This is a genomic window from Heminiphilus faecis (assembly GCF_008728965.1).
GTDB lineage: Bacteria > Bacteroidota > Bacteroidia > Bacteroidales > Muribaculaceae > Muribaculum > Muribaculum faecis.
Window position 1 is genome coordinate 57672 of sequence record NZ_VSMC01000004.1, and the last position, 57671, is coordinate 115342.

The 57671-nt window shown below is 45.6% G+C and carries 47 protein-coding genes (2 of these 47 cut by a window edge); 25 read left to right on the top strand and 22 right to left on the bottom strand.

All coding sequences use genetic code 11. From position 1 onward, the window contains the following. The 6 genes in view from FW767_RS02795 to FW767_RS02820 are tightly spaced (at most 34 nt apart) and all read left to right on the top strand, a layout consistent with a single transcriptional unit that may run on beyond the window. Window positions 1–2362 carry the 3' portion of a PEP/pyruvate-binding domain-containing protein gene (locus tag FW767_RS02795; RefSeq protein WP_121699214.1) on the top strand. 599 nt of this gene lie to the left of the window's left edge, so the window shows 2362 of its 2961 coding nt (coding positions 600–2961); its start codon lies off the left edge, out of view; the stop codon is at window positions 2360–2362. Between the two features lie 34 nt (window positions 2363–2396). Beyond that, the gene (locus tag FW767_RS02800; protein ID WP_121699213.1) at window positions 2397–3743 is read left to right on the top strand and encodes a coiled-coil domain-containing protein; all 1347 of its coding nucleotides are present in this window, start codon (window positions 2397–2399) and stop codon (window positions 3741–3743) included. Window positions 3744–3774: 31 nt separating this feature from the next. Beyond that, a complete protein-coding gene (locus FW767_RS02805) occupies window positions 3775–5955 on the top strand; it encodes a S9 family peptidase (RefSeq protein WP_121699212.1) in 2181 nt (726 codons plus the stop codon). A 1-nt stretch (window position 5956) separates the two neighbouring features. Then, complete coding sequence (locus FW767_RS02810) at window positions 5957–7279, top strand: hypothetical protein (protein ID WP_121699211.1); 1323 nt, start codon at window positions 5957–5959, stop codon at window positions 7277–7279. Window position 7280: 1 nt separating this feature from the next. Then, window positions 7281–8174 carry a tRNA (adenosine(37)-N6)-dimethylallyltransferase MiaA gene (gene miaA, locus FW767_RS02815; protein ID WP_121699259.1) on the top strand — a complete coding sequence of 298 codons (894 nt, stop codon included), beginning with the start codon at window positions 7281–7283 and terminating at the stop codon, window positions 8172–8174. A gap of 26 nt (window positions 8175–8200) precedes the next feature. Beyond that, entirely contained in the window at window positions 8201–9166 is a 966-nt protein-coding gene (locus FW767_RS02820) for a hypothetical protein (RefSeq protein ID WP_147438757.1), read from the top strand. A gap of 30 nt (window positions 9167–9196) precedes the next feature. On the opposite strand, the gene FW767_RS02825 is transcribed toward FW767_RS02820, so the two are convergent. Continuing rightward, entirely contained in the window at window positions 9197–9622 is a 426-nt protein-coding gene (locus FW767_RS02825) for a hypothetical protein (protein WP_121699209.1), read from the bottom strand. A 235-nt stretch (window positions 9623–9857) separates the two neighbouring features. Between FW767_RS02825 and rbr the strand changes: the two genes are divergently transcribed. Next, a complete protein-coding gene (rbr, locus tag FW767_RS02830; protein WP_121699208.1) occupies window positions 9858–10448 on the top strand; it encodes a rubrerythrin in 591 nt (196 codons plus the stop codon). A gap of 65 nt (window positions 10449–10513) precedes the next feature. Here rbr and FW767_RS02835 read toward each other — a convergent pair whose 3' ends face one another. Both FW767_RS02835 and FW767_RS02840 read right to left on the bottom strand, forming a co-directional pair. Beyond that, window positions 10514–12670, bottom strand: coding sequence for an elongation factor G (locus tag FW767_RS02835; protein WP_121699207.1), 2157 nt, complete (start codon window positions 12668–12670; stop codon window positions 10514–10516). Window positions 12671–12854: 184 nt separating this feature from the next. Beyond that, window positions 12855–14789 (bottom strand): NAD(+) synthase, encoded by a 1935-nt coding sequence (locus FW767_RS02840; protein ID WP_121699206.1) that lies wholly within the window; start codon window positions 14787–14789, stop codon window positions 12855–12857. A gap of 112 nt (window positions 14790–14901) precedes the next feature. Between FW767_RS02840 and menD the strand changes: the two genes are divergently transcribed. From menD to FW767_RS02875, 7 genes are all read left to right on the top strand, one after another. Then, window positions 14902–16599 (top strand): 2-succinyl-5-enolpyruvyl-6-hydroxy-3-cyclohexene-1-carboxylic-acid synthase, encoded by a 1698-nt coding sequence (menD, locus tag FW767_RS02845; protein WP_121699205.1) that lies wholly within the window; start codon window positions 14902–14904, stop codon window positions 16597–16599. A 205-nt stretch (window positions 16600–16804) separates the two neighbouring features. Further along, window positions 16805–17068, top strand: a complete 264-nt coding sequence (gene rpmB, locus FW767_RS02850; protein ID WP_121699204.1) for a 50S ribosomal protein L28 — start codon at window positions 16805–16807, stop codon at window positions 17066–17068. Window positions 17069–17074: 6 nt separating this feature from the next. Next, window positions 17075–17263 (top strand): 50S ribosomal protein L33, encoded by a 189-nt coding sequence (gene rpmG / locus FW767_RS02855; protein WP_121699203.1) that lies wholly within the window; start codon window positions 17075–17077, stop codon window positions 17261–17263. A 12-nt stretch (window positions 17264–17275) separates the two neighbouring features. Then, window positions 17276–17425: a DUF4295 domain-containing protein gene (locus FW767_RS02860; RefSeq protein ID WP_121699202.1), complete on the top strand. Its 150-nt coding sequence runs from the start codon at window positions 17276–17278 to the stop codon at window positions 17423–17425. A gap of 205 nt (window positions 17426–17630) precedes the next feature. Further along, window positions 17631–19286, top strand: a complete 1656-nt coding sequence (locus FW767_RS02865) for a glycosyltransferase (protein WP_121699201.1) — start codon at window positions 17631–17633, stop codon at window positions 19284–19286. 46 nt (window positions 19287–19332) lie between these two features. After that, complete coding sequence (gene glgP, locus FW767_RS02870) at window positions 19333–21891, top strand: alpha-glucan family phosphorylase (protein ID WP_150980324.1); 2559 nt, start codon at window positions 19333–19335, stop codon at window positions 21889–21891. A 131-nt stretch (window positions 21892–22022) separates the two neighbouring features. Continuing rightward, a complete protein-coding gene (locus FW767_RS02875; protein ID WP_121699199.1) occupies window positions 22023–22625 on the top strand; it encodes a YqgE/AlgH family protein in 603 nt (200 codons plus the stop codon). Here FW767_RS02875 and FW767_RS02880 read toward each other — a convergent pair. Together FW767_RS02880 and recR are read right to left on the bottom strand one after the other, a co-directional pair. After that, entirely contained in the window at window positions 22618–23145 is a 528-nt protein-coding gene (locus FW767_RS02880) for a GNAT family N-acetyltransferase (protein WP_121699198.1), read from the bottom strand. The two genes, FW767_RS02875 and FW767_RS02880, sit on opposite strands and share 8 nt — an antisense overlap. Continuing rightward, entirely contained in the window at window positions 23142–23774 is a 633-nt protein-coding gene (gene recR, locus FW767_RS02885) for a recombination mediator RecR (RefSeq protein WP_121699197.1), read from the bottom strand. The genes FW767_RS02880 and recR overlap by 4 nt, the downstream gene beginning before the upstream one ends. 93 nt (window positions 23775–23867) lie before the next feature. On the opposite strand from recR, the gene FW767_RS02890 reads away from it, so the two are divergent. From FW767_RS02890 to FW767_RS02930, 9 genes are all read left to right on the top strand, one after another. Next, complete coding sequence (locus FW767_RS02890) at window positions 23868–24608, top strand: phosphatase (protein ID WP_121699188.1); 741 nt, start codon at window positions 23868–23870, stop codon at window positions 24606–24608. A gap of 119 nt (window positions 24609–24727) precedes the next feature. Continuing rightward, window positions 24728–25576: a pantoate--beta-alanine ligase gene (panC, locus tag FW767_RS02895; protein ID WP_121699187.1), complete on the top strand. Its 849-nt coding sequence runs from the start codon at window positions 24728–24730 to the stop codon at window positions 25574–25576. A 5-nt stretch (window positions 25577–25581) separates the two neighbouring features. Beyond that, the gene (panD, locus tag FW767_RS02900) at window positions 25582–25935 is read left to right on the top strand and encodes an aspartate 1-decarboxylase (protein ID WP_121699196.1); all 354 of its coding nucleotides are present in this window, start codon (window positions 25582–25584) and stop codon (window positions 25933–25935) included. Window positions 25936–25956: 21 nt separating this feature from the next. Continuing rightward, window positions 25957–27288: a signal recognition particle protein gene (gene ffh / locus FW767_RS02905; protein WP_121699186.1), complete on the top strand. Its 1332-nt coding sequence runs from the start codon at window positions 25957–25959 to the stop codon at window positions 27286–27288. A gap of 12 nt (window positions 27289–27300) precedes the next feature. Then, window positions 27301–28065, top strand: a complete 765-nt coding sequence (locus tag FW767_RS02910) for an alpha/beta fold hydrolase (protein ID WP_121699185.1) — start codon at window positions 27301–27303, stop codon at window positions 28063–28065. A gap of 2 nt (window positions 28066–28067) precedes the next feature. After that, window positions 28068–29651, top strand: coding sequence for a UDP-N-acetylmuramoyl-tripeptide--D-alanyl-D-alanine ligase (locus FW767_RS02915; protein WP_121699184.1), 1584 nt, complete (start codon window positions 28068–28070; stop codon window positions 29649–29651). A 13-nt stretch (window positions 29652–29664) separates the two neighbouring features. Beyond that, a complete protein-coding gene (locus tag FW767_RS02920; protein ID WP_121699183.1) occupies window positions 29665–30852 on the top strand; it encodes a D-alanine--D-alanine ligase family protein in 1188 nt (395 codons plus the stop codon). 18 nt (window positions 30853–30870) lie between these two features. Beyond that, a complete protein-coding gene (gmd, locus tag FW767_RS02925) occupies window positions 30871–31959 on the top strand; it encodes a GDP-mannose 4,6-dehydratase (protein WP_121699182.1) in 1089 nt (362 codons plus the stop codon). Window positions 31960–31970: 11 nt separating this feature from the next. Then, entirely contained in the window at window positions 31971–32915 is a 945-nt protein-coding gene (locus FW767_RS02930; protein WP_121699181.1) for a GDP-L-fucose synthase family protein, read from the top strand. Between the two features lie 58 nt (window positions 32916–32973). On the opposite strand, the gene FW767_RS02935 is transcribed toward FW767_RS02930, so the two are convergent. From FW767_RS02935 to gpmA, 6 genes are all read right to left on the bottom strand, one after another. Then, the gene (locus FW767_RS02935; RefSeq protein WP_121699180.1) at window positions 32974–33558 is read right to left on the bottom strand and encodes a Crp/Fnr family transcriptional regulator; all 585 of its coding nucleotides are present in this window, start codon (window positions 33556–33558) and stop codon (window positions 32974–32976) included. Between the two features lie 5 nt (window positions 33559–33563). Further along, window positions 33564–34502, bottom strand: a complete 939-nt coding sequence (locus FW767_RS02940) for an ADP-ribosylglycohydrolase family protein (RefSeq protein ID WP_121699179.1) — start codon at window positions 34500–34502, stop codon at window positions 33564–33566. 1131 nt (window positions 34503–35633) lie between these two features. After that, complete coding sequence (locus FW767_RS02945; protein WP_121699178.1) at window positions 35634–36233, bottom strand: helix-turn-helix domain-containing protein; 600 nt, start codon at window positions 36231–36233, stop codon at window positions 35634–35636. Between the two features lie 137 nt (window positions 36234–36370). After that, window positions 36371–37864, bottom strand: coding sequence for a tyrosine-type recombinase/integrase (locus FW767_RS02950; protein ID WP_121699177.1), 1494 nt, complete (start codon window positions 37862–37864; stop codon window positions 36371–36373). A gap of 194 nt (window positions 37865–38058) precedes the next feature. After that, a complete protein-coding gene (gene ppdK, locus FW767_RS02955; protein ID WP_148463998.1) occupies window positions 38059–40773 on the bottom strand; it encodes a pyruvate, phosphate dikinase in 2715 nt (904 codons plus the stop codon). Window positions 40774–41010: 237 nt separating this feature from the next. Beyond that, on the bottom strand, window positions 41011–41697 hold the full coding sequence (gene gpmA, locus FW767_RS02960) for a 2,3-diphosphoglycerate-dependent phosphoglycerate mutase (protein WP_121700351.1): 687 nt from the start codon (window positions 41695–41697) through the stop codon (window positions 41011–41013). 137 nt (window positions 41698–41834) lie between these two features. Here gpmA and FW767_RS02965 point away from each other — a divergent pair, with 137 nt between their 5' ends. After that, the gene (locus tag FW767_RS02965) at window positions 41835–42764 is read left to right on the top strand and encodes an SH3 domain-containing C40 family peptidase (protein ID WP_121700350.1); all 930 of its coding nucleotides are present in this window, start codon (window positions 41835–41837) and stop codon (window positions 42762–42764) included. Here the strand turns inward: FW767_RS02965 and FW767_RS02970 are convergent. The 11 genes from FW767_RS02970 to FW767_RS03015 all read right to left on the bottom strand — a co-directional run bounded on the left by FW767_RS02970 (window position 42738) and on the right by FW767_RS03015 (window position 56968). Then, window positions 42738–43439, bottom strand: coding sequence for a C40 family peptidase (locus FW767_RS02970; RefSeq protein WP_121700349.1), 702 nt, complete (start codon window positions 43437–43439; stop codon window positions 42738–42740). The two genes, FW767_RS02965 and FW767_RS02970, sit on opposite strands and share 27 nt — an antisense overlap. Window positions 43440–43652: 213 nt before the next feature. Next, the gene (locus tag FW767_RS02975; RefSeq protein ID WP_121700348.1) at window positions 43653–44327 is read right to left on the bottom strand and encodes a lipocalin-like domain-containing protein; all 675 of its coding nucleotides are present in this window, start codon (window positions 44325–44327) and stop codon (window positions 43653–43655) included. 34 nt (window positions 44328–44361) lie between these two features. Next, window positions 44362–45024, bottom strand: coding sequence for a carbohydrate-binding family 9-like protein (locus FW767_RS02980; protein WP_121700347.1), 663 nt, complete (start codon window positions 45022–45024; stop codon window positions 44362–44364). A 3-nt stretch (window positions 45025–45027) separates the two neighbouring features. After that, entirely contained in the window at window positions 45028–45678 is a 651-nt protein-coding gene (locus FW767_RS02985) for a LysE family translocator (RefSeq protein WP_235898008.1), read from the bottom strand. A gap of 786 nt (window positions 45679–46464) precedes the next feature. Continuing rightward, window positions 46465–47124, bottom strand: coding sequence for a hypothetical protein (locus tag FW767_RS02990; protein WP_121699625.1), 660 nt, complete (start codon window positions 47122–47124; stop codon window positions 46465–46467). 170 nt (window positions 47125–47294) lie between these two features. After that, window positions 47295–47759: a hypothetical protein gene (locus FW767_RS02995; protein ID WP_121699626.1), complete on the bottom strand. Its 465-nt coding sequence runs from the start codon at window positions 47757–47759 to the stop codon at window positions 47295–47297. Between the two features lie 226 nt (window positions 47760–47985). Next, window positions 47986–48408, bottom strand: a complete 423-nt coding sequence (locus tag FW767_RS03000) for a hypothetical protein (protein ID WP_147438788.1) — start codon at window positions 48406–48408, stop codon at window positions 47986–47988. A gap of 24 nt (window positions 48409–48432) precedes the next feature. Further along, a complete protein-coding gene (locus tag FW767_RS13400; RefSeq protein WP_262714002.1) occupies window positions 48433–48564 on the bottom strand; it encodes a hypothetical protein in 132 nt (43 codons plus the stop codon). An 86-nt stretch (window positions 48565–48650) separates the two neighbouring features. Further along, window positions 48651–49832: a hypothetical protein gene (locus tag FW767_RS03005; protein WP_147438789.1), complete on the bottom strand. Its 1182-nt coding sequence runs from the start codon at window positions 49830–49832 to the stop codon at window positions 48651–48653. Between the two features lie 4 nt (window positions 49833–49836). After that, the gene (locus FW767_RS03010; RefSeq protein WP_121699629.1) at window positions 49837–55914 is read right to left on the bottom strand and encodes an RHS repeat-associated core domain-containing protein; all 6078 of its coding nucleotides are present in this window, start codon (window positions 55912–55914) and stop codon (window positions 49837–49839) included. Window positions 55915–55921: 7 nt separating this feature from the next. Continuing rightward, a complete protein-coding gene (locus tag FW767_RS03015) occupies window positions 55922–56968 on the bottom strand; it encodes a T9SS type A sorting domain-containing protein (RefSeq protein WP_147438790.1) in 1047 nt (348 codons plus the stop codon). A 331-nt stretch (window positions 56969–57299) separates the two neighbouring features. On the opposite strand from FW767_RS03015, the gene dapF reads away from it, so the two are divergent. Next, window positions 57300–57671 carry the beginning of a diaminopimelate epimerase gene (dapF, locus tag FW767_RS03020; protein ID WP_205523788.1) on the top strand. It continues 480 nt past the right edge of the window, so only the first 372 of its 852 coding nucleotides appear in the window; it begins with the start codon at window positions 57300–57302; the stop codon falls past the right edge of the window.

The following is a 57671-nucleotide window of genomic DNA, read 5'->3' on the forward strand; positions in this document are numbered from 1 at the left end:
CTCTACCGAGGCTTTGAACGAGCATGAGCAGATGCTCCGCATGCGCGGACGTCCCAAGGTCATGCTGGCTCGTGATTATGAAGAGGCTGTGGCATTGTATGAAAAGTACGGTAAAAACATGCTTGGAGTGGTGTCGGATGTATCTTTCAAACGTGACGGATGCAAAGATCCGGAAGCCGGACTCAGACTCGCTGCTTATCTTCGTGAAAAGGATCCGTATCTGCCTGTTATTCTTGAGTCGTCGGAGATTGACAATGCCTGTAAGGTTGAGGAGCTCGGAAGCATATTTATTGATAAGAACTCCAAGAAATTTCCTGTCGATCTGGGCAATGCTATAATGAAAGATTTCGGTTTCGGTGATTTTGTCATACTTGACCCGGAGACAGGCGAGGAATTGTTTCGTATACATGATTTGAAAGATCTGCAGCGTCATATATTTGATATTCCTGCAAAGTCATTGCTGTATCACGCTTCATATAACGATATATCGCGTTGGCTATATTCGCGTGCATTGTTTCCTATAGCGGAGGTAGTCAAGCAGCACAGGTTCACTAAAATCGAGGAGGCTCCTGCGGTAAGACAATTATTCTTTGACTTGATAGTCAAGTACCGAAAGATGAAAAACCGCGGAGTTGTTGCCGTATTCCGTAAGGACCGTTTTGACCATTATTCCAATTTTGCCCGTATAGGTCAGGGTTCTCTTGGAGGCAAAGGACGTGGTCTGGCATTCATAGACTCTATAATCAAGAAGAATCCGGTGTGTGATAATTTCGACGGAGTAACTGTGACTATACCGCGCACTGTGGTTATATGCACTGACATCTTCGATGAGTTTATGGAGACCAACAATCTATATCCTGTGGCATTATCTGACCAGAGCGATGATACGATATTGAAATATTTCCTTCAGGCCCGTTTGCCGGAAAGACTCATAGAAGATTTTTTTGCATTGTTTGATGTGGTTGACAAGCCGTTGGCCATACGTAGCTCGAGTCTACTTGAGGATTCGCACTATCAGCCGTTTGCCGGTATATATTCGACATATATGATATCTCATGTAGATGACCGGTATGAGATGCTTGCCATGCTTAGCGATGCCATAAAGAGCGTGTATGCTTCTGTATTTTATGCTGACAGCAAAGCCTATATGACGGCAACGAGCAATGTCATAGATCAGGAAAAGATGGCTGTCATTATTCAGGAAGTGGTGGGCCGGCAGACGGGCGATTATTATTTCCCCTCATTTTCGGGAGTCGGGCGTTCGCTCAATTACTATCCTATCAATGATGAAGTTCCCGAGGACGGGGTGGCTGAAATAGCTATAGGTCTTGGCAAATATATTGTTGACGGAGGCCTTAGTCTGCGTTTTTCGCCGCGTCATGCCGATAAAGTATTGCAGACGTCTACGCTTGACTTGGCTTTGCGTGACACCCAGACCCGTTTTTATGCAATCGACATGAAGCGCGGTGTGGATGACGGTTTTAAGGTTGATGACAGTTTCAATATATCCAAGTTGCGCATTCAGGATATCGCTTCGACCGGTGCGTTGCGTTATATGGTATCGACCTATGATTTTCGCGATCAGGTAATCCGTGATTGTGACGAGGGCGAGGGACGTCGTGTGGTCACTTTTGCCAATGTGCTCCAACATGGAGTATTTCCGCTTGCTCCGATAACCGATTTTATGCTCACGAAGGGGCAGGAGGAAATGGGGCGTCCTGTGGAAATTGAATTTGCAGGAGTCCTTACGCCGGAAAACAAAACAAAAGGTACCCTGTATTGGCTTCAGATAAGGCCTATTGTCGAGCGAAAGGACATAGTCGATGAAAGTGTATTGGCCTTGTCTGATGATAAAATGCTTCTGCGCAGCAATACTGCACTTGGTCACGGCAATATAGATAACGTCGATACGGTGGTCTATGTGCGGCCTGAAAACTTTTCATCTTCAAATAATTCTCTTATAGCAAGAGAAATTGAAAAAATTAATCGTAACTTTACAGAGCGTAATGAAGGTTATGTCCTGATCGGTCCCGGTCGTTGGGGTTCAAGCGATACGGCTCTCGGTATTCCTGTAAAATGGCCGCACATATCGTCGGCTCGGCTTATAGTGGAGTCTTCGCTTGGCAACTATCGTATTGAACCGAGTCAGGGAACCCATTTTTTCCAGAACCTGACATCATTCGGCGTAGGTTACTTCACCATTGATCCGTCATCAAATGACGGTATTTATGATGTGGAGTATTTAAACCGCCGGCCGGCTATTTATGAAAGCGATTTTATAAGGATAGTCAAGTTTGACTCTCCTTTGGTCATAGGCATTAACGGTCGTAAAGGAGAGGGAGTTGTGGTAAAACCCGAGTAGACGTACCAATTACATTTTAACGAAAAAGAAGATTATGGCATTCTTTAAAGCTTTAGGCAGAGCTTTTGGCTTCGGAGGAGGTGAGGATTATGATAACAATGATGCTCCTTCAACCGCAGTCCACCCTTATAATAGATCGCAGGAACCGTCGGCGTATGTCGATGACCGGCATGATGGGGCCCATATTCGACCTGCCGTAAGGCAAGAGTCTGATGAGTTTCCTTTGACTTTTTTTGACGGTATACTCGAGGTTTTCAATAATGCACAGCCCGATTTTATAAAACGATGTCTTGACAAGGAGGCACAGCGTCGTTATCTTTACGATGCGTTGGATGCTTCTTTTCAGGAATACCTTGTATCAGAACGTCATCGTATAAAGAGCGAGACCGATACGGATGTGCGTTCGGAAAGGGACCGTTTTAAAACCGAAATCGAAGCTCTTAAAGAAAAGTGCAAGTCGGCCGAAGGCCGGGAAAATGACTCGGAGCAGAAGCGTCTTAGCGCTGACCGTCAGAAACGCGCTCTGAATAACAAAGTACAGGAGCTTGAGATGCGTATAAAGACTATTGAAGCCGAAAAAGAGCAGCTTAATCTTGAAAACCGCAGCCTGCTGAACAAGATAAAAGTAATCGGTGTGCTTGAGGGCGATGCTAAAGCTGACGACGGGGCGGTATCAGGTTCGGAACTGGATGCTTTAAGGGCGGAAATCGACAGTCTTAAGAAGGAATCGGAGGAGACAGCCGTGCAATATAAGGAGCGTATGGCTATGGCCGACCTCATGTTGTCGGAGACTCGTAATATGAATGCAAAATCAAACAAGGAACTTGAGAGCGTGAAGTCGGAGCTTGAAGTGCTTCGTAAAGAGCATGACGATACGCTTGAAAAACTCCGGATTACGGGTGAAGAGCTTGATAATGCCAACTCTACGCTGGCTATAGCAAATGATGTTCAGGAAAAGGTGGCGCGTTTTGAAGAGATTATCGGCGAGCGTGACCGTCGAATAAAAGAGCTTCGTCGCGATAAAGACAAGCAGGCACTTCGTATAGCGGAGCTTGAACGTGCCAACTCTCTGCTTCAGGAGGGTATAGACCAGACAATGCGTGAACGTGCCGAAGAAGAGGCTCGGCTTAAAAAAGCGTTGGAAGAGATAAGTAATGACAGTGCGCCCAAGCCTGCGGAGAAAGTGCGCCGGCGCAAAAAGACTGTCCCCAAAATTTCCGCTATAGACGAGACCCTCGACGATACACAGTGGCTTGTGGGAACCCCTCCGGAAGGTATGGTGGCCAAGACTACCGCGGTGACTTCTGACACAGACTTCGGCTATCAGGAACCGGCAAGAAAGACTCCGCCTGAAAATTCGGCCCAGATGTCGCTCTTTTAATCCTTAAAGTGTTTTAATAAAGTTGCAAAAAATGAATGTTTCAAGGTTATTTTATTCGTTGATCGGCACCGCACTTGTTGCCGTATGTCCGCTGTCGGCAGCGGTTACCGCCGACGATATTGCTCCTTATGTATATCCCGCCAACGCTTCGGCAGCACCGGGTGCGATGACTTATCTTGGCGACGGCAAAACATATGTGTCGATAAGCGACGATGGCAAGCGCATAGTTAAGTACGATATAAAATCGGGCAAGGAATTGGGAGTAATGCTTGATGTTGAGACTGCGCGTGAAAGTCGTATCAAATCTATTCAATCCTATATTCTAAGTCCGGATGAATCCTATATATTGGTGTGTGAGAAGTCGGAGTCTATATACCGCAGGTCATCTAAGGCAGCTTATTATGTTTATGAGGTCCGTCATAACATATTTACTCCGTTGAGTACCGAGCATCCGGTTCAGCGTGCTCCCCAGTGGTCGCCTGACGGACGCATGATAGCGTTTGTCGCCGACAATAATATATATATACGTAAACTTGATTATAACACTGAAGTTGCGGTAACCAAGGACGGAGAGATAAATAAAGTTATAAACGGTGTGCCCGATTGGGTATATGAGGAGGAGTTTGACACCACTTGTTCTATGGTGTGGTCACCTGACAATCTTACTTTTTGCTATCTGAAATATAATGAGACTGATGTGCCAATGTATTCGTTTACATTGTATGAAGGCACATGTGACCCTAAAACCGATTATACATTGTATCCGGGACGCTATACATATAAATATCCGGTTGCCGGAAAGCCAAACTCGCGTGTCACTCTTCACAGCTATGACATAGATACGCGCAAGACCAAGGATATTGTATTTAACGACGAACGTATAGAATACATACCGCGTATAGCTTATGCCTACCGTCCCGAACGGCTTATGGTAACCACTCTTAACCGTGCGCAAAACCGTATTGAGATGTATGCTGTCAATCCTAAGTCGACTGTAGCCAAATCCGTGTATGTCGATGAGGCCTCTACAGGATGGATAGATCCGTCGGCATGGGAAAACACAAAGTTTTATCCTGATTTTTTTATGATTACTTCAGAGCAGTCGGGATACAATCATGTATATCAATACAGTTATTCGGGAGCCCGTATGCGTCAGGTTACTTCCGGCGACTTTGACGTGACTGCTTATTATGGCTGTGAGCCTGTGTCGGGTGTGCATTATTTCCAGTCTACCGTATCGGGTGCAGTAAATCGAGTGGTGAGTCGTGTCGATGCTAAGGGTAAGGTGACAGATTTAGGTGATATGAGAGGTGTGTCATCGGCTTCTTTTTCTCCCGATATGGCTTATATGACACTCTCTTACAGCAATGTCACCACTCCTCCTGTACATACGCTTTGCACTTCTGCCGGCAAGGAGATAAGGATACTTGAAGACAATGCCGGTGTGAGAGCTCGTTACGGCAATATACCGACAAAGGAGTTCTTTACTGTCGCTTCTGACGGATACACTTTGAATGGTTTTGTGCTTAAACCCTCTGATTTCTCATCGTCTCGAAAATATCCGGTTATAATGTATCAATACAGCGGGCCCGGCTCACAGGAAGTTCTTGACCGTTGGCGTATGGACTGGGATTACTTTTTTGTACAGCAGGGTTATATAGTTATGTGTGTGGACGGTCGTGGTACAGGAGGCCGCGGAAAAGCATTTAAGGATTGTGTATATAGAAACCTTGGACATTATGAGACTATAGACCAGATAAATGCGGCCAAATATGCGGCGTCGTTGCCGTATGTGTCCAAAGTAGGTATATTCGGATGGAGTTATGGAGGATATGAAAGTCTTATGGCTGCATCACAATATGATTACGATGCGGCTGTGGCTGTAGCTCCAGTTACCGACTGGCGTTATTATGACACGGTATATGCCGAACGATATATGCTTACTCCTCAGGAAAACGAGGATGGTTACAACAGCAGCGCGCCTGTCAATTATGTGGACCGGATCAAGACTCCTCTTTTGATAATGCACGGTACGGCTGACGATAATGTGCATCTGATGAATACTATGCAGTATGTATCGGCCTTGCAGTCGTCGGGTAAGGTTTGTGATATGTTGCTGTTCCCCAATATGAACCATTCGATCAACGGATGCAATTCTCGCTCGCTCGTATATCTCAACATGCTTAACTTCTTTGACCGTAATTTGAAGTAATATGGATGAATACAGCCGCGATAAAGCTAATTTTTTCGGTATTCAGAGTCTTCTGTATAGCTGGATAAGATCAGTGGGTACACTGGTCGTGATACTTTTCGTGTCAATGTATGTGTCGAAGATATGGCTGCCGGCTGTTGTGCTCTTTATGGAATTTCTCCTTATAAGACGCTTGAATATATTGCGTAATTCCGATACTCCGATGTGCAACATGCTTCCGTTCATGATGACACGGGTACTTATTGTCGCTGCAATAGTTATGGTGACGATAAACTTGTATTATATGAAGTTTATTGATCCTCAGGAGTATGTTGTAGGAACGGCAAACCGAAAAATTCCGTATATAACCATCCTTGTGATATCTCCTGTAACGCTTGTCGTGACCTTATGGGCCTATATGCGCAGACATAAGATAGGTTTTTGTAAAGAATGTCGCATACGGTACGGTACACCGTCTGAGCGCGGTTTTATCGGAAAAGTGTTCAGTAGCGAAAGCCGTTATCAGTTACGGATGCTGATATTTATATCGGCAGGCATCACGGCCTATACATGGATATACTATTATATGAAGTATTCCAATGTCAATCTTAACCATGCTGACCTGTTTTATTATGTGTGGATTCCGATAATACTGTATGTGCTGTCAATAATATATCTTGGTCGCAGGTATTTCAATATTTATTTGTTTTTCAGGCAGAATATAGTAGGTGACGCTACAATGAAGGTATCATCGACTTTGTTGCGTTATATAATCGTTTCCGGCGACAGTGTGTTTCTTGACGATGTAGCCGGTCAAGGCTCTCGGAAAGACACACCTGCATCGGTCAATATACCATATCGGGAGAGGATGACTTTAAATGATGCGAAAGTCATGTTTGAGCAAATATCGGGTCTGCGCGATGAGTTCAATATGCGTTTTCTGTATGTAAATGCAAATAAAGAGTCGGCATGCAATATATTTCATTACCTATGTGTGCTGAAGTCACATAACTCGATTGAGGGTTCTGATTTTAACGGCAAGTGGTATAAGCAGTCACATCTGGAGAGAATGTTGAGTGAAGGTCTTGCGTCGTCGCTTCTTACGAGCGAAATCCATCGTATATATACGGTGACTATGGCAAGCAAGACTTATGATCGCAAGGGACACCGGCTTTATGGTATAAAGCATTATAAACCGTCATTCCGCCTTCGCGATCTTGATGATATTGACGTGGACTTCAATGATCCTGTATGGCTTATGATTGCCGATGACAATGAAGATCGGCCATTTTTCCAGCTTCGTAAATTATGGCGTAAATATGTCAGTGGAGAAAACATCACCTAAGATGATTGTTATTACAGGACCTACGGCGTCGGGAAAGACCGGACGTGCTGTGGATGTGGCCAAAGCTCTTGGTGGAGAGGTTATAAGTGCTGATTCTCGTCAGCTGTATCGAGGCATGGATATCGGTACTGGCAAAGATTTGGCGGAGTATGGCGATATACCTTATCACATGATTGATATCTGTGAACCGGGATATCGTTATAATCTATATGAGTATCTGCGTGATTTCGATACTGTATATAATGATATATGTGATCGTGGACGGATGCCCGTACTTTGTGGTGGTACGGGATTGTACGTCGAATCGGTAGTTAATGGTGTGCGTCTTCCCGAAGTTCCGGAGAATACGGCTTTAAGAACTCGGCTTAAAGGCAGATCTTTGGCCGAGCTTACGGAGATGCTGTCGCGTATAAAAGTGCTTCATAACACGACTGATGTCGATAGCTGTCAGCGAGCGATAAGAGCGATCGAAATACAGATGTATTACCGTGAGCATCCCGATGAAGCCGTATTGACCGAACCGCATCCGATGAAAAATGTCACGATTGTCGGTGTCGACATCGATCGTGAGAATCGTCGTCGCCGCATAACGACAAGATTGAAAAAACGTCTTGACGAAGGTATGGTGGACGAGGTCAAAGCGCTTATTGATGGAGGAGTAAAGCCTGACGACCTGATATATTACGGGCTTGAGTATAAATATCTGACGCTGTATGTCACCGGACAGCTTCAGTATGACGATATGGTTTCCCAGCTTGAGATTGCGATTCATCAATTTGCCAAACGTCAGATGACATGGTTCCGCGGAATGGAGCGACGAGGCTTTACTATACATTGGCTACCGTGGGATATGGGACAATCGGAGTTCGTAGAAACGGTGAAAAAATTATTGTAGCATAATTCCTTAAATACATTCGGTCCATGAAAAAACAAATTCTATTATTACTTGCTCTAATTTCTGTAGCCTTATGTCATGCTCAGGTCAGATCATATTATTCTCCGGAAGAGCTGGATAAGAGCGATTGCGTGTTTTATATCGACACTATGTCATGTGAAATACTTATAGAGGCTCGTGCAGCATTGACTTCCAATCGAGAACGATATGGTAAAAGTTCTGATTATTGGAGTATCGCTTGGAACTATAGAACCCAATATGATTATGATTACGTACGTGTTCAGGCCCGCAATATAGACTTTGGACATCTTACCGATCAAAGAGTGCTTGATATAGAGTATGGTACAATGCATGGCGGTTGCGATGAGGTTAAAGAATTGATATCGGTGAAGAAGGGCGTCGACTCATATAACGGTTACAATACTCTTGCCGTAGAGTGGAGCGGGGGACGAATGAAGGTTTTTGTCGGATCCAAGAGGCTTGAAAAAGTACTGGATATAATGGTGGCTCTACCCGTATTACCTCAATGCAGGATAATATCGGCGGGTGAACTGAATGTACAGTCGCTTGTAGTTGAGTGTCCTGAAAATCGCATGGCAATGTTGACATGTCCACTTACGGAAACCGAAGTATTGTCAATGCTTGAAAATTCTGTCGATCCTACAGAAGGACTGTGGATGTATCTTGATAGAGACACAGATGATAATCGCGCACGGCTGGGTGGACGCTATACATTTTATATTATACGGTATAATGATAGCTATCTGCTCCTTTACAAGTCGGGAGCTGAAGTCAATGCGTCGCAGTGGTCTCCGCTTATGATCAAAGGACGTATGAAGCCCACACGTTTTGTAGGACACTATGATTTGGTGTGGTATGACAGTCTGTTGGAACCGATGGATGACGATACTTATGCATCAATAGATGGTGCCGGCATATTGACAGTGGAATTTCCCGTGTATCGCAGTCGTATGCGGTTTTATCGTAAGTAGGTATGAGATTGGGGGCACGTTAAAATATGGTTATTCTCTTATTTCCATGATTTCACCCGACTCCTTTATATAACGTATTTTGTAATCAAGCATGTCAAGTATGACTTCGCGGGGTTCATTGTGTGCGGCAAAGACTTCACCCACACTCTCTGTCTCCATTAGATACTGTACCAATTTGGGCTCCAGTTTGTCTTCAACAAATATCTGTGGTAGTTTTTCGCCGTTCCCATTTATATATGTCCACTGGAAGTCGCTGTCAAAAGTTATTGAGGCTCCGTTTTTAATCGTGACATAGTAGGTGCCGTTGTTTTCGTCGTAAGAACTTATATTTGACAGTGGATAGTATGTTGATATAAATGTGCTGATGGGGCCCGGCAGACTGTCCCACAGACTGTGGCTGCAAGCCATCAGCATCAATATTGCGATTACTCCGGCAATCTCTTTCTTGTATATCATACGTCTGGCGTTTTTAGAGGTAGTTACAATTTGACAACGTTTTATACTTAATTTATGTTCTTGATATTAAAAATTTAATATTTGGGTCTTAAGGGTGAATTAAGCTCAACAAATTATAATTTACATATATAGACATGTCATTGATGTAATATTGATTATGGTACAAACATAATTTGCTGTCAAGTGTTTTTATAATTGATAGTACAATATGTCTAATTAAATATCATCAATAACAATGGACAGCAAGAAAAATAAAAGTATCAAAGGTACTAAGACCGAAAAAAATCTTGTAAATGCTTATATGAGTGAATCGGCCGCTTACAGTCGTTATATGTATTATAGCGCGCAGGCTACAAAAGAGAGCTATTTCCCCATAGCAAAGGTTTTTGAGGAAACTGCAGCCAATGAACTACGTCATGGAAAAGTCTTTTTTAAATTTCTTGAAGGTGGTTCTGTAGAGTGTGTCCTTGATGTAGATGCAGGTGTCATAGGCGATACCGCATCCAATCTTGCCACTGCGGCCGAAGAAGAGAAGAAAGAAGGGGTAGAGCAGTACACTGCCGCCGCCAAGGTAGCTGATGAAGAGGGTTTCCCCGAAATAGCAAGTCATTTTAGAGAAATAGCTGAGATAGAGCAGCATCATCGCGACCGTTTTGAGAAATATCTGGAGCAGGTTAAGGCCGGTACCGTATGGAAACGTGACCATGTAATTAAATGGCAGTGTCTTGTATGCGGATATATACATGAAGGTAAAGAGCCGCCGAAGGAATGTCCTGCATGTGATCACCCGCGTGAACACTACATGGCTCTTGATATGACTCTCTAAATGAATAATGAACAAAAATAGTAAAGGCCATCGACATTGTCGATGGCCTTTACTATTTTTGTTCATTATTCGTCGGTGGATGTCTCCGCATATGATTTGAGGAGTTTTTCCTGTACGTCGGATGGAACAAGTTCGTATGACGAGAACTTCATCGTAAATGAAGAACGTCCGCCGGTTATGGAGCTAAGTGCCGTAGAGTATGACGACATCTCTTTCAATGGTACTCGTGCCTGAATCTTTTCGAAGCCGTTGTCGCTCGACATTCCCATTATTATGGCACGGCGTCCTTGCAGGTCGCTCATTACATCGCCCATCACGTCAGCAGGCACCATAACTTCCACGTCATAAACCGGTTCGAGAATCTTGGGGTTGGCGTTACGGAACGCTTCGCTGAATGCGTTACGTCCTGCAAGACGGAATGAAATTTCATTGGAGTCAACCGGATGCATCTTTCCGTCATATATGCAAACTCTCACATCGCGTGCGTAAGAACCTGTAAGCGGTCCTTGCTCCATGCGGTCCATAAGTCCCTTGACTATAGCCGGGATGAAACGAGCGTCAATGGCACCGCCCACTATACAGTTGTGAATGACAAGCTTGCCTCCCCATTCGAGAGGTATCTCCTGAGTGTCGCGAACATTCATCTTGAATTCCTGATTGCCGAATTTATATGTATCCGGTGCAGGCATGCCTTCAGTGTAAGGCTCTATGATAAGATGAACTTCTCCAAACTGTCCGGCGCCTCCCGACTGTTTTTTGTGACGATAGTCGGCACGGGCAGCCTTTGTGATGGTTTCGCGATATGGTATTTTGGGCTCATCGAAGACAATAGGTAACTTGTCATTGTTTTCCACACGCCATTTTAGTGTGCGCAGATGAAATTCACCTTGTCCCGACAGAATTGTCTGTTTAAGCTCTTTGGATTGTTCTATCTGCCAAGTCGGATCCTCTTCGTGCATACGGGTGAGTATCTCACTGAGTTTCTCCGCATCGCTTTCTGTTACGGGGCGTATGGCTCTCTGATATTTAGGAGCCGGATACTTGATGAAGTCAAATTTGTATTCGCATCCTTTCTCGTTAAGAGTATTGCCTGTACGGGCATCTTTCAGTTTTACCGTAGCGCCTATATCGCCTGCGCATAACTTGTCGACCGGAGTTTTGATTTGGCCGCATACGCAGAATATCTGAGCCAAGCGTTCTTTGCTTCCGCGGTCCATGTTATTCAGGTCAACGCCGGGAGTAAGGGTGCCGCTCATGACCTTGAAGTAACTTACTTCGCCGATATGTGGCTCCACAGTAGTCTTGAACATGAAAAGCGAGAGCGGACCGTTGCTGTCGGGTTTAATTTCGTCACCTTCCGAGTCGACCGGTGCCGGCATATCTTCCACAAACGGCACGACGTTGCCGAGGAACTCCATCATACGGCGTACACCCATATCCTTGAGTGCGCTTACACAGAATACTGGATATATCGAGCGGTCAACAAGTCCTTTGCGTATGCCTTCGCGCATTTCGTCTTCAGAGAGATGGCCTTGGTCAAAGAATTTCTCCATCAAAGTCTCGTCATTTTCAGCTGCGGCCTCAACGAGTTTCTGGTGAAGTTCCTGTGCTTTGTCATGTTCTTCAGCCGGTATTTCTTCAATCGTAGGCACTCCACCGTCGGGGCCCCATGAGTACTTCTTCATGAGAAGAACATCAATCATGGCGTTGAAGCCCGGACCTACGTTTATCGGGTACTGTATAGGGGTGACTTTCGGACCGAATATTTCGGTCATCTGTTCTATTACATTGTCATAATCTGCTTTTTCACCGTCAAGCTGATTCATGGCAAATATGACTGGCTTTTTTAACTGAGCCGTAGTGCGGAATATGTTCTGTGTACCTACTTCTACTCCGTATTGTGAGTCAATAAGTATCACTCCTGTATCGGTTACGTTCAGAGCAGTGATGGCGTTGCCCACGAAGTCATCGCTGCCCGGACAGTCGATTACATTTAATTTCTTGTTAAGAAATTCAGCATAAAAAATGGTAGAGAATACCGAGTAGCCATACTCCTTCTCCACCGGGAAATAGTCACTGACCGTATTATTGCCTTCAACGGTACCGCGACGTTTTATAACTCCACACTCGTAAAGCATTGCTTCGGCGAGTGTGGTTTTCCCCGAGCCCTTGCTTCCAAGCAGGGCTATGTTCTTGATTTCGTTTGTTTGGTAAACCTTCATGTTATTAGAGAGTTTTAGTTATACAATGTTGTTTATTAAAATTAGTGAGCCGCAAATTATAAATTTTTTATGAGAAATCCTATTATGTTACATATGTTACAAAACATAAAACGGATACGGCTGATAATAAAGCCGTATCCGTCCTATATATAATGTATTAAGTTTTAAGAAATAAATGTCATCGTTACAATGATTCGCATTCTGAGAGCCATAGAGCTGCCGATGCGTCGGAGGGCATACGCCAGTCACCGCGTGGCGACAGGCATACACTGCCTACTTTGGGGCCGTCGGGAAGACATGAGCGTTTGAACTGTTGGTTGAAGAACCTTCTTATAAATATTTTCAGCCAATGTCTGATGACATCATCGTCATAGGTACCGGTAAAAGCATGACGGGCCATGAAGAATATGCGTTTAGGCGAGAAGCCGTAGCGCAATATATAATATAGGAAGAAATCGTGCAGTTCATACGGCCCCACAAGGTCCTCTGTCTTCTGTTTTATATTGCCGTCGGAGTCAGCCGGAATCAGTTCAGGACTTATAGGAGTGTCGATTATGTCTTCGAGTGTCGATTTTTCTTTGTCGCTGAACGCATGAGTGGCAAACCATCTTACCAGATATAGTACAAGTGTTTTTGGTATGCTGGCGTTGATGCCGTACATAGACATGTGGTCACCATTGTATGTGGCCCATCCGAGAGCGAGTTCCGACAGGTCGCCGGTGCCGAGTACCATGCCTCCTGTCTGGTTGGCGACATCCATAAGTATTTGCGTGCGTTCACGTGCCTGTGAGTTTTCATATGTCACGTCATGATTGTTTATGTCATGACCTATATCCTGAAAATGCTGTTTTACCGATGCAGCGATCGGAATCTCGCGTATTGTTATGCCGAGAGCTTTCATAAGTTCCATGGCATTGGTATATGTGCGGTCGGTAGTACCGAAGCCGGGCATGGTTATGCCTGTTATGCTTTTACGGTCAAGGCCGAGACGGTCAAATGTCATGACAGCCACCAGCAACGCAAGAGTAGAATCCAATCCGCCCGATATGCCGATTACGAGCCGGTTGGTACGGGTAGCCTCAAGTCTGCGTGCCAGCCCCGCTATCTGTATATTTACAATCTCTTCGCAACGGCGGTCCACAATCTCGCCCGATGCCGGAACAAACGGTCGAGGATTTATTGTACGCATCAGTTTGTCATCGGTGCTGGGTATCGTGGCCGCTGTATCGGATATATGATAGGGCAGCCGAAGTTCTCTTCGCGTGCAGTCACCGAATGAACGCATGTGCATACGGTCGCGGCGCAGGGCTTCTATGTCGATATCGGCTACTGTATGGCTCGGTTCATGGCTCCAGCGCTTATTGCATGCAATCAGTGTCCCGTTTTCTGCTATTATGGCTTTACCGTCAAATACCAGATCGGTGGATGACTCTCCGTATCCTGCCGATGAATATATGTAAGCTGCCATACAACGGGCCGACTGCTGTTGTATAAGGTTTTGAAGGTATCCGTATTTACCTATTATATCGTCGGAAGCCGAGAGGTTAAATATCACTTCCGCTCCGGCAAGTGAGGCTCGTGACGACGGTGGTATCACGGTCCACAGATCTTCACATATCTCTATCGCACATTTCACCCCGCCGATATTCAATAGCTGCCGGGTGCCGAACGGAATATTATTTTGCCCGTTGACAGAGATAAACGATATGTCGGTGTCCGGAGCAGACATAAACCATCGTTTTTCATAAAACTCATTGTAATCGGGCAGATATGTCTTTGGCACAATTGCGGCTATTTTACCTCCGGATATGGCTACAGCACAGTTATACATCTGTCCGTCGACGCATAACGGCGCTCCTACTATAATTACGGCTTTTGTCGTAGCGGAAAAAACGGTGAGTTTTTCTATACCTCTCAATGCGGACTCAATCAAAGTCGAGTTGTGAAACAGATCGCCGCATGTATAGGCCGTGACACATAGCTCCGGAAATACTATTACCGAAGCGCCGATAGCCGCTGTCTCCGCAGTTATTGCCTCAATTGAAGCTATGTTGTAATCTACGTCGGCGACATTTACCTTAGGAACAGCCGCCGCTACCCTTAAATATCCGTGGTTCATGACAAATGTTTTTGCAAATGTAACAAATATGCGGAAATATTCGTTTTATGAAGTCGGTGAATCTAAAGAAATATATTGGAAAAGTTGATTAACTTTGTGGAAATAAATTGATATGAATACAACTGATAAAGTATCATGCAATATAATCGTATCGCTGCTTGTGAAGCATGGCATTGAAGAGGTCGTAGTGTCACCCGGATCACGTAATGCCCCGCTTGTGCTTGCCATGTCGAAGTGCGCGGCTTTAAAAAAGACTGTGGTCATCGATGAACGTAGCGCTGCCTTCATTGCGTTGGGCAAGGCGTCGGTCAGCGGCAAGCCTGCGGCTCTTGTATGCACATCAGGCACTGCGGTACTTAACTATGCTCCTGCCGTGGCCGAGGCTTATTACAGGCGTGTGCCGTTGATTGTAATATCGGCCGACCGACCGATGGAGTGGATTGATCAGGATGACAGTCAGACATTGCGTCAATACGAGGCTTTGTCACACTACGTCAAGCGTAGTTATAACATACCGGCCGACTGCAGCGCCGACAATATGCAGTGGTATACCAATCGTGTAGTCAACGATGCGTTGCTCTGTGCCGTATCGGGGCGTAAATCACCCGTACATATAAACGTGCAGCTTGACAATCCGTTGGACGGCATGGCTTGCTTTAATGATACTCGGTGGACTTCGCGCGACATAACTCGCATGTCTGCGCAACAACGATTGTCCTATGATGATATGACGCGGCTTATCGGCCGATGTGGCTTGTCGTCTAAGATAATGATTATCGCCGGCTTTATGGAGCCCGACAGTGAGTTGCTTGACGCGTTGAAGCGCTTGGCAGTCCGTGATAATGTCGTTGTTATGACCGAAACTGTGGCCAATCTTCATTCAGATATGTTCATAGGGCGCATTGATGCCACACTTTCGGCGATGGATGATGTGAGGAAATACAATATGCGTCCTGACATTGTCATTACTGTCGGCGGGGCTATCGTGTCGCGTTTTATAAAGCAGTATCTGAGAACGACCGACATAAAGGAACATTGGCATGTCGGATTTACTGACGATACTGTAGATTGCTTCCGCAAACTTACGGTAAGTGTGAATATAGAGCCGAGATGCTTTTTTTTAGATCTTGCCGAAGCATTGTCCGAGGCTGATACTTCACATTGTAATTTCAGAAAAGAATGGCATACTGTAGCCGACGAAGGTGAAAGAGTACATGAGCGGTATCTTGACACCGTGCCGTGGTGTGATCTTACGGCCATGCGATATGTTTTCAATAATTTGCCTGACGGATGCAACATTCAGTTGTCCAACGGTACAGCCGTACGGTATGCGCAGCTGTTTTCTTCGTCGGTGGTGGCGCGATGTGACTGCAACCGCGGAGTGAGCGGTATTGACGGCAGCACATCGACTGCAGTCGGAGCTTCAACCGTTTATAACGGAACTACCTTGCTTATAACCGGCGACATGAGCGCTCAGTACGACATTGGAGCTCTTGCAGCCCCTTGCATCACTCCGAAATTCAAAATGATAGTGCTTTGTAACGGCGGGGGAGGAATATTCCGGTTTATAAAAAGTACGTCACAGCTTGAAGAACTGGATGAGTATTTTGTGGTAGACCGTCCGTTTCCGGTAGCAAAACTTGCAGACGCTTACGGCTTCAGCTATTTTGAGGCGTACGATAAGGATACTCTTGCCGTCTCATTACTCGGTTTTATTGCGGAAAAAGAACGTCCGTCCATGCTGGCGTTATACACTTCATCGCAATTGAGCGCTGAAGTACTTCGGGAATATTTTCTACAAAAGATTTGAAAAACAAGAAAAACAGGAGTAAGCCTATTAAAAAGACGTGAAAATTTGCATAAATGCAGAAAAATTAGTTACTTTGCACACTGTTTTTAGGCTCATCCTGTAAAGTTGTTGAGAATGATGCACTTAGCAATGATATGAGAACTGAGATGGCGGCCTAAGGCAGAATGTGTTAATTAAATAACAAACTCAAAAGATAACAACAGCCATGTCAAAGATTTGTCAAATCACAGGCAAGAAAGCGATGGTGGGCAACAATGTGTCGCACTCAAAGCGTCGCACCAAGCGCAAATTCAACGTTAACCTCTTCGAGAAGAAGTTTTACTGGGTAGAGCAGGATGCGTGGATCCGCCTCACTATCTCAGCAGCCGGTCTTCGTACCATCAATAAGCTCGGTCTTAACACCGCTATGCAGCAAGCTGCCGAAAAGGGTTATTTAACTGGTAAAGACATTAAATTTTTAGATCTATAACGAACTATGGCAAAGAAAGCTAAAGGTAATAGAGTTCAAGTGATCCTTGAGTGCACCGAACACAAGGCAAGCGGCATGCCCGGCACTTCTCGTTATATTACTACCAAAAATAGAAAAAATACTACCGACCGCTTGGAGCTTAAGAAGTATAATCCTATCCTCAAGCGAGTTACAGTTCATAAAGAAATTAAATAATACTCCTAAGATATGGCAAAGAAAACCGTAGCATCACTTCAAAAAGGTGAAGGACGTACCTACAGCAAGGTCATCAAAATGGAGAAGTCTCCCAAGACCGGTGCTTATGTATTCAAAGAAGAGATGGTTCCCAACGATCAGGTAAAGAACGCTCTTAAATAAGATTTAAGGATAAGACTATAATATAAATAAGGATGTCGGCAGATGAAGCGGCATCCTTATTTTGTTTAATGGAGCCGTATGGCGTGGCTGAATACAGTGTTACGGACGTCGTTTTTTGACATGGTCATAATTAAATTATTACAAATAAAAAGATTATGTCGAAAAAAAATATTATCTTTGCGGCCGTACAATAAAAAATATCGATATGTATAAGGAGCCGATTAGTGTGGACCTGCTTTTTGAAACAAGTTGGGAGGTTTGTAATAAGATAGGCGGTATATATACGGTGCTGTCTACAAAAGCCAAGACTCTTCAGAATTTATACAAGGATAAGACAATATTTATTGGCCCTGATGTCTGGACCAAGGAGAATCCGTCGCCTTACTTCGTGGAATCGCGAGTATTGCTTAAGGAATGGAAAGCTCAGGCTAATCTTCCGGAAGGTGTAAGCATAAGAGTAGGACGTTGGAACATACCCGGCAAACCGATTGTGGTATTGGTGAAGTTTGACGGGATGTATTCTGTTAAAGATGAATTTTATGGACGCATGTGGCAGTTATACGGTGTCGATTCACTGCATGCTTACGGCGACTATGACGAAGGTTGTGCTTTCGCTCATGCTTCGGGATTGGTTATTGAGAGCTATTGCGATTACATAGGCATACGCGATAAAAAGGTGATCGCTCACTTCGATGAATGGACTACCGGCATGGGACTTCTGTATGTAAAGGACCGCTTGCCGAGTGTAGGCACGATATTTACCACCCATGCTACATGCATAGGCCGAAGTATATGTGGAAACGGCAAACCGCTGTATGATTATCTCCGCGGATATAACGGCGACCAGATGGCTATGGAGTTGAACATGCAGTCCAAGCACTCGCTTGAGAAGGCTGCCGCTAATGCCGCCGATTGCTTTACCACAGTCAGCGATATTACGGCAATGGAGTGCGAGCAGTTGCTCGAACGTCGTCCGTTGGTTACTCCTAACGGATTTGAGCAGAACTTTGTGCCGTCCAAGGGCAAGTTTGCTCCGGCACGCGACGCCGCACGCAGCAATCTGCTTAACGTCGCTTCTTCGCTTACCGGATGTAAATTCTCCGATGACACGTTTATTGTGGCCACTTCCGGACGTTGCGAGTACCGCAATAAGGGTATAGATCTTTATCTTGATGCGTTGGCTCGTCTGCGTGACTTGAATGTGAAGCGTCAAGTGATAGCGTTTGTTATGGTACCCGCATGGGCAAAAGAGCCGCGAAAAGACCTTGAATCGGCTCTTGCTCTCAGACGCAAGCAGCCGCTTGCCGATCCGGTCATCACCCATATTCTTAACAACCCCACTGAAGATCCTATAAATTGTCGTATTCATGAAATAGGTTTTGCCAATACTAAAACCGACCGCATAAAGGTCATATATGTCCCGAGTTATCTAAACGGTGACGACGGCATATTCAACAGCACATATTATGACCTTCTCATAGGAATGGATGCCACAGTTTTCCCCTCGTACTATGAACCATGGGGATATACTCCGCTTGAAAGCATAGCTTTCGGAGTTCCCACGATCACTACGACTCTGTCGGGATTCGGGCAATGGATCCTGACATCAGAGGACAATACCTTCAGTGAATCGGGAGTCAATGTCATTGCACGAGGTGATTTCAACTACGATGAAGTCGCCGATCGCATAGCGCGTTCGCTCGAATATCTTGTCGGGCTCGACTCCTCAGATATGGCTATAATAAGGTCCCGAGCCATGAATACCGCTTCATTGGCAGCGTGGAGCTATTTTATAAAGTATTATGTCGAGGCGTTTGCCATTGCGCTTGAAGCTGCGCAGACACGTACCTCCGGCAGATAATACTAATCAAGACATGAAAATAAATTAAACCAAATTAGATTCAATTATGAAACTACAAGTGAGCAACACAAATGCACCCTCTTGGCGTGACATTATGGTAAAATCAGATTTACCTTCAAAGCTCAAACCCCTCGAGGTTATGTCCCGCAATCTGTGGTGGGTATGGAACAGTGAGGGAAAATCTCTATTCCGTGACATTAATCCCGACCTATGGCGTGCTGTAGGAGAGAATCCCGTGATGCTTCTGCAGCGTCTCGGTTTTGATCGCCTTCAGGAGATTATTAAGGATGAAGAACTGATGTCGCGTATCGAAACAGTGTATGCCGACTTCAAGGCTTACATGAAAGAGCCCATGCGCAAGGATGTACCTTCGGTGGCTTACTTTTCGATGGAATATGGTCTGTGCAATGCTCTCAAAATATACTCCGGAGGTCTTGGCGTATTGGCCGGCGACTATATAAAGGAGGCTTCCGACAGCCGTGTTGACATGACAGCGGTGGGCTTTCTCTATCGTTATGGCTATTTTACCCAGACTTTGTCGGTTGACGGACAGCAGATAGCCAACTATGAGCCGCAGAACTTCAATGAACTTCCTATTGAGCAGGTGCTTGATGATAACGGACATCCCGTTATCCTTGAAGTGCCTTATCCCGGACGTGTCGTTTATTCTCATATATGGCGTGTTAACGTAGGACGTATGAGTCTCTATCTGATGGATACTGACTTTGACATGAACAGCGAGTTTGACCGTCAGATAACTCACCAGCTTTATGGCGGTGACTGGGAAAACCGTATCAAACAGGAGTACATGCTCGGCATAGGCGGTATATTGATGTTGAAGAAACTCGGTATCAAGACCGACCTTTATCACTGCAACGAGGGCCATGCTGCGCTCCTTAACCTTCAGCGTCTTGTCGACTACGTGCAGGATGACAGACTCAACTTTAATGAGGCTCTTGAAGTAGTTCGCTCATCTTCGCTTTATACCGTACACACTCCCGTACCTGCAGGTCACGACTATTTTGACGAAGGACTGTTTGGCAAATATATGGGTGAGTTCCCTGCCAAACTCGGCATCTCTTGGAGCGATCTAATGAATATGGGACGTGAGAACCCTGATACAAACGAGCGTTTCTCAATGAGCGTGTTTGCGCTTAATACCTGTCAGGAGGCCAACGGTGTAAGCTGGTTGCACGGCGAGGTATCGAAGAAAATGTTTTCCGGTATCTGGAAAGGCTACGGATGGGAAGAGTCACATGTCGGTTATGTAACCAACGGCGTACATATGCCCACATGGGCGGCTTCAGAATGGAAAGAGCTTTACGAAAAGACATTCGGCAAAGACTTCTTCAATAACCAGAGCGACACTTCATTCTGGGAAAAAATATATGACGTATCGGACGAGGATATCTGGAATCTTCGTATGACGATGAAAAACAAGTTCATCAACTTCGTGCGCCGTGACTTCCGTGAAAAGTGGCTCAAGAACCAAGGCGATCCTTCGCGCATTATGTCGATTGTGGATAAGATCAATCCTAATGCGCTGATTATCGGTTTTGCGCGTCGTTTTGCCACATATAAGCGCGCTCATCTTTTGTTCTCTGATCTTGACCGTCTGTCGGCTATCGTGAACAATCCTAAGTTCCCCGTACAGTTCATATTCTCCGGAAAGGCTCATCCCGCCGACGGAGCCGGACAGGGTCTGATCAAGCGTATAATGGAGATTTCGCGTATGCCGCAGTTCCTCGGAAAGATTATATTCCTTGAGAATTATGACATGATTGTCGCCAAACGTCTTGTCTCGGGTGTGGACATCTGGTTGAATACTCCGACCCGTCCTCTTGAAGCATCCGGTACGTCAGGTGAAAAGGCCGAAATGAACGGTGTGCTTAACTTTTCGGTACTTGACGGATGGTGGTATGAAGGTTATCGTTTCTGCGAGAAAGCCGGATGGTCTCTTACCGACAAGCGTACATTTACCGACCAGTCGCAGCAGGATCAGCTTGATGCAGCTACCATATATTCAATGCTCGAAAACGAGATTGTACCGTTGTACTTTGCCAAGAATTCCAAGGGGTACTCTCCGGAGTGGATACAGTATATCAAGAATTCCGTAGCCAAAATAGCTCCCAACTTCACTATGAAGCGTATGATCGACGATTATATTGACCGTTTCTACGATAAAGAGGCCAAGCGTACAAAGAAGCTCAAGGCTCATGACTTTGCCATTGCCAAGGAGATTGTGGTTTGGAAGGAGAAAGTGGCTGCTTCTTGGCCCGGAGTGAAGGTGGTTTCAGTAAACGAGACTGTCGATCAGAACAACAGCAAGTCAGGTGAACCGTACACTACTGTAATTACATTGGACACCAACGGACTTGGCCGCGACCTTGCAATTGAAAATGTAATCTATAAGGTTGAGAACGGCGAAGAAAGACTTGTAAGAATTGAACAATTTAAGGCTATCGGTCAGGACGGCAATTTGGTGACATATGAATTGAAGTCCAAGATGCGTGAGTCGGGAGTGTTCCGTTATGCCTTCCGTGTATATCCTTACAACGACTTGTTGCCCCACCGTCAGGACTTTGCTTATGTCCTTTGGGTATAAACAAAAAGATTATTATAGCAAGAAAGTGGCGGGCCCTATTTGGTCCGTCACTTTTTTATTAATAAAATCAAAGATAAAGTTGTTTTTGAGAAAAGATTGTTGTATATTTAGCGAAGAAATAAAGTGTGACTATGAATAAGATTGAGGAATTGCTTTTTAATATAAACCTGCCTAAGCGACGGGCTTACCGTGGAGTTTTGCTGGTGGCTGAGCCGTTCCTTCGCGAAAGCTACTTCAATCATGCCGTTATCTGTCTTATCGACTATTGTAAGGGTAAGACTTCTATGGGTTTGGTAATGAATAAGTCCACCGTATATAATCTGTCTGATCTTGTAAGCTCGGTGACTCGCAAAGAGCCTGTGCCGGTTTATTGCGGAGGGCCCGTGTCATGTGACCGACTGTATTTTCTGCACACACTTGGCGATATTATCCCTGATGCTACTCCGATAGGCAATGGGCTGTATATAGGCGGCCGGTTTAAAGATATTATAGATTATGTAAATGCGGACTATCCTGTTGAAGGCAATGTGCGATTTTATCTTGGTTACAGTGGATGGGACATCGGGCAGCTGGATAATGAATTGCTCGAAAACGTATGGGCCGTGGCTCCTATTGTCGATGCCGGACAACTCCTTTTAGGCGGTGATGACGGATATTGGCATGATCAGGTGCGTTCTATGGGATACAATTATCGCGGATGGCTGTATCATCCTCAGAATCCGCGCCTCAACTGATAAGATATTGTAGCGAAAAAGCGTCGGAGTAGCTATTGCCTCTTCGCAGCCAAGAGCGCAGACGGCCGCATATTTTGTAGCCGCATCTACGGAATAATTCTATGCTCGGTGTGTTGTCTATAGGTATGATGGCCCATAATTGATGTAATCCTATGTGTTGTCCCGCATATTGTGCAGCGATTTTGAGCGCACGTTGTCCATAGCCTTTTTTTTGATGTTCCGGTGCTATGAGTATACCTATTCCGGCCCGACGGTTATGATGGTCGAAGTCATAAAAATCGATAGTGCCTACAGGTGTGTTGTCGTTTTTTAACGCAATCATCAGGCGCAATTGCCGGCATGCATATATGTCAGGAGTGTAATTCTCTATATAATCCCACAGACTTTTTCGAGAAAAGGGCGCTATGGAATTGCCCACAGACCATAGTGCGGTGTCATTCTCCCAACGATACAGAGCGTCGAGGTCTGTCGGCTCAAGCGCTCTCAGTATAAGTATGTCGTCATTCAATATAGATGTCATAGCAGAGTCCTGTTAAATGAATCGGCAAAAAGTGTACGGTTAAGTAGCGAGCGTCCGAGAGTGATTTCATCGGTGTACTCGATTTCGTTTCCGATAGATACACCGCGTGCAAGTTGAGTGATTTTTATAGGAAGCGTGCCGAGTTGCCGGTATATGTAGAAATTTGTTGTATCGCCTTCCATCGTGGCACTCAGGGCAAGTATGACTTCCGATACTTTTCCGTCGCGTACGCGGTCGACGAGCGATGTTATTTCGAGTTGGTCGGGACCGATGCCGTCCATCGGCGATATTACTCCGCCCAGCACATGATACAGTCCTCTGTATTGTCCTGTGTTTTCAATGCTCATGACGTCCTTGACATTTTCCACGACACATACGGTGGTGCGGTCGCGCGACGGATTGGAGCAGATAGGGCATGTTGCTTCTTCCGATATGTTGTGGCATGTGTGGCAATACCTTATACCTTCTCGCAGATTTATAATGGCTTCTCCGAGGGCACGGCCCGATTTCTTGTCTTGGCGCAGTATATGAAGAGCGAGGCGCAGGGCTGTTTTACGGCCTATGCCCGGCAGTCTTGACAGTTCATTGACCGCATTTTCAAGTAGAGTAGATGCAAATTCCTGTTCCATGATTATTAATGCTAATGTAAAGTTAGTTCATTTTGTCAGAACGTACTGTATCGGTAGCGCAATTTTGCTAAATTTGTAGAAATTTTACAAACTATGATACCTGTACTTGATCTTCATACCCATACAATAGCCTCCGGTCATGCTTTCAGTACGCTTCAGGAGATGGTGGCTGCGGCCGCAGAAAAAGGATTGCAGTATCTTGGCATTACCGAGCACGGTCCCGCGGTCGAAGAGTCATGCGGCATGATATTGTTTCGCAACTACAGAGTGGTACCGCGTATGATCGACGGGGTGCGACTGCTGATGGGGGTTGAGATGAACATTCTTGATTATGAAGGCTCGCTTGATGTCGAAGAGCGTTATTATGGCCTTTTTGACCATGTTATTGCCGGTATACACGGACGTAGCTTCAGGCCGGGTACAATGTTGCAGAATACCGATGCTATAATAGGAGCTATGAATAACAGCCGTGTCAATATAATATCGCATCCTTGTGACGGTACGGCAGATGTCGACCTTGAGGCGTTGGTGCGTGAAAGTGTGTCGTCACGCACTCTTCTTGAGGTCAACAACAGTTCTCTGCATCCGGCGCGTCACAGGACAAAAGCGGGGCCTAACAACATGGAGTTGTTGCGCCTTTGCAGGAAATACGATGTGCCTGTCATTTTAGGAAGCGACGCACATATCTCTTATGATATAGCTCTTTATCCGTATCTTATACCGTTGCTTGACGAAGTTGGATTTCCTGAAGAGCTGATAGTGAACAATAGTTTTTCTGCTTTTGAACGGTTCACAGGCGTAAAATGGTCTGACAACTCATATGGCGAGATATAGAACCGAGTGAAAAGCAGTGTATTAATGCTGAAAAAAGTTTATTTTTTGACATTGCATTGCTAATAACTGATTTATTGCTTAATTTTGCATTTCGTAAAGCAAAATTATGCTATTTGACAATGAAAATTGTAAGGACAGTCAATGAGCTGAAGAGTGCCGTAGGCGCCCTTAAAGCTGAAGGTCGCTCGGTAGGATTTGTGCCTACCATGGGAGCTCTCCATGACGGACACATTTCGCTTATAAATCGTGCCCGTGCCGACAATGATATAGTGGTTGCAAGTGTATTTGTCAACCCGACTCAGTTTAACAATCCAGATGATCTGCGCACATATCCGCGCACGGAAGAGGCCGATTGTGCCCGACTTGGCGATGCCGGTGTTGATATAGCTTTTCTGCCTTCTGTCGAAGAGATGTATCCCGAGCCTGATACACGTGTGTTTAAACTCGGTCCGGTGGCAGAGGTCATGGAAGGTGCCATGCGTCCCGGACACTTCAACGGAGTGGCTCAGGTGGTAAGCCGTCTGTTTGCAATGGTCGGTCCTGACCGTGCTTATTTCGGAGAGAAGGACTTCCAGCAGATAGCCGTGATACGCCGTATGGTGGAGCTTGAAGGCTTTGATATTGATATTGTGGCATGCCCTATCAAGCGTGAAGCTGACGGACTGGCTCTCAGCTCGCGCAATGTAAGACTGACTCCGCATCAGCGTGATATCGCGCCTAACATTCACCGTATTCTTGAGGAGAGCCGCGATTATTACCTTGTTTTATCAGTCGATGAAGTCCGTCGTAAAGTTATCGATGCGGTCAATGCCTATCCCGAGATGGAAGTGGAGTACTATGACATAGTGAACGCCGATGACATGCAGCCGATAAACGAATGGTCGCAATGTGCCGATGCCGTAGGCTGTATTACTGTATATCTGGGCGATGTACGCCTTATCGATAATATAAAATACAATCAGCTTTAATGATGATGCAGGTAGAAGTGGTGAAGTCTAAAATTCACCGTGTGACCGTGACCGAGAGCAACCTTGATTATATAGGGAGCATTACCATAGATGAGGATCTTATGGACGCAGCCAATATAATTCGTGGCGAGCGGGTGTATATAGTCGATAACAATAACGGTGAACGTTTTGACACTTATGCCATTGCCGGCGAGCGCGGATCGGGTATGATATGTCTTAACGGAGCGGCTGCACGCAAGGTTCAGCCCGGCGATGTGGTGATAATAATGAGTTATGCCATGATGCCTTTTGAAGAGGCCAAAACATTTAAGCCGTGGGTTATATTTCCCGATACGGCTACCAACAAACTTGTCAATTAAGAATAAGAATATCCATATTATATGTTTGAAAATCTAAGCGAAAGACTTGAACGGAGTTTCAAGTTGTTGAAAGGCCAAGGCCGTATCACAGAGATAAATGTTGCCGAGACACTTAAAGATGTGCGTCGCGCGCTGCTTGACGCCGATGTCAATTATAAAGTGGCCAAGCAGTTTACCGATACTGTAAAAGCCAAGGCGTTAGGGCAGAATGTGATAAACGCCATCAAGCCCGGTGAGCTTATGATTAAGATAGTCCATGATGAGCTTACCGCGCTCATGGGCGGAGACACCGCACAGGTTAATCTTGCCGGAAATCCTACCGTTATACTTATGTCAGGATTGCAGGGCTCTGGTAAGACTACCATGTCGGGAAAACTTGCTAAAAAACTTAAGAGCGAGAAAGCCAAACGTCCGCTTCTTGTGGCCGGCGACGTGTATCGTCCCGCTGCTATTGAGCAGCTCAAAGTACTTGGCCAGCAGATAGATGTTCCGGTTTATTCTGAAGAAGAGAATAAAAATCCTGTTGAAATAGCCGAAAATGCCATAAGATATGCCAAGGCCAATCATTATGACCTTGTTATTGTCGATACCGCAGGTCGCCTTGCTGTAGATGAGGCGATGATGAATGAGATAGAGGCGATAAAGAAAGCTGTACGTCCGCAGGAGACTCTGTTTGTTGTCGATTCGATGACCGGACAAGATGCTGTGAATACGGCGAAAGAATTCAACGACCGCCTTGATTTTGATGGTGTCGTACTTACAAAGCTTGACGGTGACACCCGTGGCGGTGCTGCTTTGTCAATACGTACAGTTGTGACAAAGCCCATAAAATTTGTCGGTACGGGAGAAAAACTCGATGCTCTGGATTATTTCCATCCGTCGCGAATGGCTGACCGTATTCTCGGCATGGGCGATATCGTGTCGCTTGTCGAGAAAGCTCAGCAGCAGTTTGATGAAAAGGAAGCGCGCGAACTTCAGCGTAAGATTGCCAAGAATCAATTTAATTTTAACGACTTCCTCAATCAGATACAGCAGATCAAGAAGATGGGTAACATAAAGGAACTTGCATCCATGATACCCGGTGTGGGTAAAGCGATTAAGGACCTTGACATAGATGACAACGCATTTAAGGGTATTGAGGCTATAATCCGTTCGATGACAGAACAGGAGCGTGCCAATCCTGAAATCATCAACGGTAGTCGTCGTCAGCGCATAGCAAAAGGATCAGGTACCACGATTCAGGAGGTGAACCGGTTGCTTAAACAGTTTGACGATACACGTAAGATGATGAAGGCTGCTACGGCAATGAAGGCCAATCCCATGAAGATGATGCGCAACATGCGTCGTCGGTAAATATACCCTGACATGGACAAGTACATAACTGTCAACGGTTGTCGCGTACACTATACGGTTAACGGCGAAGGACGGCCCATAGTCTTGATGCACGGGTGGGGATGCTGTACTTCTACATTGGCAAGTATAGAAAAGATTGCCGTTGAATATGGTAAAGTATACAATATTGATTTTCCCGGACACGGACTCTCGCCGGAACCGGCGGAAGTATGGGGTATAGAAGAGTATACCGGTGTACTTGAAGCATTGGTAAAGGAGGAGGGAATTGTCCGTCCGGTATTGCTCGGACATTCGTTTGGAGGAAGAGTCGGTATACTGTATTCTTCACGCCACAGTGATGTTGACAAACTTGTGCTTGTTGATGCGGCCGGTATAAAGCCCAAAAGACCGTTGTCTTATTATTATAGGGTATATTCATTTAAACTATATAAGCGATTGCTTTACATGACGTTGGGCAGGCAGGCGGCAGAAACCCGTCTTGAGGCATACCGAAGTCGCCGTGGTTCGAGCGATTATGCCAAGGCTTCCCCTATGATGCGCGCTATTCTTAGTAAGGTGGTTAACGAGGATCTTCGGCATTGTCTCGGGGATATAAAGGCCTCGACACTCCTTATTTGGGGAGAAAATGATACGGCGACGCCTATTTCCGATGCTAAATATATGGAGAGTCATATACCGGGCGCCGGGCTTGTGTCGTTTCCCGCTTGCGGTCATTATAGCTTTCTTGACGATCCTTATCAATTCGCTGCCGTATTGCGCAGTTTTCTTGCATCGTGATTATGAATATGATAGAAGATATATTGACGGTTGTGCTTTTGGCTGCCGGACTGATTAACTTTGTTTTGGAAGCGAAGCGTGATTTGATGATGCTTCAGCAAAACAGTTATCGTAACGAGCGATACATGCGTTGGCTGCGTGCGAGTGGTGACACGACTTCGGTCGTAAGATTGTTATGTTATGCCGCTTTATTGATTATGCTCATGCCGCGCATACCGGTAGTATTCCGATGTGTCGTAGCACTTATACCGTTGCTTATCAATATATTCAAGCTACTTGTAGCTAAATATAAGAAGCCCCTTGTGTGGACAAAACGGGCCCGGCGCATATATGGTACTGCATGTGCGTTGTGTGTTATTGTCATTGGTGCTTCATGGCTTGTATGTCATGAACTGTTTTCAGTGGGGTGCGCTGTTGTTGCCGTATATGCTTTATCGCATGTGTTGATGCTCTTCTCCAATCTATTGTTACGTCCTGTAGAAGCTCATATAAACAAAGGTTTCTACAATGACGCCGAGCGTATATTGAAGTCGATGCCTGACCTTAAAGTTGTCGGCATTACCGGTAGTTACGGTAAAACAAGCACCAAGCACTATCTCAACCGTATACTGTCGGAAAAATATAATGTGTTGATGACTCCGGGCAGCTATAATACGCTTATGGGAGTCATACGTACTGTACGTGAGATGATGCAGCCTTATACCGAGGTTTTTATATGTGAGATGGGTGCGAAAAACATAGGGGATATAAAAGAGATCTGTGATCTGGTGCATCCTTCTGTGGGTGTTGTCACTGCTGTTGGTGAACAACATTTGGAGTCATTCAAAACAATCGGTAACGTTCAGCGTACAAAGTTTGAACTTGTCGATGCGTTACCTTCTTCTGGAGTCGCTTTCGTCAATAACGATTTCCCTTATGTAGCGTCGCGAAAGGTAGACAACGTGGAGTGCTGCCGATATGCCGTAGGCAATAATGACGAGGCTGTTTATCGTGTCACTTCGATGACATTTTCCGAGGATGGTACCGACTTCACCTTGACAGGGCCATTTGGAGAGGCTTCTTTTCATACCGGACTGATAGGAGAGTTCAATATATCAAATCTGATTCCAGCTATTGCAGTAGCGTTGTATCTGGATGTGCCGTTGGAGCGCATACGTTACGCCGTAGGTAAAATAGAACAGGTTGAACACCGTTTGAGCCTTAAACGTGTACCCGGCGGCCTTACTATAATTGACGATGCATTCAACTCTAATCCCGACGGTTCACGTATGGCTCTTGACGTGCTTGCATCAATGAAGAACGGCAAGCGTATTGTTGTTACACCCGGTATGATAGAGTTAGGCGACAAGCAATACGAATACAATGAAAATTTCGGACGAAAGATAGCAATGTCTGTCGATGTAGCTATAATCGTGGGCGAATATAATCGTGATGCCATATTGTGCGGACTTCGCGAAGCCGGCATGCCGGAGGAAAAGGTCCATGCGGTCGATACGTTCAAGGAGGCTCAGGCTGTACTCGGGACTATCGCCGCCGCAGGTGACACCGTATTATATGAAAATGATCTTCCAGACACATTTAAATAAAAATAAATCAGCAATGAAGACTAACATAGGAGTATTTTTCGGCGGACGATCCACCGAACATGAAATATCGGTAATTTCAGCTTCACAGGCCATGCATGCCGTGGATCGGGAAAAATACGACGTTACACCGATATATATAACGAAGCAGGGACACTGGTATACCGGCGAGGCCTTGTTTGATGTGGCTAACTATCGCAATATACCTGAGTTGCTTAAGAAATGTACGGAAGTGTACATGAAGCCTGTGTATGGTGATTTTAATCTTTATCGTGCCGCGTCATCGGGTATGTTCGGTCCGAAAGGGCCGGTGGCCCGACTTGATGTCGTAATACCGGTGTTGCACGGTTCAAACGGTGAAGACGGCATATTTGAAGGTGTGCTTGAGACAATAGGTATACCGTATGCGGGATGCAATACGTTGTCAAGCGCCAACGGCATGGATAAGATAACGATGAAGATGATCATGCAGGCGTGTGATATCCCCGTTGTGGATTATGTATGGTTTACCGACAAGGAATGGTATGCCAGACGTGATGCCATCATAGATAAAATAGAGATGAAACTCGGCTATCCGGTTATTGTAAAACCGGCTAATCTCGGTTCGAGCGTAGGCATAAGCCGTGTTTCCGACCGTAAGGAATTGATTGAAAAAGTCGAGATCGCTGAAAAGTATTCGACAAGAATCATTGTGGAGCATATGGTTGATAATCTTAAGGAGATAAACTGCTCTGTGCTTGGTGACTGTGATGATTACCAAACCTCTGTCTGTGAGGAGCCGATAAAAAGCGGGTCAATCCTGTCTTATGAGGACAAATACATGGGCGGCACCAAAAGCGCCAAAGGCATGCAGGCATCGCAGAAGCGTATTCCCGCCGATCTGCCCATTGAGATGAGTGAACGCATACGCTTTCTTGCCGGTGAGACCTTCCGCGTGCTGTCTTGTCATGGAGTAAGTCGTGTTGACGTTATTGTTGACGATGATACCAATGAAATATTTGTTAACGAAATAAATACAATACCCGGTTCTCTGTCATTTTATCTTTGGGAGGCTTCTGGTATTTCGTTTGACAGACTTATGGATACTTTGGTGAAACTTGCATTGAAGCGCAAACGCGAGCAAGGTATGAAGACCGTAAGCTATGACCAGAATATATTCAGTCTTAGCGGAGGAGTAAAAGGTGCTAAAGGCGCAAAAAGATAAATAGTGGGGACTGCTTCTATGAAGAAAGCTTTGATTACAGGGGTTACGGGGCAAGACGGCTCGTTTCTTGCCGAACTTCTCCTTGAGAAAGGTTATGACGTGCATGGCACTATACGCCGTTCATCGGTAGATTTCCGTGAGCGGATAGTACATTTGGAAGGTCATGAACGGTTTCACCTTCATTACGCCGATTTAGGCGATTCTATGAGCCTTATTCAGGTTATAGGTAAGGTGCGTCCTGATGAAGTATATAATCTTGCGGCCCAAAGCCATGTTCAGGTATCTTTTGATACTCCGGAATATACGGCAAACGTTGATGCCACCGGTGTATTGCGTATTCTTGAGGCCGTTAAATTAAACGGTCTTGCCGACAGTTGTCGCATCTATCAGGCGTCGACCTCTGAACTGTATGGCAAGGTAGAGGAGGTGCCGCAGAATGAATTGACCCCGTTTCATCCCTATAGCCCATATGCAGTGGCGAAGTTGTATGGTTTTTGGATTGTAAAAGAGTATCGTGAGGCTTATAACATGTTTTGTTGCTCGGGTATCCTTTTTAACCATGAGAGCGAGCGCCGTGGCGAGACTTTTGTTACCCGCAAGATTACTCTTGCTGCTGCCCGCATAGCACAGGGCAAGCAGGATAAACTCTATCTCGGTAATCTGTCGTCGCTACGCGACTGGGGTTATGCCAAGGACTATGTCGAGTGCATGTGGCTTATCCTGCAAAATGATAAGCCTGAGGATTTTGTCATAGCTACGGGTGAGCAGCACTCTGTACGCGAGTTCTGTGAACTTGCTTTCCGTTATGTAGGTATAGAGCTTAAATTTGTAGGGGAGGGTGCTGATGAAAAAGGCATAGATCGTGCTACTGGGCGTGTTCTGGTCGAAGTTTCGCCCGACTTCTATCGTCCGACAGATGTTGTGAATCTATGGGGCGATCCGTCCAAAGCCAAGCGTGAGTTGGGTTGGAAGCCGCAGAAGACATCCTTTGAGGAATTGGTTAAGATAATGGTTGACTCCGACATGGCTATGGTAGCTTCCGAACGAGCCGGCGAGCATGTAAGGACCAATCTTGCCGAATACCTCGAAAAAGGAATTGTAAAATAGGCGGTATTTCAATTATGGAAAAAAATTCAAAAATCTATGTTGCCGGTCACCGCGGTATGGTGGGCTCGGCTATTGTAAGAGAACTGAAGCGTCAGGGTTATACCGACATCATTACTCGTACTCATAGTGAGCTTGATCTTATTGACCAACGAGCTGTAAATGATTTTTTTGCTGTCGAGAAGCCGGAGTATGTTTTTCTGGCCGCTGCGAAAGTTGGAGGTATAGTGGCAAACAGCAATGCTCTCGCTGACTTTATGTATGACAATATGATGCTTGAGATGAATGTCATCAACGCGGCGTGGCGCAACGGATGCCGCAAACTCGAGTTTCTCGGCTCATCATGCATATATCCTCGTATGGCACCGCAGCCCATGCCCGAAAGCTGTCTGCTCACATCTTCTCTCGAAACGACTAATGAAGCGTATGCTCTCGCAAAAATATCCGGACTGAAATACTGCGAATATCTTAACCGTCAATACGGTACCGACTATATTTCCGTCATGCCTACCAACCTTTACGGGCCAAATGATAATTATCATCCTGAACACAGTCATGTCCTTCCGGCTCTTATAAGGCGCTTTTATGAAGCTAAAGTGTCGGGAGCTGAAGAAGTTGTATGTTGGGGCGACGGCTCGCCGCTTCGTGAGTTTCTGTATGTCGATGATCTTGCCAACTTATGTGTATTTCTGATGAACAACTATTCAGGCAACGAGACTGTCAATGCCGGTACCGGCAAGGAAATATCGATAAAAGAGTTGTCGGAACTTGTGGCAAAAACAGTAGGGTATACCGGACGTATAGTATGGGATACGACAAAGCCTAACGGCACACCGCGTAAACTCCTTGACGTCAGCAAGGCTACCGGTCTTGGCTGGACCTACACTACCGAATTGGCCGATGGCATACGTCTGGCTTACGATGATTTCCTAAACAATCCTATGCGTGCCGAGCGCTGATTGTGTAGCTATTGCCGGTAGATGTTTTGGATGATACTAAAATTGCCGACACATAATATTAACTAAGTTTTTTGCTTTTTTTATTCTGAATACTTTTACGTATACGGCTAAGATACACAGGGGTTATTAGAAGATAGGAGGCTATTTCCTGTAAAGGAACGATGTCAAACAGTTGCGGATGATCATTAAGTAACTCGATGTAGCGTTCAGTCGGAGTTTTCTTCAATATATTCACATAACGCTTATATAGCTCGCTGAATATGGCGGAGGTCGCGTCTTTCAGAAAGTTGGGGTAGTGTATATTGATATACTGTTTGATATCTGAAATCGTTACTTCCGCGACTATGCTTTGACATCCTGCAGATATGGTGACGTTAGACGGCTTTCCGAACATGAATGAATTGGAAAGGTCTACTAATGCTTCGTTTTTAAAAGCAAAACCTCCGATGGCTTCTTCTCCATTGCTGCGTCCGGTGCAGTATTTGAAGTACCCTGACTTTACAAAGCCGAAATTACGGCCCGTTTCTCCTTCACGGACAAAGCATTCACCTTTGGCATAGAGTTTCTCTTTTCCATGTTCCACACAAAACTTTTGAAGCAAAGAAATGTCAAGTATATCGTAAAATGAATTAAACTGTGCCATATGTTTTATTCATATAATACCATGTCGATGAACCGCTCGACCCGTTTCTTATATACAACATTGTTATGCATATTGTTGATGTAGTATGCCGGTATCGATGAGTAACCGAACTTTGCGCCGAGTATGGCACAGGCTATGGCCGCATTGGTGTCGGCATTGCCGCCTTCATTAACTACGGCGAGTAATCCGCTTTCAAAATCAGCGGCATGAAAATATGCCCACAATGCAGCGCCGAGAGTCCTTAATGTATAGCCCATCGTAGCGCTGTCTTCAAGATTCAACAGCCTGATGTCGCCGGTGCAGGCCTGATCAATCCACTCCGCGATGCGGTCATCATATTTTTGCGCTATTTCCTTTATCTCCTCGACCGACATGTTGCGCCGCTCCCATACAAGAGCATTGATTATACGTGATGCTATGACGCACGAGCCTATGCACCGTTTGTCGGGATGGGTCAGGCGACATATGTCTTCAATCTCTTTATCTGCTATATCCTTAGGCAGTCCTACTACCGACGTCCTCATGATGCCTCCGTTGGCCGCACTGCGACAGCGGTTCAGCTTCCATTGGACCTCCGCTACAAAAAAAGGATTATCCACATAATCGCTATATGACAGTACATTGTACGTATGTAGCCCTATGTCGACAGGATCGGTCTTGAACCAGTCCTTGAAATTTTGCGCTATCTTGCGTATATTAAATTTTCCCTCTTCGAAGCCGTCAAGAATGCACAGCATCATATCGGTGTCATCGGTCCAAGCACCCTTTATGCTTTTACTCCTGTGTTTGTCCTGAATGAACTGTTCATAACGGCTTAGTCCTTGCGGATAGTACTTACTGATCTCATCTTTGCTCAAAAACTCCGTGCCCAGTCCGAGAGCGTCACCGACAGCCTGCCCGTACAGGCAACCCGCCATCCTGTCGCGTAATATATCCTTTTCCATAATATCGATATTTTTGGTGCCTAAATGAGATATTCACTCGTTATTATCGTCTCCGAAGCTATTGCAGTATTGGCGATATATCAGATAACCGATTGCTCCTGCTCCTAATAGACAATAGTATACCCAATCATCATAATTGGCGATTACTGTCACTATAACCATGACGGAGATTAATATTATTTGTCCTTAGTGTCAAGTACAAAGCAATTGATAATTTTATAAAAGTCGTGTTTGGTTTTTTTGTCCTCTTTTTCGTGTTTGTAATCTTTAATTCGATTACTCGTATTCCACCATATCAAAAAAGATATGATGATGTAAAAAAGAATATTTATCCAAGTCGGCCATGTGTCTTCTCATTCATATACAGGGTTGTATCTGAAGCCACACAATATGATCTCCAACATCTCTTCTGATTTTAATTATACGTACAAGCGGTTTTGAAACCCATATTACAAAGTTATTATTTTGTGCGGACATATTAAATACTTTTGAAATTATTTACTCATTGTTACTATTCTATGTATACTGGAAAGGCCCCCAAATAACCCCCTATGTTTTTGATAAAGCATATTTATATCAATATCTTAACCCTAAATTCGATGTCGGTCTTTCAACGAAACCAAGACCTAATTTCACGCACATTTTTCCGTTAACCATTCTAAATCTATTCTTACGCTGTTTGATTTTTAGTCAGCTTTGTTGTAACTCACATATAGATAGGCTGTTTATATTTTGCAAAAAACATAAAACTCTAAATACCCCCCAAGCAAACCCCTTCACGCGTGCGCGCGATGGATATTCCTATATGGATTAGGACGTAGACGGATATATTAAGTCTAATATATCCTATGGATGTAGAAGAAAAATTAAATCAAAAAATTTTATATGGAGTAGAAGCCGGAATATAATTCACTCCGACGACAACGACATTAAAAATTTTTTTTGAGAAATTTTTTATTTTTGCTGACGCGCCGTAGCCCTGTGTATATCCCCCCGAAAAACAAAAGTCAGCGGCCGTTACCCTCACATGCAGCGGCCGCCTTTTCTAATACCATGAAACGACTCCTCAAAGTTAATACTCGAGGCATGCCGTTTTTAAGCTAAACAATGTTAATTAATCAAAAACAAATGTCACGCTAATTTTATGTCAAGGTCAAGTGCCTCACAAATCTTTGCAAGAGTGTCTACTGTGAGGTTATACCGGCCCCGCTCAATTCTGCCGATGTGATTAAATGCCAGCCCGCATTTATCGGCGAGGTCGCGCAGTGTCAGCCCTTTTGCCTGACGCGCCGCGCGCAATTGCTCACCAACCGCCTTGCGGAAATGGTTGGAGGCAGACTCGTGACACATGTCCAAAAGCTCCTTTTTGTCGTCGTCCCACGAGGCAGTCACCCACAATGGCTTTTCTCCGTACTTAAGACCCGTGTCCACAATCTCCTCGTATCGTGCTTGGGCATCATAGAGATTATTGAAAGTCTCGGCCACATCGCCGCGCTTCACGACATATGTTTCGTCGCCATCTTCCAACCAGCATACACACTCGACCGTATTGAAATCGTTATCAAGAATATTATAACCCTCGACTTCGTCTGTTGCTGAAAAATTAGGCATATCTATACATTCGTCAACATTCCAAAAGTCAACCTCTGCAAATTCAGTATTGTGACCCGGGTAGTTTTCATCGATGTAGCTCTTGGCGAGCTTGTAAGTTTTAAAAAGGATTGTTTTCATTTTAATATGCTTTTGGGGTAATGATTATGTTGCAAATTAAACATTTGTTTTTATTTATGCAAATATATTTACACGCACATTTGTTGAATTGAATTTAATTAACATATACGACATAAATTATCAAACGTCAAAAACCATTAAAACCCTTTCCCTTTCGTGCGCTCATAGACCGCCTCACGGTCAGCATCCACATTCTTGATGCGAAACTGCACCGCACATCCGGCCGGTATCGTGTCCGGCAACTGTCCGGCAAGCCGGGCAATGACCTCGTCAACGGTTCCGAAGCCGATATCGCTCACCTCCGCCAGCACCTCTCCGCGGAAGTATGCACGTGCATATACCATCACCCTTTCTGTAAGCCTGAACAGCTTATCGGCAGGCTCATCCACTCCACGGGCCAACCCCTGCTTACTCTTCGCCGTGGAAAAGAATATAAAGTCAATCACTTTGGCATTCAGTTCCCATGCAGGAGTGAAATCAATACGCAGATACCCCCGCGTCACCGTATAGCCGTGCGAGTGGTTCATCGCAAACGCCACCTCCGCGATGGTCGCCCCGCAGTCGTTCTGCGCCACCGTTCCCCAAGTATGACGGAACGTGTATGCACTGTACCACTGCTCTTTCGGCATTCCCATGCTCTTGCAGAGCTGCTTTATTCCCGTATTCACGTTCGCGTTAAACGAGTCAGCCGTCGAAAACCGCTTATGAAAATTCAGCAGATACTCCTCGCCGGCCTCCGCGCCATACTTCTCAATCAGCGGCATTATCACCGGCTCGACCCTCATCTCGATGTACGCCTCGTCGTTGCGCGCCTTCCGAGTCTTCGCACGCCTGTAGCAAATCTTCCCCTCATGATAATCCTCCTTCCGCAGCTCGTAGATATCGATTGTGTTCATACCCGCAAGACACAGCACCATCATCGCCACATCACGCCCCAGTTCGGGCAATGGATCCACCATGCGGCTCTCCGGCAGCGGAGCCGCAAAAAAGGCCCTGCACTCCTCGGGGCTTATCGCCTTCTTCTCCGCCCGGTCAGCCTGCGGTATCTTCACCTTGCCCCACGGATTCGTCTTTATGCGTATTATGCCGTTGTCATAGTCATTATACTCATCCATAACACCCCTGAACACCTGCCTCATGCACACCGGGTACATCTCCTTCGCACGGCGTGTATGCTCCAGTTCCACGATCCACCGGTTCACCTGCGGCGCGGTCAGCTGCCCGAACATGATCTTCGTCGTTCCGTAATACCGCTCCATATGTTGCAGAGCAAGCTTGTAATTCTTCGCGTTACGCAACTGTCCTCGGTCCACCATACGGTCTATGTACAGCCGCGCATAATCGCTGAAGCATATATCCTCATCGTCCTGCGTCACATACTCGATAATCTGACGCACTGTCCATTTAGCACAATCCTTGCGGTTTAACCTGTCAGCATAACGCAATATCATTCTTGCACAATACTCGCTCACGAAAGGGTCATTGATATTGCCGTGTTTGTCTACCGTCTGTTTGGTGACAATCTTGTCGGTCTTTATGTATCCGGGTTTGGTGTTATGCACCACACGGATATAGACCTGATAGAACCCGTCTTTTCGCGGAGTTCTCACTACTGCTTTGAATGTTGCCATTTGCGTTTGTAATTATGTTTGTAAATTCATGTAAGTCCCTCACAAGAATGATATGCCATATTTTGTAAGTTTTGCCGACACATTCTGCTCACAAACCATGCAGAATGCACGGTCCTCCTAAAAATAACATAGGCGGTAAGCCCCTTTTAATCGGAGTGTTACCGCCTAAGTGTCGGATTACGTTAAGTTACGTCCTATTCCTCTAAGGCTGCCTGCGCCGCCGCAACGCGGGCGATGGGCACGCGATAGGGTGAGCAGCTTACGTAGTTCATGCCGAGTTTTGCACAGAACTTGACTGAAGAGGGCTCGCCGCCGTGCTCGCCGCAGATACCTACTTTGAGTTCGGGCTTGGTGGCGCGGCCTTTCTCTACACCCATGCGTACAAGCTGGCCTACACCTTCCTGATCAAGTACTTCAAACGGGTCGGTTTTGATGATGCCGTGCTCTTTGTAGAACTTGAGGAACTTGGGAGCATCGTCACGTGAGTAACCGAATGTCATCTGGGTAAGGTCGTTTGTACCGAACGAGAAGAAGTCGGCTACGGTGGCAATCTGGTCGGCTGTCAGGGCAGCACGGGGCACCTCGATCATAGTACCTACCTTGTAGGGTACTGACTCGCCGCGTTCTTCAAATACTTTGGCGGCGGTGGTGTTGATGACGTCGGCCTGATTCTGTATCTCCTTGAGTGTACCTACAAGGGGTATCATGATTTCGGGATGAACCGAAATGCCGCGGTTCTTGACGTTGAGAGCTGCTTCGATGATGGCGCGGGCCTGCATCTCGGTGATTTCGGGATATGTGATGCCGAGACGGCAACCGCGGTGACCAAGCATGGGGTTGAACTCCTCAAGGCTGTCTACCTTTGCTTTTACTTCTTCAAGTGTGAGTCCCATTTCAGATGCAAGCTCTTTCTGAGTCGCTGTCTGGTGGGGTACAAATTCGTGCAACGGGGGATCGAGAAGACGTATGGTGACTCCATAGCCGTCCATAGCCTCGAAGATGCCCTCGAAGTCGCTGCGCTGCATCGGAAGGAGCTTGGCAAGAGCCTTGCGGCGGCCTTCTACGTCGCCTGACAGGATCATTTCACGTACGGCCTTGATGCGGTCGCCTTCGAAGAACATGTGCTCGGTACGGCAGAGACCTATACCCTGTGCGCCGAAGTGACGAGCCTGCTTGGCGTCGCGGGGAGTGTCGGCGTTGGTGCGGACGAGAGTCTTGGTGTACTTGGCGGCAAGGTTCATGATAGCGCCGAAGTCGCCACCGAGTTCGGGCTCGGCAGTGGGCACCTGTCCGTCATAAACTTCACCGGTGGAACCGTTGAGCGAAATCCAGTCGCCTTCCTTATATACTTTTCCGCCCATTTCGACTGTCTTGGCGGCGTAGTCAACCTTGATTTCACCGGCTCCCGACACGCAGCACTTACCCATACCGCGGGCAACAACGGCAGCGTGCGATGTCATACCGCCGCGCATTGTGAGGATACCCTGAGCCACAGCCATACCGCGGAGGTCTTCGGGTGAAGTCTCGATACGTACGAGAACGACTTTCTTCTTCTTTTCAGCCCAAGTCTCGGCCTCATCGGCAAAGAATACTATCTGACCGCTGGCGGCACCCGGCGATGCGGGAAGACCCTTGGCCATGACATTGGCACGTTTAAGAGCCGACTTGTCAAATACAGGGTGGAGAAGCTCGTCGAGCTTCTGGGGCTCCATGCGCATAAGAACTGTCTTTTCGTCGATCTTATTTTCGCGGAGGAGATCCATGGCTATCTTTACCATGGCGGCGCCGGTGCGTTTGCCGTTACGGGTCTGTAGCATCCATAGCTTGCCGTCCTGAATGGTAAATTCCATATCCTGCATGTCGCGATAGTAGTCTTCGAGCTTGTTTGCTATTGATATAAGCTCCTCGGCACATACGGGCATAGTTTCCTGAAGCGAGGGATATTTTGATGCGCGTTCTTCTTCGCCGATGCCTTGAAGGGCTGCCCAACGGCGTGAGCCTTCAACGGTGATTTGCTGCGGAGTACGTATACCGGCTACCACATCCTCGCCCTGAGCGTTGATAAGGTACTCGCCGTTGAACATATTCTCGCCTGTGGCAGCGTCGCGGCTGAACGCAACACCTGTAGCGGAGTTTTCGCCCATATTGCCGTATACCATAGCCTGTACGTTGACGGCCGTACCCCATTCTTCGGGTATCTGGTTCATGCGGCGGTAGAGTATGGCACGCTCGTTCATCCAGCTGTCAAACACGGCGCAGATGCCGCCCCAAAGCTGCTCCCATGCGCTGTCGGGGAAGTCTTTGCCGGTAAAGTCCTTGACTGCAGACTTGAAGAGCTTTACGAGTTTCTGGAGGTCTTCAACACCAAGTTCGGTGTCAAGGCGCACGCCTTTTTCTTCCTTAACCTTTTCCATGATGGCTTCAAAGGGGTCGATGTCGGCTTTGCTCTTGGGCTTCATGCCGAGCACGACGTCGCCGTACATCTGTACGAAACGGCGGTAGCTGTCCCATGCGAAGCGGGGATTGCCGCTCTTTTCTGCCAGCGATGCTACAGTGGCATCGTTCATACCGAGGTTAAGAACTGTATCCATCATACCGGGCATTGATGCACGTGCACCGGAGCGAACAGATACGAGTAGGGGATTTTCAGGATTATCAAATTTTTTTCCCGTGAGGCTCTCTACATGAGCGATGGCATCTTCAACTTCTTTTTGAATAAGTTTTACTACTGCATCGCGGCCTTTCTGGGTGTATTCGGTACACACTTCAGTGGTGATGGTAAATCCGGGAGGAACGGGCATTCCCAACAGGTTCATCTCGGCAAGGTTGGCACCTTTGCCGCCAAGAAGATTTCTCATCTCGGCATTGCCTTCGGCTTTACCGTCGCCGAATGTATAAACTCGTTTCATTGGCTTTGTTAGATGTTAAAAAGTTAAACGTATTTATTTATTGGTTAATATAGTCTGATATTACTATAGAGTATGATGCAAATTTAAGATTAAATCGCGAGACTACGAAACTCTTGCCAATAAAAAACCGTGTAACCGCTGTTTTTTGCCTGTAATTATAGCAAAATGCAAGTCGGGAGTGTGCATGCCCATTTCCTGCTTTCCAGTCTGTTGAAATGTGTCAGTCAGCCTTATTGTCTATAGATAATATTCTTTAAGTACGCTGAAGCGGTCATCGAGCTCAAATACCCATGGGGCTCCGGTCGGAATTTCCACTTTCATGATCTCGTCGGGTGTCAAATGAAGGAGCATCATGGCAAGAGCGCGCAGACTATTGCCGTGTGCTACAATAAGGACTGAATCGTAGGTGTGTATGTGGGGCTCAATGATTTCGGCCCAGCAAGGACGTACACGGGCTATTGTGTCTTTAAGCGATTCTGCAAGCGGGAGTTCATCATATGCAAGACAGGAATAGCGTTCTTCGTTGCCGGGATAACGTTGGTCGTCAAGGGTAAGCGCCGGAGGAGCCACATCATAGCTTCTGCGCCATATATGTACCTGTTCTTCGCCGTATTCACGCGCAGTCTCAGCCTTGTTCAAACCTTGGAGCGCGCCATAGTGCCGCTCGTTAAGATGCCAGTCTTTTATAACCGGTATCCAGCTGCGGTCAAGTATGTCGGCCGTTATTTCGAGAGTATGTATGGCCCGTTTTAAAAATGAGGTGAAGAAATATTCTGGCTTCAGTCCGGCTTTAAGTATTTTCCCGCCGGCTTCTTTCGCTTCTTCGCGGCCTTTTTCGGTAAGGTCTACATCGGTCCACCCCGTGAAGCGGTTCTCGAGATTCCACTTGCTCTGTCCGTGACGGAGCAGTATTACATGCTTCATAGTTTTTATATGTCTTTGTTGATATAATATTATAATGTGATATTCAGGTGTTGGTTCATGTTTTTGTTTTGTTTTTACCGATAATATATGGTTTGTCGATGGAAAAGTCATATCTTTATGAAAAATAAATATACAATATGAGATTGACTGCTATACTATCGGCTTTGATAATGTTTATGAATCTTGGTGCGCAGGAGTGGGCTCTTCCCGTTATATCGGTGGCTAATGTGCGCGATACTACACGGCATGGCTCAGAAATGACCACACAGGTGCTTATGGGTACTCCGCTGAAGGTAACGCAACGTATGGATTGCGGATGGAGCGCTGTGATAACACCCGAAGGTTATACGGGATATATAATAGACAATTCATTGACATTTCTTGATGAAGGGTGTATGGATTCATGGCGAAAGTCGCCTCGTCTCGCGGTTACATCTTCGTATGAAATAAAGGCTTACAGCAGCCCTGATATAAAGAGTGAGCCTGTTACCGATCTTGTGCCCGGCGATATAGTCGTAGATGCCCGGATATGTAAAAAAGGATTTTTTAAGATAGAACTACCTGACGGCCGCAACGGTTGGGTGAGGGAGGATTGTGTAGCGCCTCTTGAAACTCTCAATAACGGCAATGTCGCGGAAAAAGTACTTGAGAGCGCTGTAGCATGTATGGGTACTCCATATATGTGGGGCGGCCTTTCTGTAAAAGGCATGGACTGTTCAGGGCTTACAAAACTCGCATATTTAAGCGCCGGCATCATAATACCGCGCGATGCGTCACAGCAAGCATTGGTGGGAACTACCGTAGATATGGATTCATTAAAAAAAGCCGATCTTATATTTTTTGGAAATCCCCAGACGGGTCGTATAAATCATGTGGCCGTATATGAGGGTGACGGATACTGTATAGAGTCAGCCGGCAGGGTAAAGCGCTCTTTACCGGAAAGTGCCGGACAAATAATAACCGCACGCCGTTATATAGGCAACGAAGGTCGTGAAGGTATAGTGCCTGTCATACATCATCCATGGTATTTCGCTACGGAATCAGTCAAGAAAAGAACTGTAGATTGAATCTATTTTTTCCTCTATGGCTTCGTCGAGATCAAAACGCAATGGCTCTGTTTCCGGTTTCTTGGTCTGGGGTGCCCGATGCGTTTTTTTCTTCTTTATTTCTGGCATGGGCTGTTCAGGCATATCTTTACGTGATTTGAGTCCTTTCCGTTTTACCTGTCCTGACGAGTGATAGGTCGATGTATAATATCGCTCCGACAGGTCGCTTATTATAACTCCTTTACGGGTAGAAGCATGTACAAATTGGCCGCCACCTATATAGAGTCCGACATGAGAAACACGTTTTTTATCTTTGCCTGTGCAGAAAAACACAAGGTCGCCGGCATTTAATGAATTGCGATGTATGGATTTACAGAATTTCTGTTGCTCGCCTGAGTTGCGGGGTATTGCCACACCGAGAGCTTTTTGATAGACTTTCATCGTTAGTCCCGAACAGTCAGTACCCGAATAGTCCTGACCGCCGTATTTATATGGCGTTCCGAGCCAAGTCAGTGCTTCGTTCACAAGCCGCTTTTCATCGCCTTCGAGGTTCTTTATTGTGGCGGGCAATTTTGTCGGAGTATCCTTATGGACAGGTTTTGCCGCCTGCTTGGATGTCTTGCATCCGCTTACAGCCAACAATAAAGTCAATGTTGTGATTATAATTATGACGATTTTTGAAAATACTTTTTCCATAGTTTTACAAATTTATTGATTTCCCCCGATATACAGATATTAAATATTGCTAAATGGGTATGTCTCGTCTTGTAGATGTGGCAGTGATGATAAAGTTCAAAATAAAGTACTATTATTGTATTATGACATCTTTGCGGGATTTTGCTGCTGACCTAAAAAAGGAGTTGAAAACAGTGCTGTTTCCAACTCCTTTTGTCTGTAATAACGATAAATTTAATTTTCGGAAGCGGTTTTTGTCATTCTGAATCCCGCCTGCATGCCGTCATAACTCTGCAACATAGAGTTTACACCTTTTAGAGTGGAGTTGCCCGATATTGATGCTATACGGTTGACGAGCGTCATAAGTTTCGATATGTCAAAAGTTACGCTTATCTGATTGCCGACTTTTGACACCGCTCCGTTGATAGTGCCCAGATTTATCTTCTTCATCGCTTTAAATTTAAACTGAATGAAGCCGGGCTCTCCTTGGGCCAATGTGCCTGACAATGAACCTTTCGCAAATTTCATTGTAAATGTGCTGTCATTGTTTACCGTCAGTACGATATGGTCTACTCCGGCCCGTGTATAGTATGGCTTTAGTTTGTTTTCTATAGTGGCTGATGCCGCTGCACCTCCTGCCTTCTTAAGCATATTATCGCTCTTGAATGTAACAGCGGGAGCACTGTATTTCCACGAACCGACGAGGTCTGCCGGTGTGATTTTGTCGTTTCCGAGCACGTTTCCGAGAATCGATCCAAGTGTGCCGCCGAGCGACGATGAACCTTCAGATGACTGTTCGGTATTTTTCATGCTTCCCTTGAGTAAATTTTTAAGGTCGTCAAGCGACTGGGCCGACATGTTGTATGTGCATACGACGGCAAGCAACAATGCTACTAATAATTTCATCATATAATATATTTAATAATTATAAAAACTAAAAGGTCTAATCAAGTTCTATATCTCCGAAAAATTCAGGACGATGAAAATCGGGATGATCCGATTTTACCGGTTGCCATGACAGAAAATGTGGTTGCTGGGTCCCAGAGGCGCATTTATAAAAATTTCCTTTCATCATTATAGGGTGCCCTTCATATTTAATGCCGATAATGTCGAGCGGAAGTTCTGCCACGACATTCCACGTAAAGAGGCCTTCAAGCTCGCGGAAAGGTCTTGTGCCGCATGATGCGAATCTGATTATGCGGTCAAGATGTTCTTTGGGCAATTGTTGCGGCTTATGTCCCTCGCGGCATATCTCACCGCTTACAGTACCGATACAGTTGAACATGAATGAGTAATATGTAGAAGAACCGGTATGCGGCTGAAGAAAGAAGCCGACGGCAGAGTCTTCATATACCGCGGAATTGGTCTCATAATTCATGGCGCGGAGATAGTTGCTGCGTACAAAAAAATCTATATATAATGATTTGTCAGAGTGCGCCACAGAAAATGTAGTAAGAGGGTGATAGGGAAATTCATTTTTCCAGCCGATGGAGTCAATGGTACGTCTTTCACCCAGCTCTTCGAGCTTGTTTATCACGTCATCGGCGTCAGACCCGTGGATTGCTTCTATATACGGGACATTAAGTTTCTCAAGATTTGTCTTCATAGTCTATAAGTCTTTAATACCCATAATAAGTCCTATAATCGCCATTATAAACAATATGCTTCCGATGATGCGGTTTATGAGCCATAATGATCTGACATTAAAATGCGAGCGCACTTTGTTTACAAAAAACGTTATTGTTAACCACCATAACAACGCACCGCCGAATATAGCCATATACCCCGATATATAATGGTAGTAGCGAAATTCGGGTAGAAGAAAATTGAAGCGGGCGAAAAGGCCTATTATGAAAAATAATATGAGAGGATTGGCAAATGTAAGCAGAAATCCTGTTACGAAGTCGGTCCAGTAAGTGTTGGGCGAATCTACCGGAGTAGTAAGCGCACGTGCGGGATTTTTCCGAAACAGATAGAATGCAAATGCAGCTATGACGATTGATCCGGTAATCTGAAGAAGCAGCTGATTCTTCTCGATAATATCAGTTATGAATGACAGTCCCAGACCGGTCAACAGGCAATATATCAAGTCACTCAGTGAAGCTCCGATACCCGTGAAAAAAGCGGGCCAACGTCCTTTATTGAGAGTACGTTGGATAACAAGCATGCCTATCGGCCCCATCGGAGCTGAAATCAGGACGCCTATCGCAATTCCGCGGATGACTATGTAAAGCAACGCCTCCATAAGTGCATTTGTCATTCAAAGTTACGGCAAATGTACGTAATAAAAAAGATTTTCGGTAATTTTTATGAATCATGCTTGCGTTTCTTTTGTTGCTTTGAAGTCAGTATTGCAATTAGTTCCATTGCAATCCGCTGTAATTGCGAGATAGAGCAGCACCGAAAAACAGAAGAGCCATCGTCTTGCGGCGATGACTCTTTTGTTATAGGACCACACCAAAGGATGCGATGAAACTCCGAATGACAGGATTTGAGCGCTCGCCGACCTTTGTAATCCGCCTTGGGCATAAATGCCATCGCCCAAAAGGACGATTGGGGCCCGCCATCGGTTGACTAAGCTTGTCTCGGTATTTCATAAGTAATTGATGAGTTTCCCAATCAACTTTGATGTGGTAATACTTTCAATCCGGCTCTCTTGCCGTTTATCTTATAACACAAAGGTAGCGGTTATTGTTGGATTTTCCAAACAATCTGCCATGATTTTTCATCATGTTTCGTCGTTTTTATGTGCTGAACTCAACAATGATATATCTCATATATTTATTCATTAAATTCTATACCGTTATCCAAACTATATTTACGAATAAGTTGCATTACTTATGCTATATATCCAATTATGCTGTCTTAAGTATCAATTTCAATGTTATATGTCAAAAATAGATACTCCATACAAATTGTAATGATTACTGAAATTTTTTAACGACCTGAATGCATTTTTTGTCGGTATAATCGTGAAGTATAGTTGCTCCCAATAATTGTAAATTACCCATTGTCGTGGTAGCCATATGGAGTGTTCATGCGATAATTATGGTTCATGATTCTGGAAAACAACACGTTTTGGCTTATTAGCAAAAGTTTTATTTATCCACTGCTGTAACTTTTTAATATTCAATCGATTATTTCGATAAACATCTTTGAATTCCTCACTGCGTAACGGATGGACAGTATAAGGCACAATATGATTATCAAAATGCGTATCAACATATTCTTTCTTAAATCGTATCCATTCATATGTTGCGATACAATATATTGTATCATGATTCATTGTTATACGTTTTATTTCATCAAACCATGATCCTACGATACTGTCTCTTGCAGAGGCATGTCTCTTATCGTTATTGTCAGAGATATTCCTTATAATCTGTTCTTTACAGTCAAGGCCCAGAATATTATACCAATCTTTCTGTTTATATTTATCCGGAACTTTGTCAAAGTGTCTAAACCTGACATTGACTAATTTAAGGCCTTCTTTCTTAGAAAGGCGACACCTTATTTCAATACTAGGCTCACATGGTTCAAACAATGCCTGTAATACATCTTCATCTCCAAGATTGATGAATGCCTGTGCCATTATAGCAAAATATCGGTTCATAAGTGCTCTTTCGTCAAGTGTGTATTCAAATTGCTGTCCAAAGCTATTAACACTTGAAATAATCATGACTAAAAATATCAATATCTTTTCCATAAACTAACTATTTTTAAGAGGGTAATAGTTGATTGAAATTTTTCCGGAATATTTTCGAACCCGGACAATCTGACACTTATTATCTATTTTTTGTAAATTTAAAAATAAATGAGCGTCTAAGGAATATTTCTTACAGTAAACTGCTATAAAAACTGAATATATTTCTTAGCTTAGTCCCATTGGTTATATTCTGATTCGATATTTTCCGGCCTCCTATTTCGAATATCAATCATCCATGATTTTATAAAATTGATGATACCATCTTTTTTATTCTGATATTTCTCCCAATCATATTTTATTGACTTAAACGAAAAGATGATATTGCTGAGTCCAAAATCCGGATCTTGCACATTCTTTTTATATTTCGCATAATTATAGTGGTCAGCAAAGATATAAACAGTATCTGCACAATTATATTTTTGCGTCAATATTTTTTGCCATCTGCATATATCTGAATCAGATATTTCTAAATCCAGACCTTCCTTTTCGAATCGGTGTATTCTAACGTATCCATAATTCAAGGAACCTTTGAAACAGATATTGGCTTCCGGTGTGGATAAAACCGTTTCCACGATATTCATTTTCCCATCCTCTATCAGCGTCTCAATTAAGAGCAAGTTCATATAGTCACTCATGCCGGAGTCATCACCTGTAAATATAAAACTTTTCCCTAATACGTTAAAAGTGATATTAAAAAAAATATAATTACTATTAGTCTAATGTTATTTTTTTTGGTTCCCATAATTTAATTATATTTTTTAATGTGTAAGGAAGTGCTTTAACCAGATGCCCAGCTATTGTTTTCATCGTTGCGTAGTTGACACACTTCATATTACAGTTACTATATGAGTATAGATGATATTATGTTTTTTGGGGAAGTGTCCGCGATTTTTTACGCGCAATTGTTCTATTATACCACTCCTCTGCATTCTCAAGTCTTTTCTTTTTTACCTTTGACATCCATCCATTTATAAAATCAATAATATCTTCTTTTTTGTCTGATTGCCTACTCCAATCGTATTGTATTGGATTAAATGAGAAACCAATCATACTTTGGCCGAAATTAGGAACATATTCACCTTTTTTATAATTTTCGTATTGAGGCTGCGCAACAAAATCCATTCGATTATCCTCTATCAAAGTCTCGATTAACAGTAGATTCATATAATCACATAGCCCGACTTCATCTGTGGTTAATATGATGCACTTACCCAATAACTCCATATTTGTGAAGATAAAGAATACAATTCCGATTAGTCTCAAAGTTCTTTTTTTACGTTCCATGATTTAGTTAAATTTTTTAGTGTATTAGGATATGCCTTTATAGGGTTGGTCTACGTGGACTATGCCCCGGTTGTCATCGCGCACCATGTTGCCGTTGGCGTCGTAGCCGTCCTCGTCATAGTTGTCGGTTCCGCCATCGTTTTTAAACGGCGGCATTGCTAAAGAAGACCACTTTGGTATAGGATAATTATGTTTGTTATTTAAGTAATACATTTTACTTGTACTTAATTAGACATAGAAATCTAATGTTCAATATATGCGATTTTTACAGGAAGATATTTGGCCCCTTCTTTTTTCACAAATATATCATATTCACCAGATGACTTCTGATTATAACGGTTTTTCCAAAGTAAATTCATATAGTATATATTGCATGGGAATTTTTTTAGTTCAAGTATCAATCTATTACTGTTAATTTGTTCGTCGGGATATTTGTTGAGATATAATTTTATCCCTGAAGGTAATGTTATTGCCTCTGACCTGTCATATATACCGGTGTAATATGTTATATAGTACTGCTTTAAAGCTGATAATAATGTAAGATTGCCCCAACCCGGTATATTTGAGTTCAGCACAGTATCGGAAGTCAGTATCGCTTTTGACGAATCTATAACTGTCTGAGGATTACTTATAATCGTACTTTCGTTATTAAATTGTCTGAACCAACTCCCGTTTTCATAGAAGCGGTCAAGCTCTTCCTCCCAATTTTCAGGACAGGATATCGTGTCAACATTTATTGATGCGACACGCTTTTTTTCTTCTTTCCTCAATGGGACACACAATTCCCGTTCGTGCCATTTTATATCATTCAATTGTACTGAAGACAGATATTTGTATGATATCGGAGTAAACCGCTTGTCTTGACGTTTTACAAATAGGTCCAGTTCTTTCACTGGAATATCATCTGCTGTTTTTATATAGCAAACGAAATTGATATAATAAATACTTTCAGGAAAACATTTTATAGATATTTTAGCAGTTAACGAATGTTTACTTCGCGGAATGCTATTAACGTACAGTTTAAGGCCCTGCCCGATATTGATAACCGTATCAATGTTATACTCGTCGTTTTCGTAAACCATATCGTGCATTTCAAGTATTTCCCTTACGTTACTGCCTTTGGAATTCATTTTAAAAGATTGAACCTCCGATGTTCCGAATATCTGACATAACAACGTTATTGCACTGTCCGGATTATTTATAAGGCTTTTGGATGTGTTAAGCAGAGCTATCTTATTTGGTTGCACTCCAAACTTTTCAATTTCCTTTATCCAATTGTCCGAATGAATTATAGTGTCCAACGGTATGTTTTGTTCCGACAGAGTGTCCTCCACGAAAACTTCGGTATTTCCGCTATGACTTAAATTTACATGGCCACATCCTACAATAGCCATGATTATCAAAATCCATAATGATTGTCTCATATATTTATTCATTAAATCTTATGCCATTTTTCAAACAATATTCACGAATTACTTCTATTGCATCGCCTATATTTCCAACTATGCGGCCATATGCATCAATTTCAAAGTTTTTTCCTTCTTCTACCTGTTTATTGGGTGTGCTAAATTGTTGTACTCCGTCTTGAGCATCTCCCCAATGGGTATATTCGTGAAGTATAGTTGCTCCCAATAATTGTAAATTGCCCATTGCGTTAATGTTATTCATCTTTTTATTATCTCCATCCGCTTCTAAATTTAAGATTAAATTATAATTAATTTCCAAAGACTCTTCGCCTTTACCGGAGGTAAACTGACCATGCGCACTAATCTTATTTGTTATTATGATTTCGGGCCCTTTGCCGAATGTAAGTTCTTCTTTTAGCTGCTCATAAGTTCGCTCTCCGTTTTTCATTAATGCATTTGCAATACGTTTGTTATCAGCAATCTTTGGCATTTCGTATTTAAGATACTGCGTAAAATGAGGATATCGCCTCTGATTTTCAACTGAAAGTATAAATTTACCGGTGGGGTCTATGTATCGTATTGGGTTGCCGGCGCAGTAGGCGTATGGCGATAGCCACGGGTAGTCGCCGGAGAGATGGTCGGGCTGGAGGAAGCGTGCGGTCTGCGGGTCGTGCCACCGCGCCTCGAAGTCGTACAGGTTCAGGCCGTGACGGGTCTCAAGCTCCTTGCCGCCATATTTGTAGCGGTTCACTTCGGGATGGCTCGACATGGCTGTAGGCATGCCGTATGGATAGTAACGGGTTGATTGTACGGCGGAGGTCGCTCCGGCCTTGACTATATGGCTGATGTTTCCTTGATAGTCGGGTATTCGAGCGTAGTAGTCGGCTCCGTCGTGGTAGCCATATGGAGTGTTCATGCGGGTGAACAGACCGTTTTCCCACTCGCATCCGGCGAAGTATTCGCGGCGTTGTATTGCCGTGCCGCTGCTCAACATCCCTGCGGGCGTAGCTTCGTCATCACCGATGGATGACAAGGGTAGGGCCGTAGTGCTGTAACGGTCCACGGACGCGGGTGTGTACACGACAGCGAGCTTCACGCCTGCCGCGTCGTAAATGTAGTCGAGGCGGTCGCCGGAGGAGAAGGCTATTGTCAGGGGCAGATTGAGCACATTGTAGTCGATGTGGACTATGCCCCGGTTGTCATCGCGCACCATGTTGCCGTTGGCGTCGTAGCCGTACTCGTAGTCGTTGTCGGCTCCGTCATGAAAGTCGAGGGAGGCTTCGAGGAGCACCTCGTCGGCGCTGTCGGTGACTTTTTGTAGCCGATTTCCGTCGTAACTGAGCGACAAGTCGTCTATCGTGCCGAACTCGTCGGGCGGATAGCCCGTCAGCATTGTCCTGCCGGTCCGTGTGATGCTTGTTATATTTGAGTTCATATCGTAACTGTAAGTAGCCGACTTTGTCTTGATATCTGATAACGAAACTCCCTCTTGTCCGATAGCCGATACAAGGCGGTCGGCGCCGTCGTAGCCGAAATCCATCACGGAAGGCATACCGGATGTAACAGGCGATACGGAAATGGACGAGATGTTGCCATTATAGCACGGCGTAGTGCCGTCATGGTACCTGAACGTCTGCACGGCCAGTGAATTGCCTGCGCTTTTGATGGCGCCCGAGGTGGTGTAGGTGAAGTTGACCGGCATGCCGGCATAATCGGTTTTTGCCACAAGTCCGGCGTCATCGTACTGCCACGACATCACCGTCAGCGAGGGATTGCAGTTGAACGTGAATGTGGTCGAGGAGGGCCGTCCCGCTTTGTCGTAGCTGAAATTATGGCGTCCTGTCGCATTATTGCCGTCGCCGACTACCGACACTACATCGACTATAGGCTCATCACCGAATATATAGGTCGTGTTGATTATGGCCGACCGGGTGTCGTGAAGTCCTGACATGTTGGTTCGGGTAAGCTTGTCGTTTGCATCATAGCTGTAGATGGCGGCCGTGTATTGCCGCGAGGGAGTATCGGCCGACAGAACCCGGTTGAGCGTGCCTGTCAGCAGGCCCTTGCCGCCGGAGTAGCTCGCGCTGCCGCGCGCTGCTGAAAAAGCCGGCAGCGTTGTGTGGGTGTAGTTGTCGTAATAGTTTACCGTAAGCGGCTCGACTGCTGAAAGTGCCGCTGCGGTAAAACTGTAACCGAGCCCCTCTATGCCCGAGGCTCCCCCAGTATAGGTAGCTGTCATGGCCGGCACCACCGACGGAGATACCGAGCACAATCCGGTCATGACAGGGCGCGATGCTCCGTCATAGAGCATGAACATGAAGCGGCCCTGTGAGCGCAGGTTGCCGTCCTGCATGAATGCCGTCCGACCGTAGGGGTCGTAGGCATAAGTCACCGGCTCGCATCCGGGCACCCGTTTGTAGACCATGCGCAGACACTTGTCATAACGGTATACAAATGCATAGTCTTTCAGCACGGGGTCGCTGTCGATGACACGAGTCGTGCCCGCAGCCGAGAACCGGGCCGATCCTTCGGGCTGAAGCACAACCAGAGGATTGCCCCAGCCGTCGTTGATATAATAGGTGTCTAAGTTTCCCGATGACATCACCGTGCGGCGCAGAACGGTATTGCCCCGCCAGTCGGTGAATGTGAGCGTGATGTGGCCGTCAGCGTCGGTAGCGCGTACCACATCAAGCGCACCGGCGGGATAAAGCCCTTCGAGAGTCACGGAGGTCCGGGAGGCATTGACCCGGTAGCGGCGGCAGTCGAGCGGAGCCGAGGCGGTATTGCATATGTATTCGGTACGTACGGGATGGCTCTCGTAGGCCGCGCCGGGAGTGATGACGGCAAGTTGCCGTGCTTCGCGGGTACAGTCGTAGGTGATTGAGGTGAAAGGCCGGATATCGCCGTAGGCTGACACCGCTGCCGATGATACGTCGCTGTCGCTGATGTAGCCGGCCGAAGCATCTGTTATAGGGCGGTACTGCGTTGTCGGACGGTCAAGAGCGTCATAGAGGGTGGCGGAGTGCAGATGCTGTCCCGAAGAGGAAGCGCCGTGGGCTATGTCGCGTATGGCCATGCCGAATCCGTCATAGATGCGTGAGGAGGTTATTGTACCGCCGCTGCCGCCTTTATTAACCGTGATCTTATTGATGCCGTCGACTCCATATATATTATATGTATAGCTGTTAAGCAGCAGTCCGGAACTGTTTTTCTCCGAGGCAAGACGCCCTGCGGTGTAGCTGAAGTCGCGTTTGCTGCCTGTGGGATACTTTATCTGAGTTACGCCGACGAGCGGTATGTGGGTATACTCCGTCTTGATGCTATGCGACCGTACTGACTTGGAGATCAGGCAGTCACCATCGTAGCCCCAAGTGTAATCCATCGTTACGCCGTCGGGCATTATGAGTGAGGACGGGTGCCCGTAGCTGCTGTAAGACGTAGTTGTGCTGCGTTCTATTATGTCGTCGGGCGATGTGCGCAGTACGGCTACTGACTGCCGGAAGTATCTCCGTAAACCGGTGTTGAACGTTTTGTAGTGATACAGTCGCTCGATCGAGTCGCCTTCGGCATTAATCCACTTGTCAGCGACCGGCAAGCGCTTTAAGCCTCGGTTGCGGGCTTCGGTATAGGTGGGTGTGTGGACCTGCTCCGAGTCGCAGCGGTGGAGCGCCATTGTCTCGCCGATACAGCTGACGCTTACCGACAGCGGTCGCCAGCTACCGGGTGGTGTAATTATAGTGTCACATGGAAAGCCCGGGTGTGTCAGGCTTCTGACTCCATCGAGGTCGAGTTCGTAGGCTAATGGGTGGATTGGAATCAACATAGTATCACGTATCAATGGCTTTCGTGCAGCCTGATGGATAATCCGCTTGATGGTCTGGCGGGTATTGCCGTCGGAGAAGTACCGCGTTGTTATGACCGAGTCGCAGAGCATCCTTGATGTAGCCACCGAGATGTTGAAGTAGTTCAGGTCGTCAAGTGACTTTATATTGTGGCCGGTCTGCATATATATGTTCTCTGTCTTGAATACCAGACTCTCATAATGAAGCCCGGTGACAATATCCTTCTTATTGTACGGCGAATAATGATATTCGGCGGTCTCGTGAGGTGTGTAGCCGCCGTTGCGCCATATGTAATCGGTGCGCCGCCGCAGTACAGGGCCTTCGCCTATGTACTCTTTGAAATACATGTTGACACTTTTGGGGGAGAAAAGACGCGAGTTTCGCTCATAGTCGGCCGAGGTGCCGTTGTTCGGTATCCCGTCGCCTCCGAGATAACGCGACCAGCCGCTCTCCAATGCCGAGCCGCCTATGCCTTTGCCGTCGCGGGTGAGCTGATGCAGGCAATGTGTCGGGTCAAACTCGTATAGCGTTTTTATAGGTCGGTCGATACCGGTGCCCGATATGCTTTCAGTGACTTTACGATAATAGATAACCGTATTTTCGATGGGGAAGCCGGGCAGACGCGACGATGCGGTCATTGTGGCGCTTACGGTATGTGATTTATCTCGTGCAAGACCGCCTCCCGCCGAGTATTTGTCAAGACCGGCAAGGGCGATATATGCCGACAGACTTATATTGGACAACTCGGCCGAAGGTACAGGGTCTTCGTATGCAAATTCGCGTATACGTTTACGGCCGGTTGTGCGATCCTCTACAGTGATACGTTTTATGCGCATGCCTATTTTTAGCTCTTTCAATGAAGACGCAGCGTCGGCGGGTCGCGATGATTGCTCGTATTCAAAGGTAGTGACGGCACCTGCTGCGTCTTCCACGGTATGCAATGACATTCCGCGCACACCCTCGAAACTGTAGCCTCTAACCGATGACGGCCTGCCGTCATGGTCGAGCACACCGTCATCGCCGTATCCGGTTTTGTTATTTGCAAATCCGAAAGCGTCACTGCGCCCTTTATTGCCGATGCCGCTGTAATAGGTAAACTTGCGGGAATCGATTGTCACGCCGTCGACTTCTATCTTTACTCCGTCAAGGCGTCGGCGGTCGTCGCTGAATTTAGATGTGTTTTCAAATGTCACTTTACGCACGGTTTTGCCACTGTGATTTTTCATGGTAAAACCCCATTGAGAGTTTGATGTCGTGAAGTCGACAGTCGCTGTGCGTGACGTGATTTTCAGCGGACGTTTGCGGTCGATGAACTTTGAACGCGCCGATGAACCGATACTCGGAGGTCCTGAAGGCACGAAACCGCTGCCGGTGACACGGTTGTTCCAACAGTAGGCCGTGGTGTAAAGGTTACGGTCGTGTACGCGCGTCCATGACTCTATGTCGGAATACGTTATGTCGATACTCTCCGTATTTTCCGTATCGGAGATTTTGGTTAGCAGCCAAGCCGATGTAGCCGTATAATTAGGACTGTAGTAGGGTATCGGTACCGGGTTCGGTCTATATGTGTATTCGACGGTCTCCGTGGCCGCAAAAGTATAAACGATACCTTCCGGTGTGGTGATGGTGAAACTGTCTATGGCTTTTCTGTCGGAAGCGTTGTAGTTGACACTGATATTCAGGTCGGTTTCAGGCAGCTGGTATAATGTACCATTGTTTATTATGAAACTTCCCGAACGTCCCGGTATATTGTAGCGGTAACGGTCGCAGTTGGCTTCGGCGCGCATTTCCATCAGGTCCAGCAAATAAGTGAGTGTAAAATTACCGCGGCTAAGACTGAACTTCGCCGTAGAACTTTCGTCGGGCATCGAGTGGACGGACCGAGATATAGCGCCGAGACCTTCAAGTGACCAGCCAAGCCCGATATGCCCTTCGATGTCCTCGACTTTTATGCCCCCTGTGTGGTAGGAGAGTGACAGAGACATGTCGAGTGTTCCGGATTTCCATTCGGCCAACGGCACTTTGACCTGCGCCGTACCGGTCGAGTATGATACAGGAAAGTCTGTGTACCGGCTGAACGATGCCATTTCGGGCGATGGTTCCACAATACGGTCCTGAAGTGTACGAGGCACTTCATAGACACCACCGTCTGAAGTAGACGCATTGGCGGCATGTGTGACGGCATCAGGGTCCGGGGCCTGCGGCTTGGCTGTGGCCGGGGCCGTGATAATGGCCAGAGAGAGGAGGCGTGGTAACATGGCTTTTCTATCTAAGGATGAATTTCTTGTTAGTGCGCTGATGTCCGGCGGTGATTGTTATGATGTACTCGCCGGGAGGCAGGCCGGAGCAGTCAAAAACGTGGTTTGCCGCCATGTCTGAACGCGCGTTTACGCTTCTGCGCAAGGCAAAAACTCTTCCGTAAAGGTCACATAGCATAATCGCTACATCGCATTCTCGTGCCACGGTTACAGTAACATCTACATTTTTGTCGGTCTGATTTACGGTAATATGTCTGAAAAGATCATATGCCTTATTGCTTGCAGTGCCGTTGTCATTTTGACCGCCAGCCGACCTTGATGCCGAGGATTTCGAGTCGGGTTGAAAAGAAGGCGCTGACATCAGGCATAGCGAGACGGGGGATATGGCTTTTTCACCTATTGTATCATGTGTCACCGATGCTGTTGCGAGAGGAAATACACTTCCGGGAGATATCCATGAATACCTTGTTACAGTGCGTTTTGTGACAAGGCTGTCGTTGTCGGCATGTGTTCTGTCAGTCGCCACATTGTAATGAAGTATGGTGCGGTGGAGAACAACGTCGGCAATTGTATCGCCCATATGCATGACAAGGGTGCCACGGCCTACGGCTCCGGCAATACACCGGCCGTAGCCGTATAAACTGTCACAGGAAAAGGCTCTGCCGCTTACTCCGAACTGACGGCTTATGGTTGAGCCTGAAAGCGTGTGTTCTATCGCTCCATGATAATTTATTCTTGTAAACCGGGATTCCGAGCAGGTTATAAAAACAGTATCGCCCGAAATATGGAAATCATGCCTCACTCCGGGCAGAATAGCCGAAATGACGGTATCTCCCCAATTTTTTAAACGTACGGTTATTTCTTTGCCGGAATATGCCGCGCCTGAAAAATCCCATAATTCGGCACATTCGTCGAACTCGGGTGCTTCAATTGCCTGCATGTTGACACAACTGTTATTCTCGGGCCATGTCACGATACTTGCGTTCTTTATCGGGACTGAAGCTGACACTGTCGCCACCACAGCGGCTAATGAGAAAGAGAGATGCTTTTTCATGGGAAAATGTGATAAACAAAAACCGACCTGTGGCAAATATATTAAAGATGTTGTAGAAATGCAAATATTTTCAGTAAAATTGTAAGCACATAGATGCGCTTTTGTGAAAAAAAGAGTATATCGCAATGTGTTGTTTGGGATGGTGACAGTGTGGCGTTATGATGTCATATCGTCCTTAATCGTGGCTAAATGCCATATTTTAGGGTGGTGTTGCGCGTAATTGTCACTGTGGTTGATATTTTTAAAGAACAAAAATTAATAATAGTTGATATTTATATCAAAATGTATAACTTTGCAATCGGAAATTAATGTTTCACAAAATCGCACGCCGATGGAAAGTATAAGATTCACTAAAATGCACGGCATCAGCAATGATTACATATATATTAGCTGTATGGATCATGAACCTGAACGCCTTAGTGAACTGTCGGTGGAAATGAGCGACCGACACACGGGAGTGGGGGGCGACGGCATAATTCTGATATGCCCTTCCGATAAAGCCGATTTTAAAATGCGTGTTTTCAATGCCGACGGCTCGGAAGCCAAAATGTGTGGCAACGGCAGCCGTTGTGTGGGCAAATATGTCTATGATAACGGCCTGATCGATAAAAAGGCTATAACTCTTGAAACACTTTCCGGTATTAAAATTCTGAATCTGCACTTAGGTTGCAACGGCAAGGTTGACAAAGTTACTGTCGACATG

Coding starts and splice junctions, on each gene's coding strand:
- FW767_RS02800 (WP_121699213.1), top strand. CDS start 2,397: ATGGCATTCTTTAAAGCTTTAGGCAGAGCTTTTGGCTTCGGAGGAGGT.
- FW767_RS02805 (WP_121699212.1), top strand. CDS start 3,775: ATGAATGTTTCAAGGTTATTTTATTCGTTGATCGGCACCGCACTTGTT.
- FW767_RS02810 (WP_121699211.1), top strand. CDS start 5,957: ATGGATGAATACAGCCGCGATAAAGCTAATTTTTTCGGTATTCAGAGT.
- miaA (WP_121699259.1), top strand. CDS start 7,281: ATGATTGTTATTACAGGACCTACGGCGTCGGGAAAGACCGGACGTGCT.
- FW767_RS02820 (WP_147438757.1), top strand. CDS start 8,201: ATGAAAAAACAAATTCTATTATTACTTGCTCTAATTTCTGTAGCCTTA.
- FW767_RS02825 (WP_121699209.1), bottom strand. CDS start 9,622: ATGATATACAAGAAAGAGATTGCCGGAGTAATCGCAATATTGATGCTG.
- rbr (WP_121699208.1), top strand. CDS start 9,858: ATGGACAGCAAGAAAAATAAAAGTATCAAAGGTACTAAGACCGAAAAA.
- FW767_RS02835 (WP_121699207.1), bottom strand. CDS start 12,670: ATGAAGGTTTACCAAACAAACGAAATCAAGAACATAGCCCTGCTTGGA.
- FW767_RS02840 (WP_121699206.1), bottom strand. CDS start 14,789: ATGAACCACGGATATTTAAGGGTAGCGGCGGCTGTTCCTAAGGTAAAT.
- menD (WP_121699205.1), top strand. CDS start 14,902: ATGAATACAACTGATAAAGTATCATGCAATATAATCGTATCGCTGCTT.
- rpmB (WP_121699204.1), top strand. CDS start 16,805: ATGTCAAAGATTTGTCAAATCACAGGCAAGAAAGCGATGGTGGGCAAC.
- rpmG (WP_121699203.1), top strand. CDS start 17,075: ATGGCAAAGAAAGCTAAAGGTAATAGAGTTCAAGTGATCCTTGAGTGC.
- FW767_RS02860 (WP_121699202.1), top strand. CDS start 17,276: ATGGCAAAGAAAACCGTAGCATCACTTCAAAAAGGTGAAGGACGTACC.
- FW767_RS02865 (WP_121699201.1), top strand. CDS start 17,631: ATGTATAAGGAGCCGATTAGTGTGGACCTGCTTTTTGAAACAAGTTGG.
- glgP (WP_150980324.1), top strand. CDS start 19,333: ATGAAACTACAAGTGAGCAACACAAATGCACCCTCTTGGCGTGACATT.
- FW767_RS02875 (WP_121699199.1), top strand. CDS start 22,023: ATGAATAAGATTGAGGAATTGCTTTTTAATATAAACCTGCCTAAGCGA.
- FW767_RS02880 (WP_121699198.1), bottom strand. CDS start 23,145: ATGACATCTATATTGAATGACGACATACTTATACTGAGAGCGCTTGAG.
- recR (WP_121699197.1), bottom strand. CDS start 23,774: ATGGAACAGGAATTTGCATCTACTCTACTTGAAAATGCGGTCAATGAA.
- FW767_RS02890 (WP_121699188.1), top strand. CDS start 23,868: ATGATACCTGTACTTGATCTTCATACCCATACAATAGCCTCCGGTCAT.
- panC (WP_121699187.1), top strand. CDS start 24,728: ATGAAAATTGTAAGGACAGTCAATGAGCTGAAGAGTGCCGTAGGCGCC.
- panD (WP_121699196.1), top strand. CDS start 25,582: ATGCAGGTAGAAGTGGTGAAGTCTAAAATTCACCGTGTGACCGTGACC.
- ffh (WP_121699186.1), top strand. CDS start 25,957: ATGTTTGAAAATCTAAGCGAAAGACTTGAACGGAGTTTCAAGTTGTTG.
- FW767_RS02910 (WP_121699185.1), top strand. CDS start 27,301: ATGGACAAGTACATAACTGTCAACGGTTGTCGCGTACACTATACGGTT.
- FW767_RS02915 (WP_121699184.1), top strand. CDS start 28,068: ATGAATATGATAGAAGATATATTGACGGTTGTGCTTTTGGCTGCCGGA.
- FW767_RS02920 (WP_121699183.1), top strand. CDS start 29,665: ATGAAGACTAACATAGGAGTATTTTTCGGCGGACGATCCACCGAACAT.
- gmd (WP_121699182.1), top strand. CDS start 30,871: ATGAAGAAAGCTTTGATTACAGGGGTTACGGGGCAAGACGGCTCGTTT.
- FW767_RS02935 (WP_121699180.1), bottom strand. CDS start 33,558: ATGGCACAGTTTAATTCATTTTACGATATACTTGACATTTCTTTGCTT.
- FW767_RS02940 (WP_121699179.1), bottom strand. CDS start 34,502: ATGGAAAAGGATATATTACGCGACAGGATGGCGGGTTGCCTGTACGGG.
- FW767_RS02945 (WP_121699178.1), bottom strand. CDS start 36,233: ATGAAAACAATCCTTTTTAAAACTTACAAGCTCGCCAAGAGCTACATC.
- FW767_RS02950 (WP_121699177.1), bottom strand. CDS start 37,864: ATGGCAACATTCAAAGCAGTAGTGAGAACTCCGCGAAAAGACGGGTTC.
- ppdK (WP_148463998.1), bottom strand. CDS start 40,773: ATGAAACGAGTTTATACATTCGGCGACGGTAAAGCCGAAGGCAATGCC.
- gpmA (WP_121700351.1), bottom strand. CDS start 41,697: ATGAAGCATGTAATACTGCTCCGTCACGGACAGAGCAAGTGGAATCTC.
- FW767_RS02965 (WP_121700350.1), top strand. CDS start 41,835: ATGAGATTGACTGCTATACTATCGGCTTTGATAATGTTTATGAATCTT.
- FW767_RS02970 (WP_121700349.1), bottom strand. CDS start 43,439: ATGGAAAAAGTATTTTCAAAAATCGTCATAATTATAATCACAACATTG.
- FW767_RS02975 (WP_121700348.1), bottom strand. CDS start 44,327: ATGATGAAATTATTAGTAGCATTGTTGCTTGCCGTCGTATGCACATAC.
- FW767_RS02980 (WP_121700347.1), bottom strand. CDS start 45,024: ATGAAGACAAATCTTGAGAAACTTAATGTCCCGTATATAGAAGCAATC.
- FW767_RS02985 (WP_235898008.1), bottom strand. CDS start 45,678: ATGACAAATGCACTTATGGAGGCGTTGCTTTACATAGTCATCCGCGGA.
- FW767_RS02990 (WP_121699625.1), bottom strand. CDS start 47,124: ATGGAAAAGATATTGATATTTTTAGTCATGATTATTTCAAGTGTTAAT.
- FW767_RS02995 (WP_121699626.1), bottom strand. CDS start 47,759: ATGAGTGACTATATGAACTTGCTCTTAATTGAGACGCTGATAGAGGAT.
- FW767_RS03000 (WP_147438788.1), bottom strand. CDS start 48,408: ATGGAACGTAAAAAAAGAACTTTGAGACTAATCGGAATTGTATTCTTT.
- FW767_RS13400 (WP_262714002.1), bottom strand. CDS start 48,564: ATGCCGCCGTTTAAAAACGATGGCGGAACCGACAACTATGACGAGGAC.
- FW767_RS03005 (WP_147438789.1), bottom strand. CDS start 49,832: ATGAGACAATCATTATGGATTTTGATAATCATGGCTATTGTAGGATGT.
- FW767_RS03010 (WP_121699629.1), bottom strand. CDS start 55,914: ATGTTACCACGCCTCCTCTCTCTGGCCATTATCACGGCCCCGGCCACA.
- FW767_RS03015 (WP_147438790.1), bottom strand. CDS start 56,968: ATGAAAAAGCATCTCTCTTTCTCATTAGCCGCTGTGGTGGCGACAGTG.